Origin of the sequence: Bradyrhizobium sp. WSM2793, from assembly GCF_000379585.1 — a bacterium.
Lineage (GTDB): Bacteria > Pseudomonadota > Alphaproteobacteria > Rhizobiales > Xanthobacteraceae > Bradyrhizobium.
The window spans coordinates 1-56,924 of sequence record NZ_KB902772.1 but is presented as its reverse complement, the minus strand read 5'-3'; the positions used below and the strand labels follow the sequence as shown (position 1 = coordinate 56,924).

Genomic DNA, 56,924 nt, shown 5'->3' with positions numbered 1-56,924 from the left:
TCGAGCAAATCGATGAAATGCGCCCACAGGCTGGGCAGCCCGGTGTCGAGCTTGCGGCGCGCGTCGATTGCGACCAGCACGTTGTCATAGAGATGGACGGGATCGCCATCTGGCGTCAACCGATAGCTGCGCGCCGCTTCACTCTTGATCCGCCAGGGCCCTCTCGGCAGAAAGTTTTCGCGCGGGATGGCGGCGAGCGCTTCGAGCAGGCGCTTTGAGGCAATCCGCTCGCGCTTTGCAATCCTCTCCACATAGCGCGCACGCGCGGCGGCAAGATCGCTCATGTCAGGGGTCGGCGCGTTCGCGGACCGGCGCGTCCGCACCGAGCTCGTTGACGAGCTGCACCGCCTGCTTCAGGTCCGGCGTGTAAAAACCCTCGCTGAACTTGCCGACAACGGGCACGAGCAGCAGACGCGCGTGCTCGCGCCTGCCGGCTTGATGTGACAGGTGCGCGAGGCTGACGGCGGTGCGAAGCTCCCAGGACAACGCGCCCTGCTTGCGCGCGATCTCCAGCGACAGCGCGAACAGATCACCGGCCTCCTGTGCCGAGGCCGGGTCGCCGTCCGACAGCGTGATCTCGCCCTGCAGGCGATAGACTTCGGCGAGATAGGAATGATCGCCGGTCCGCCGCGCGGTCGCGAGCGCACCATCGAGCGCGCGCAAGGCGGCCTCGCGCATCCCGACCTTGGCGTAGGCCTCCGCAAGCAGGCAGCGGAACCAGCAGCCGGCGAGCCAGGAATCCATCGCCTCGTACTCGTCGAGGCCGAAGCGCATCTGGCTGAGGCCTTCATCGGCCTCGCCGAGTTGCGCCAGCGCCCAGCCGCGCAGGATCGCCGCCTGCTGCTTCCAATGCAGAAAATTATGCTCGGTGGCGATGATCATGGCGCGGTTGGCATGGTCGCGCGTGCCCTCGACGTCGCGCAAGTGCTGGCAGAGATACGCACCGAACACGAGCGCGAAGGCGAGCGTGAAAGGATGGCGGATCTTCTCGGCATTCGCGATCGCCTGCTCGCTGTGCTGGCGCGCCGCGTCGGGGCGGCCGAGGAACCACAGGAGGTAGCCGAGATAGGACAGCGAGACGACGCCGGGATCGATGCCATGCCGCTCCATCAGATCGGAGTGGAGATCCGGGCTATAGAGATTGATGCAGCGGTGCAGATGATGTTGGGAAGCGGCAAAGCGGCCGCGATAGAGCATGGTCATCGCGATCGAGCGGTGCGCCTCGATCAGATAGCCGGTCTGCTGCGCCGGCTGTGCCCGCTCGTTGAGCCGCTCGCGCTTGGCGAATTTCAACAGCTCGACGCTGAGATCGTGCGCGCGGGTGAGATCGGCGCGGATGAAGTGACAGACCCAGAGCCCGCGGGTGGCGGCAAAGATCTTTTCGTCGTCGTCAAGCTGCTGGCCGAGCTCGAGCGCGCGGATGTAGTTCTCCTCGACCTCCTGGACCGCGTAGCCCTTGGCGGCAATCAGCGCGTTGCCGAGCGCAATGCGCAGCTCGAGCTCCATTTCGTCGGCGCCCTGCATCCGCGCATTGGCCTGCACGACGCTGAGGCCGCGGCGCAGATGGCCGATCGCCTCCAGATTGGCGCCGGTCTTTGCCGCCTGCTTGCCGGCCTTGAGCCAGAAGCTCGCGGCGCCCTCGCTCTGGCCGGATTCGGTCATGTGATGGGCGAGCAGCTCCGGTTCGCGCTCGGTCTTCTCCGGATACATCTCGGCAAGCACCTGGGCGATCCGTGAATGCAGCTTGCGCCGCTCGCTGTGCAGCAGGCTCGCATGCGCGGCGTTCTGGATCATGACGTGCTTGAAGGAATAGAGCGCATCGGGCGGAAGACCGCGGCGCATGATCAGCCCGGCCTGCTCCAGATGATTGAGCGCCGCCTCGATCTGTTCCGCCGGCGTATTGGCGACCGCGTGCAGCGTCTCGTAGGAAAACTCGCGGCCGATGGTGGCGCCGATCTGCGCGATCCGCTTGAACGGCCCCATCCGGTCCAGCCGCGCCATCAGCGAGTCGGTCAGGGTTGCCGGGATCGCGAGCTGCCGCCACGGGCCCGACAGCACGTAGCGCCCTTGCCGCTCGGTCAGCAGGTTGGATTCGAGGACCGTCTTGGTCAGCTCCTCCAGGAACAGCGGCACGCCGTCGGTCTTGACGATGATCTCCTCGACGACCTCCTTGGGCAGCTCTCTGCCGGCGACGCGCTCCACCAGCGTGGCGCGCAGCTGCCGGCTCAGGCGGTTCAGCACCAGCGTCGTGATGTGCGAATGCGCGTTCCAGCTCGGCTGGAATTCGGACCGCGCGGTGATGATGACCAGGATCGGCCGGTTCTGCACCCGGTCGACCAGGAGGTCGATCACCTCGCGCGAGGTCGGGTCGATCCAGTGCAAATCCTCGAACGCGATCACCAGCGGCATCTCGCGCGCAAGGCCGAGGAAGTGATTGACCAGCGCCCCGACGGTCGCATCCTTCTGCTGCTGCGGCGACAGCTCGAGCCGTGGATAGCGGTCGCCGGTCGGTATCGACAACAGCGCGGCAAACAGCGGCGTGACCTGCTCGATGTCGCCATGAGCGGCGGCGATCGCGCTCTCCAGGCCCGCCAGCGACAGCGCGGACGCATCCTCGCGGTCGAGGCCGAGGTAGAATTTGAGCTGCTCGGCGAACGGATAGAACGCGGTGGACGTGTAATAGGGCGAGCACTGGAACGAGACCTGTCCATGCCGGTCGCCCGATATCCGCTCGAAGATTTCCTGGATGATGCGCGACTTGCCGATGCCGGGCTCGCCGAACTTGACCACGACCTGGCCGTCACCATCCTTGGCCTGCTCCCAGCGGCCCATCAACAGCGCGATCTCCTCCTCGCGGTTGACGAGCGGCGTCAGCCGCGTGCCCATGGCGGCGGCAAATCGGGTCTCCACCCGCGAGGCGCGCACCACGTGCCAGGCCTGCGTCTTCTCGGATATCCCCTTCAAGGCATGGACCCCGAGATTGCGGTAGTCGAACTTCCCCTTCAACAGCGACTGGGTCGATGAGGAAATCACCACGCCGTTGGGCGGCGCGAGGCCCTGCAGGCGCGCGGCGAGATTGACGGTTTCTCCGACCGCAGAGTCGCGCTCTTCGGTGCCCTGCCCGACGAGATCGCCGACCACGACGAGGCCGGTCGCGATCCCGATGCGGACGGCGGGTGAGTGGCTGAGCCCACCGCGCAGCTCGGTCGCGCGTGCGCTCGATAGCAGCCGCACGATCTCGAGCCCGGCGCGCACCGCGCGTTCGGCATCGTCCTCATGCGCGGTCGGATAGCCGAAATAGACGAGGATACCATCGCCGACGAAACGGGCGGCAAAGCCCTCGTAATGCTTGACCACACGGACGCAGGTTTCGCGGAAGCTCGCGATCATGTCGCGGACGTCTTCCGGATCGAACTGCACGGACAGCGAGGTGGAATCCACCATGTCACAGAACATGGTGGTGAGCTGACGCCGTTCAGCGCCGACCTCCGTGCGCGTTGGCGGCACCATTGTCGCGGGCGCCTCGGCCGTTTCCGCCTGGAACAGCGCCGCCATCGCCCGCTGCAGCCGCTTGCGATCGCCGAGCGGCAATCCGAGCTCGACCAGATCGGATTCGGTCAGGTCACCCATGACGTCGAGATCGAGACGGTGCTGTACGAAGAGATCGGTGTAGTGGCCGAGGCCGACGCCCTCGAGCCAGCGCTTCAGCTCGCCTTCCCTTCCCGTGTCCGGCCCATTCTCCAGCATGGTGATTTCTGCCCGACCATAATTCCGTCGAAGGGCTTAGGGCCCCTCAACCACAGATTTTGGGGCCAAAACTTCACCTCAGACTGGACGCGTTCCCTGACTTCTTGGAAGAATAGCTCAATCGGATCAAAAGGGAACGGAATTGTCGGACGTCACACTCCCAGCCCCGGAGGAATCAAGCGGCACCGCGGCCGAAACGAAGACATTCGTCCATATCGGCGGCCTGCTCGATTTCTACGCCCGCAAGACGCCGAAGGCGCCCGCCCTCCTCGCCCCGGGTCGGCCCGTCCTCAACTACGGCGCGCTTGGCGAGGTGACGCAGGATCTCGTCGGCACGCTGCGCCGGCTCGGCATCACCTCTGCCGACCGGATTGCGGTTGCGCTGCCGCGCGGCGCCGACAGCGCGCTGGCGCTGATCGCGGTTGCCTCGAGCGGCGCCTGCGTCCCCGTCAATCCCGATCTGACCGCGGACGAGCTGCAGCGCTATTTCAGCGAACTGAAGCTGACCGCGCTCGTGACCCGGGCCGACATGAACTCGGCAAGCCGCGACGTCGCCAAGGCACTCGATATGGCGGTGATCGATTTCGTGCCGGGACCGCAAGACAATCTGGGCGGCGGCAAATTCATCGGTCCGACGGTCAGGCCGGCGGCGACCGGCGGCGCCTCGCGCGGCGACGACGATGCGTTCATCCTGTTGACGTCAGGCACGGCGGCGCGGCCGAAAATGGTACCGCTGACGCATCGCAATGTATGCCTGTCTGCCTACAATGCCGGCCACGTGCTGTCGCTTTCGTCCCGCGATCGCCTGCTCAACGTCCTGCCGCTGTTTCACGCCCATGGCCTGATCTCCGGCCTTTTGACGGCGCTGGCCGCGGGCTCCAGCGTGATCTGCACCGACGGTTTCGATGCACCGTCCTTCTTCGGCTGGATGCGGGAGCTGCAGCCGACCTGGTACACGGCGGTGCCGACCATCCATCGCGCGCTGCTGACGGCGGCGGAATCCGACCCGGACCGCGCCCGATCGTCGTCGCTGCGCGTGATCCGCTCGGCCTCGGCCTCGCTCGCGCCCACGATCCTCCAAGGACTGGAGGTGACGTTCGGCGTTCCCGTGCTCGAGACCTACGGCATGACCGAAGCGGCCTCGCAGATCGCGGCCAATCCGTTCGAGCAACGCAAGTTCGGATCGGTCGGGCGCGCCGCCGGCCCCGAGATCGCGATCATGGACGAGACGGGCCGCGCGCTTGCGAGCGGCGAGCGTGGCGAGATCATGCTGCGCGGACCGAACATGAGCCGCGGCTATTGCAACGACGAGGCGGCGACACAGGCCGCCTTCCGCGACGGCTGGTTCCGGACCGGCGATCTCGGCTATCTCGACGCGGACGGCTATCTCTTCATCGTCGGCCGCATCAAGGACGTCATCAATCGCGGCGGACAGAAGATCTCGCCGCTGGAGGTGGAAGAGGTCCTGCTCAGCCATCCGGCGGTGCTGGAGGCCGGCGTGTTCGCCGTCCCGCACGAAAAGCTCGGCGAGAACGTCGCCGCCGTCGTGGTGCTGCGACCGGATGCGGAGGCGACCTCGGATCAGCTGCGCCAGTTCGCGCGCAAACGGCTCGCGGCCTACAAGGTGCCGAGCTTGATCCGCAGCGTGGTAGCCCTGCCGAAAGGCGGCAGCGGCAAGGTCAAGCGCAACGCGCTGGCCGAACTGATCGCCAAGCCGGAGAACGGCGACGAGGCACGGCTGCCGCGCAACGCGCTGGAGACACAACTCGCCGCGATCTGGGCCGGCCTGTTGGAGCTGCCGCAGGTCGGAATCGATCAGGACGTCTTCGCGCTCGGCGCGGATTCGCTCGCAGTGACGCAGATGCGCTCTCGCCTGCGCGAACGCTTCAACGTCGACTTCTCATTCGAGGACATCTTCGATTGCGCCACGGTCGTCGCGCTTGCAGCCCGGATCGACACCGCCGCAAGCCGGCCCGGGGCGACACTACCGGCCTGGCGGCAGGCGATGGAAGCAGACGCGCTGCTCTCGTTCCAGCAGCAGAGGATGTACGTGCTCTCGCGGCTCGATCCGACGCGCTACAATTACAACGTCGTCGAAGTCGCGGTGCTCAAGGGCCAGATCGACGTCGCCGCGCTTCAGGCGAGCCTTGCCGCGATCAGCGCACGCCACGAGGCGCTGCGCTCGGTCGTCGGCGAACGACGGGGCGAGCCGGCGCAGCTCGTGCTGCAATCGCCGCCGCGGCTCAAGCGGGTCAAGCTCAAGCCCTGTCCTGCCGACAAGCGGACCGCAGTGATCAGGCGCGAGGCGCTCAAGCTCGCGCAATACAAGTTCGATCTGGCGCACGAGCCGCCGCTGAAAGTCACCCTGCTGTCGTTCGACAAGACGAGCCATGCGCTGGTGGTCAATGTCCATCACCTCGTCACCGACGGCTGGTCGCAACGCCTGTTCTGGGAGGAGCTTGCCGCCCACTACGCCGCCGCTCACAAGAAGAGCGTGGCGGCATTGCCTTTGCCCGCTTTTCAATATCGCGACTTCGCGCTCTGGCAGCAGAGCTGGGCGCAGACGCCAGCAGCCAAGGACCAGCTCGACTATTGGCGAGGCCAGCTCGACGGCGTCACCACGCTGCCGCTGCGGACCGACCGGCCAAGGCCGGAGGTCTGGAGCGGTCACGGCGCCCGCCACTATCTCGAATTCTCCAGGACGCTGTCGGCCGAGCTTCGCACCTTGAGCCAGAACCAGGGCGTCACGCCCTTCATGACGCTGCTTGCGGTCTTCCAATGCCTGCTGTACCGCCACACCGGGCATGAGGACGTCGCGACGGGATCGCTGATCGCCAATCGCAACCAGATCGAGAGCGAGCGCCTGATCGGGCTGTTTGCCAACACCCTGATCCTGCGCAACGATTTTAGCGGCGACCCGAGCTTCAGCGAGATGTTGCGGCGGGTCCGGCAGGTCACGCTCGATGCCTACCGCAACCAGGACCTTGCGATCGAGGAGGTGTTGCGCGCATTGCAGATCGCACGCCGCAGTGACGGCAATCCGCTGTTCCGGATCATGTTCATCCTCCAGAACGCCTCGATCGAGGCGGCCCGCTTTCCCGGCCTCTCGACGCGGCGGCTGGAGATCGATCCGAAAGTGGCGCGCTTCGACATCACGCTCGAGCTGGTCGAGGCCGACGGCCGCTTCACCGGCTTCTTCGAATACGCCACCGATCTGTTCGACGCCGCGACGATCGACGGCATGGCGGCACAGTTCAAGTCTCTGCTGAAGGCCGTCATCGCCAATCCGGAGCAGCGCATCTCGCGCCTGCCGCTCCTCAACGAGGCCGAGCGCCGGCAATTGCTGACGACAGGCCGGGGCGCGCCGGCCAATTTCATCACAAGCGGCAATGTAAGTGAACGCTTCGACCGTCAGGCCAGGACGACGCCGAACGCCATCGCGGTGACGGATGGACACACCTCCCTGAGCTATCGCGAGCTGGCGCGCCGCAGCCGGTCGGTTGCGCGCTGGCTGGTGCGCGAAGGCGTCGGTGCCGAGAGCGTGGTGGCCTTGCTTGCCGATCGCGGCCCCGACCTACTCGCCGCGATGATCGGCGTGCAGCGCGCGGGCGCGGCCTTCCTCAATCTCGATCCCGATCAGCCGCCGGCGCGGCTCACGACCATTCTCGGATCGAGCTGCGCCCGCATGCTGCTAACCGGCCGCGCGCGGTCACCCATGGTCGGCGCGCTGCTCGAACCGCTGGTCGAGCGCATCCCGGTGGCCGAACTCGAAGATACGATCGCCTCGGGATCGACCAAGCCGGCCCGCGCCGTACGGCGTACAGCCTCCGGCCTCGCCTATCTCATCTATACGTCCGGCTCCTCCGGCGCGTCGAAGGGCGTCATGATCGAGCAGCGGGGCCTGTCGAACCATCTGGCCTCGCTGATTGCCGAGCTCGGCCTCTCCGCTAGGGACGTGATTGCGCAGACCGCGCCGCAGAGCTTTGTCATATCGGTTTGGCAGTTCCTGGCGGGGCCGATGGTCGGCGCGCGCGTGCATGTCTGCGACAACGCGATCGTGCAGGACCCGATCCTGCTGGCGCGGGAGATCGAACGCGAAGGCATCACGGTGCTCGAGATCGTCCCGTCGCTTTTGCGCGTCATCGTCGAACGGATGAACGAGGCGCAGGTCCGGCGCGCCTTTGCGAGATTGCGGCTGCTGATCTCGACTGGCGAGCCGCTGCCCGTCGAGCTTTGCCAGGCCTGGTTCGCCCGTTGCCCAAAGGTGCCGCTGATCAACGCCTATGGCGCGTCGGAATGTTCCGACGACGTCTCCCTGCATCGCCTGACCAAAGCGCCGGCGAGCGCGACGAGCAACGTTCCGGTCGGCGCGCCGCTGCCGAACACCCACCTCTACGTGCTCGACGCCAACCTCCAGCCGCAGCCGGTCGGCGTGACCGGCGAGCTCTGCATCGGCGGCGCCGGAATCGGCCGCGGCTATGTCAACGATCCCGCGCAGAGCCGGCAGCGCTTCCTGCCCGATCCGTTCTCGCGCCAGCCAGGCAGTCGGCTTTACCGCACCGGCGATCTTGCCCGCCGCCGTGCCGACGGGACGATCGAATGCCTCGGCCGCGCCGACCATCAGATCAAGGTCCGCGGCTACCGTATCGAGCTCAAGGAGATCGAGAACGCGCTGGCCGACCATCCGGGCGTGCGGACCGGCATCGTCGAGCCGCGCCGCGAGGCGAGCGGCGACGTCAGGCTGATCGCCCATATCGTCGCAAAGCCCGACAGCCGGATCAGCGCCAGCGAGCTGCGCGAATTCCTGAAGAGCCGGTTGCCGGGCCACGCCATCCCGTCCGCATTCCTGTTCCTGGATCACGTGCCGCTCAATGCCCATGGCAAGATCGACCGGTCCGCACTGCTGGCGCCGACGCAGCAGGAGGCGCCCGGACCGGACGCGCCCGTGCCGGCGCGGCGCTTTACTGAAAAGGTGCTGTCCGACATCTGGATCGACCTGCTCAAGGTGGAAAGCCTGGGTGTCACTGACAATTTCTTCGACCTTGGCGGCCATTCGCTGCTGGCGGGCCAGGCGATGGCGCGTATCGCCCGCGCGCTCGGCGTGTCGCTGCCGATCAAGACCATCTTCGAGGCACCGACGATCGAAGGGCTTGCCCGGCGGGTCGACCAGGCCATGGCGGCGACGCCGCGCAAGCCTGCCGCAAGCGTGACAAGCCCGGCCAAAGCGAGCCTGACCGACAGCGGCGGACCAACGCTCTCGATCGCGCAGGACCAGATGCTGCGGATCGAGCAGAACCTCCCGGGGTTGCCGCTGTTCAACCTGCCCTTCGCGTTCCGTCTGCAGGGTCCGCTCGATGCGGCCGCCCTGGCACAGGCGATCGAGGACGTCGTGCGCCGGCACGAATCGCTGCGGACCGCGTTCGGCTGGAACGGCGAGGAGCCCGTCAGCCGCATCGCCGCACCCGGCACCCTCGGCCGTGTCCTGACCATCGAGACGATCGGCGACGGTCATCCCCACGCCAACAAACGGCGCAAGGCGCTGGAGCTCCGGAAGATCGAGCTTCTGATCCAACAGGAGACTTCTACGCCCATCGACACGACGCGCGCGCCGCTACTCCGCGCCCGGCTGTTGCGGCTCCATGACGACGAACATGTGCTGCTGCTGACGCTGCATCATGCCATTGTCGACGGCTGGTCGATCGGCGTGCTGTTCGAGGAATTGTCCAGCCGCTATGCGGCGCTGGCCGGATATCAGTCGGTACCGCTACCGAAGCCGCCCCCGGCCTTTTCGGACGTCGCACGCTGGCAGCGATGGTGGTGCGGTACGGACGCCGCCCGCCGGCAGGCGGCCGACTGGACGGAGAATTTGCGCGGCGCGGTGTCCGTTTTCGACGGCGAATCAAGCCCGGGCGCGTCGACCGGGCATCATCCGGTGAATCTGGATCGTGAGCTGATCAGCCGACTCACGGTGTTCGCCGGCCGGCACAATGGCACGCTGTTCATGTGCCTGCTCACCGGTCTGAAGGCCCTGCTGCTGGCCCGGACGGGTCGCACCGACATCTCTATCGCGACCGCCATGGCCAATCGCGCCCAGCCGGACACCGACCGAATCGTCGGCCCGTTCGAGAACACGGTGATCGTCCGCACCAAAATCACGCCGGAGCTCTCGTTCACGCGGGCGCTAGCGCGGGTACGCCAGAGCGTGCTCGACGCACATGCGCGGCAAGAGCTGCCCTTCAACATCCTGGCCGACCATCTGGAGCGGGAGGGGATCGATCCGGCCTCGCTGCTCCAGGTCTATTTCACGCTGCAAAATCCGCTGCGCCAGCCGCTCGATCTCCCGGACCTCGCGACAGGATCGATCGGCAACATCGCACGCGAAGGCCAGCCGGTGCTGCCGATCGACCAGACCTGGCTGTCGCTGATGCTCAAGGAGCGCCCGACCGGCATCACCGGCTCATGCAATTACAAGCTTGAGCTACTCGACGGCCGCAGGGTCGGGGCGTGGATGGAGGATCTCGTTGCGCTGCTGGGGGCCGCCGTCGCCCAGCCCAACACGCCGCTCGACCGATTACTCGCGCGCAACGCGGCGTGAGCGGATGACATCGCGGACTAATACGGGTTCACTCGTCAAAGCTGTGCATGACCAAGTTGCATCTTGATTATTTGGCGCCGTCGCGCAAGATTATTCCCGCGTTTTGATTTGGACGATTATTTTCCACCGGGGGAGTGTTATGGGTTTCATCAAATTTACAAAGGGCACGTCGTTGAGCGACAAGGACCGCAAGGCCCTCCAGAAGCTGCTCGGTGCCGAGAAGAAGAAGCTCCAGTCCGCGCTGAAGGACGTCGACGCCAGCCTTTCGGTGCTTGGCGGCTCGAAGAAAGCCAAGAAGAAGAAGAAGAAGAAGTAAGATTCGTCGGCCGGGACGCCGTACGAATCTTTAGGGCTTCACTTTTCGGGGATGGGCCGCTCGCGTGTCGAGTTGGGGTCTCGCACAAGCTTGCGCCTGTAAACCGGCCTGCAAATCGACAAGAATTCGCCCGGGTGGACCGCTAGAAGCGGTCCGCTTGATTGATTCTTGCTCAGTTGTTTCTTCCGTCGGGACCGGGGATCTGCCTTCGGCCTGACGCAAAAGGCCCAATTGATGGCGGACGACAGAATTGAACTCTTTGTCGGACTGATCGAGTCCATCGACGCGCCGGGCGCGGTCGAGGCCTGTCGACGGCTGCTCTCGGTCGACGAACGGGTCCGGGCCGATCGCTTCATGTTCGAGCGGCATCGGCGGCAGTATATTTTCGCACATGCGATGCTGCGCCTGGCGCTGTCGCAGATCGCCTCCAACGTCGCGCCGTCCGACTGGTCCTTTGCAGCCGGCCGCTATGGGCGGCCGTTTGTCGCAGCACCCGCGACCTCGAGCGCGCTGCATTTCAGCCTGTCTCATGCCGACGGCTGCGTCGCCTGCGTCGTGTCGAGACATGAGTCCGTCGGCGTCGACGTCGAAACCGTGTCGCGGCGGGTGGCGCCGCTGTCCACCGCGCTTCGCTTCTTTGCGCCGGAGGAGGTCGAAACGCTGCGCGGACTGCCCGAGCCTGCGGCGACCGAGCGCTTCTTCGACTATTGGACGCTCAAGGAGGCCTATCTGAAGGCCAGGGGATTTGGGCTCAATCTGCCGCTCGACGCCTTCGCGATGCAGGTCTCGCGCGAGGCCATCGAGATCAGCTTCAAGCCCGATATCGCCGACGATCCCGACGGCTGGCGGTTCTCGCTGTGCTCGCCCTCGCCCTCGCATCGCCTCGCGATCGCCGACGGCTCCCGTGCGGACGGTGGCCTTCCCATCAGTCGCAATGCCTGGCCGCTCCAGGAAGCGGCTGAATGACGCAGCCGCGGCTGCGCGTCTTTCCCGCGATTTCACGCAACCGCGACGCCGGAAAATATGTCGGCGAGCTGATGCGGGTGGCGCAGTTCGCCGACCGCAACGGATTCGAAGGCATATTGCTGTTCGAAGGCAACGACGTGTTCGTCGAGCCCTGGGCCATGGCCCAGCACGTCATGGCTGCGACGACGCGATCTTCGCCGCTGATCGCCGTCAATCCGGTCTACATGCACCCGTTCACGGCGGCGAAATTCGTCTCGTCCCTGGCGCAGCTTCACGGCCGCAAGGTCTATCTCAACATGATCACGGGGACCGCGGTCAGCGACTTGCAGGGGCTGGGCGACGACCAGTCGCATGCCGACCGCTATATCAGGCTCGGCGAATTCGTGGGGCTGATGCGGCAGTTGCTGGCGAGCCCGCGGCCGGTGAATTTCGAGGGCCGCTTCTACCGTGCGCACCATCTGCAGCTTCGCCCGCGCCTGCCGGCGGAGCTGATGCCCGAATTCCTGATCGCAGGCCAATCCGAGGCGGCCCAGCGCGTGGCGAAGGAGACCGGCTGCATCAAGATGCAGATGCTGCCGCCGGATCTCGATCGCGACCTCAACGTATCAGGCATGAATTTCGGCATCTTCGCCCGCGAGGGGCGCGAGGAGGCGCGGCAGGCCGCGAAGCTGCGTTTCCGCGACAACCCTGACGATCGCGAGCTTCTCGTGCTCACCATGGAGAACACCGATTCCGTGTGGAAGCGGCACCTCTATGCCGGCCAGAGCGGCGAACTCGGGGACAATGGCTACTGGCTGCTGCCGTTCCTGACCTTCCAGGCCGACTGCCCCTATCTCGTCGGCAGCTACCGGGAGATCGGCGCGAAGCTGAAGGACTTTGCGGCCAAGGGGCTCACCACTGTCATGCTCGACATGGTCGCCGACGAGGCCGAGATGCAGCACGTCTGCAAGGCGCTCGCGGCGAGCGGGATGTTTTGAGGATCCTGTGCCTCCACATCGTCATTGCGAGGAGCCCTTGCGACGAAGCAATCCAGACTGTTGCCGCGGAAAGATTCTGGATTGCTTCGCTTCGCTCGCACTGACGGAGGATGGCGGTCTATTCGGCGAACCTCACCGCGCCTCTTCAAATCCGGCCAGCACCGAGGTCAGGTTCGCGCCCAGAATATCCGAGAGATAACCGCCCTCTTGCACGAACACGGTCGGCAGGCCCATCCTGGCGATGGCCTGGCCGATGCGCCGGAAGCCGGGCGTGGTGACGGCCAATCCCTTGAGCGGATCGTGCTCGGAGGCGTCCAGGCCGAGCGCGATCACGAGGGCACCGGGGGCAAAGGACTCGATCGCCTTGCGCGCGACGTCCATCGCCTGGATGTAGCCCTCATCACCGGTGCCGATGGCGAGGGGAATGTTGAGATTGGTGCCGAGGCCGGGTCCCTCGCCGCGCTCATGGGCATAGCCCCACACATAGGGATAGTAGGCGATGGGATCGGCGTGGATCGACACCGTGTAGACGTCGGGCCGGGCGTAGAAGATGCCTTGCGTGCCGTTGCCGTGATGGACGTCGACGTCGAGGATCACGACGCGCTCGTGCTTCTGCCGCAGATGCGCCGCGGCGATCGCGCTGTTGTTGAGGAAGCAGAAGCCGCCGGCCATGTCGCGATAGGCGTGATGGCCGGGCGGACGGCAGAGCGCATAGACAGCATCCTCGCCGTCCATCACCATCTGCGCAGCGGTGACCGCAACGTCGGTCGCGGCACAGGCCGCAGCCCAGGTGCCCGGACCGATCGGCGCTGCGGTGTCGGCGGTGTGCCAGCCGAGTTTGCCGACGATGTGGGTCGGGTAGGTCGCAGCGTGGCGCACCGGATGGATGTTGCCGATCATTTCGGGGCCGGAATCGCCGAGCGCGGTCCAGGCGTCCCAGGCTTCGCTCAGGAACGACAGATATTCCGGACTGTGGATGCGCGCGCGAGGCCCCTGCCCGAATGTGGTCGGCTCGACCAATTGATGCTTGCCGTCCTTCAACCCCTTCAGCAGGCGGTCGGCGCGCTCCGGCTGCTCGGTAGTGCGTTTGACGACGCCGCGAACCAGGAAGAATTGCGGATCGTGGCTGCGGTGCAGTTCAGTATGGACGGCTTTCACTCAAACACTCCGTGGTCGCGTGCTCACAGACGTCTTGATCGCTGCGGCGGCCAGATGCAAGCAAGAAGAATGCCGTCTCGCCCTGCGGCGGAAGCAGATCGCCCTCGGCTCAGCAGCGTCCGCGCTGCAGACAGTGCTCGCGACCCGGTTGATCGGCGCGGAAGGACTCGATGAAGCCGCCCTGACGCTGGGTGACGAAGACGGTCTTGCCGTCGCTGCCACCGAAGGCGAGGTTGGTCGGCTCCTTGGCCTTCAGCGCGATCTCCCGCTCGACCGCGCCGTTCGGCTTCATCAGCGCAATCGTGCCCTTGAGAATGCGCGCGACATAGAGCCGGCCGATGACGTCCGTGCGCAGCCCGTCGACGGTGTCGGGCTGAAATGCCTTGACGAGCTTTGCGCCGGTGAGCTCGTTGCCGTTGATCGCATAGGACCAGATCTGGCCGCTGCTGGATTCCCCGACATAAAGCGTCTTGCCGTCAGGGCTGAGATCGATGCCGTTGGTGGTGCCCATCGCGCGCGGCGCCGACATGATCTGCCCCTGCACCGTGCCGTCGGCGGCTTTCGCGATCCGCCAGATATGGCCTTCGCGGCCCTTCCAGTTCGGATCGCTCGCATAGATCGTGCCCTCGCGTGCAATCGTAATGTCGTTGGGCTGGTTCATCTCGTCGGAGTGAAACCAGAGAGACGGCTCGGTCGCCCCCTTCGCAATCGCGAAGATGTTGTGCTTCTTGTAATCGGCGATGAACATGGTGCCGCTGCGGTCGAAGCGGATGGCGTTGCCGACACTGCCATCGGGCAGCGCCGTGAACGGCTCCGACGCGGTGGCGCCGGCTGGCAGCCGGCCGATGGTGCCGGGCTTGCCGAGATTGACCACGAACAAATTGCCGTCGAGGTCAGCCGCGGGGCCCTCGATGCCGAAGGTATATTCGCCGGGAGGCGTCACCTGCGCGCTCTCGAATAGTTTCGTCTCTGCCTGGGCGGATGCCGTCGCAACGGCGAGTAGGACGCTACTGCACAGGCACCAGAAACTCCTGCCGGATGTAATAGCCATCGCCGTCGGTGCACTCGCCATTCAAATAGGGATCGGCAGGCCGGAAGAATCGGCTGAAGCCGGGTTTGTCTACAGCGCTCCTTTGTGTCACGACAACGACCTTTCCGGCCGGTATTTCGCCGCATTCCTTGCTGGTTTTGCCAAAGAATTTGCGCTGCGGCGGGCCCGGCTTGATCCGCATCCGCGTGCCCGGAACCATTTTCGCGACGAGCAGATCCGCGGTGTCCAGCAGGCGTTTGTAGCCAGGCTCGGTCTTCGGCAGGCTCTCGCCGCCCGGCGGCATCAGCTTCTCCGCGCCGAGACCGCGCAGTCGCGTGCGCAGCTTGCCCGCATCGGGATCGCCGGGATAGATCCAGCCGTCCTGCGACAGCATGAAGCGGAGCACCGCCGCGTCCTTCTCCGCCTCCGATTGGCCGCCCTTCAAACCGAAATCGGAATGGCAGCCGACGCAATGCTTCTCGACGAGGCCTTTGCGCAGCGTGGTCAGCCGGGCGCTGTTCTGCGCATCCCCGGCGACGAAGGCCGCAAGCTGGTCGATCATCGCCTGGCTGCGCATGTCGCACGGCAGCGGCTGTGGCGGATCACCCGCGGCACGATCGATGCGGATCACGGTCCGGTTCTTGTCCTCGACCAGCCAGATCGCGCCGTCTTCCGCGACCGTCATGCCGACCGGCGCACCTTGCGGCCGCGCGCCGTTGACGCGGTGCCAGCCTGCGATCAGCTCGTCGAACGGCGCGGCGGCGACCTCGCCGGCGTCCGTCTGAAAGCTGCGCGCCGGATCGGCGGCGCAACTGACGCGGTAACGCACCGGCGCCGGGGACGGCTTGGGGAAACCGCGATCGTCGACGTCGTAGACGAGGACACGGCTGCCGGTCGGACGATAGCCGTGGAGGCCGACCAGCAGCTTGCCCTCCAGCTCCGGAAATTTGCCACCGTGATAATAGAGCATCGCGAGCGGCGCGCCGTGCGGCGGCATCAGCGAGAGCGGCGGCTTGTAGAGCGCGTTGGCCGTGCAGAGCGATTTGTAGAGCCCACCTTGCAGCACGTTCCTGAATTCCGGGCTCGGCGTCGACAGATCGTAGCAATAGGGCCAGCCATAATGCCTGCCCTGCTCGATCGCGTTGATCTCCTCGTTCGGCTTGAAGATGTCGGGCAAGTCGCGGCTATTCTCGCCCTGCAGGAAGGCGTAGCCGGCCTCGGGAAACTTCGGATGCAGCGCCAGCGCCATCGAGTTGCGCAAGCCCCGCGCATAGACGGTGTGCGGCGGATCGGCATCGCCAGGCTTCAGCGCCGGGAAGACGCCACCCGTGGGCGGCGTGAACAGCCAGATCGCTGCCATCGCGGAAGCGCCCTCGGCTGCCGCGCAAGGCTTGGTGATCGGCGCCGGCGTGATGCAGTCGTCGCTGTGCGAGCCGACATTGACGAATAGCCGCCCGTTGCTGTCGAAGACAAACTGCTTGAGCGGATGCGCGCTCTCCTGGAGCCTTGTCCCGTCGGGCAGCGTGATCCGGCGGCCAGGCATATGACGGATGATGGTCTCGACCGTGCCGCGCGGATTGTCGGCGAGCGGGTCGAACCGGAAGATGGTCTCGGCGGTCGAGGCGTAGAGCTTTTTGTCCGGGCCGATGGCCAGGCCGAACGGATATTCGATTCCCGTCAGAAGCTCCCTGAACCGTTGGCCCTGGGCCGCGCGCGGGTCGAGCAGCAGCAGCCGTCCGTCGGTGTGGCCCCAGCCGCCCATGTCGGCCACCACGAACAGCTCCCGGCCCGGCACCTGGACAATCGCGCGCGGGAATTTCAGGCCATCCTCTTCGCTGGCGACGAGGCCGGCGCAAAATCCGGCCTTCATGTCGATCTGGATCCTGGGAAAAGCGAGATCGCCATTGCCGCAGGTTTCCGCGCCGACCGCATAGCCGCTGCGGCGGAGCGGCTCCGATGACGCCGCCGAGGCGAGCCCAAGCAGGACCGCCAACATCCCCGCACATGCGCGCAGGCTTCGGCGTCCACGCCTGGATGTGAAGTAGCTCACGGCGGCCCCCAAGATTTCCCGCGAAACAGCTGTTTCATGCCGTCCGAACGCCGTCCAGCCGAACATCACTCGCCTGTGATTAAACCTGTAACGACCTCTGAGCCGACCAATATCCGTAGATTCCCTTACCGGGCTCGACCCGAATGTTTCGCGAAGGCTTCGGGTGGTATCGATTTGCCATCCAAGTTACTCCCGCCAGGAGGCGCATATGGTCCAGGTCTATTTTCACTGCTCCAACACCGAGGGCACGCTGATCGACCGCTACGGCGCCGCCGTCTCCAATCTCACGGAGGCGCGCGACCGTGCCTCCCAGATCATGAATTCGATGATCCAGACGCCCGGCGCTGAAGACTGGCGCGATTGGGTGATCCATGTCAGCGGCTCCGATGGCGAGGATCTGTTCGATCTTCCCTTCACCGCCATGCTCGGCAAGCCGCATTGAGGTGATGTCATGTTGCTCGCTTCACTGAGCCTGTTCCGCCAGCCCGTGAACTTCGTCGCCGCCAAATGGCAGACGCTGATCAGGGTCGCCGGCGACCCCTACCGCCCGGAGCTGCACTACATGCGCGGGCCGGGACCCAAATGGCGCGCCAAGTATCAGGCCAGCCGGCTGAACCGCTCGCTCTGAGCGCTGAGGCCTCGCGGCTTCCAATCTCCGTCTCTCCTTCGTCATGGCCGGGCTTGTCCCGGCCATCTACGTTTTGGGGCGTGGGTCAAAGACGGATGCCCGAGGCAAGCCCTGGCATGACGAGCAGGGCAAGCGTGCCCCATTTCACCTCCCCGTAAACTTCGCCTTGCGCTTCTCCACGAAGGCGTTGCGCCCCTCGAGGGCGTCGGCGCTCTTGCGGATCACCGCCTGGAGTTCGATCTCGCGGCGGAACTGCGCCTCGTAGGTCGCATGCTCGCTCTCCTCGACGAGCAGGCGCGTTGCCACCAAGGCGCGGGTCGGTCCCTCGGCGAGGCGGCGCGCCAGACCCAGCGCCTCGTCCATCAGCTTTGCATCCTCGACGACCTGCCGCACCAGGCCGATCTCCTGGGCGCGTTCGGCCGTCAGCGGCTCGTTCAGCAGCATCAGCTCGAGGGCGCGCTGGCGGCCGATCAGCCGCGGCAACAGCCAGGTCGAGCCGAGATCCGGCGCCAGCGCGATGCGGCTGAACACCTGGATGAAGCTCGCCGACCGCGCCATCCCGCGCCTGTTTCACACCAGCCATGTCGCGTCTCCCTTTGGATTTTCTCGTTGGCGGCAATGTGCCATCCTTCGCAACATCAGCCAATGCTGAGCTCCCGCGCCAGCACAGCAACGCCAGAACAACAGAGATCAAGACGACATCATGCCTCATCAGTTCAGCCTCAACCAAACCGTCCGCAAACCCGCCGTCACGTCCAAGGGCGGTCGCCTCGCAATCGCGGCGAGCGGCCGAAGTCGGGGCGCAGGTGCTGGCGGCGGGCGGCGACTGCGTGGACGCGATCGTCGCAACCACTATGGCGCTGAATGTGCTGGAGCCCTGGAATAGCGGCATCGGCGGCGGCGGTGCGATGGTGCTCTACCGCGCCAAGGAAAATCGCTTTGAGGTGATCGATTACGGCATGTGTGCGCCGCAGAGCCTGCGCGTTACCGACTATCCGCTCAGCGGCGAAGGCGCGGCCTCCGATCTCTTTCCCTGGCCGCGGGTGAAGGACGATCGCAACATCCATGGCCCCGGGTCGATCGCCGTGCCCGGCGTCGTCGCCGGGATGGAAGAGGCGCATCGCCGCTACGCCAAAATGCCGTGGAAGGATCTGGTTGCGCCGGCAGCCAGGCTCGCCGGCGAAGGCTTGCTGGTCGATTGGTGGACCACGGTGACGATCTCGGGCTCGGCCGCCGATCTCAGGCGCTATCCCGCCAGCGCGGCGGCGTTCCTGAAGGACGGGCTGCCGCCGAGCGCGCCATGGGGCGTCAAGGCCGAGACGCGACTGCCGCAGGACACGCTGAAAGCGACGCTGTCGCATCTCGCCGAGGCCGGACCGCGCGATTTCTACCAGGGCGATCTCGCCGGGAGCATCGCCTCCGACATCAAGGCCGATGGCGGTTCGCTGTCGGTCGAGGACCTCGCCGCCTTCCGCGCGCATCTGCGCGAGCCGCTGGCGATCCCGTATCGCGGCGGCAAGGTGTATGCGACGCCTGAGCTCACGGCCGGGCCCACCATGGCGCACGCGCTGCGCCTGTTGCAGCAGAGCTTGACGCCGGCGAGCGCGCCGGACGCGGCCGCCTATGTCGAATATGCCCTCGCTCTGCAAGCGGCCTTCCGCGAGCGGCTCAAGGACATGGGCGACGCCGACGGCAAACGCTCGCTCGGTGCCGAATATCTGGCGCCCGCCTGCACCACGCATTTCTCCGTGGTCGACCGACACGGCAACATCGCCGCGGTGACGCAGACGCTGCTCTCGTCCTTTGGCTCGAGATATGTGACGCCGCGCACCGGCATCGCCATGAACAACGGCATCATGTGGTTCGATCCGACGCCGGGCACCACCAATTCGCTCGCGCCCGGCAAGCGCTGCCTCTGCAACTACACGCCCGTCATCGCCGAAACCAGGGACGGCAAGCGTCTTGCGGTTGGCGCCTCCGGCGGCCGGCGCATCCTGCCTTCGGTGATGCAGCTCGTATCCTTCGCGATGGACTTCGGCATGGACCTCGATGCCGCCATCCACCAGCCGCGCATCGACGCCAGCGAGGGCGCGGTGGTGATCGGCGATGCTCGCTTGCCGGAGGACGTGCGCAAGACGCTGGGCTCGCGCTTCGACTATGAAGAGACCCGCGTGCAGACGCTGCCGCAAAAATTCGCCTGCCCGAGCGTGGTGATGCGCGAGGGCGACACGAATTCCGGCGCGGTCGAGATCTTTCAGCCCTGGGCCGACGCGGTGGCGGAAGCCTGAGCGCATCGATCAATGCGGGATTGTGCCAGCGCGCGTTGAGCTCTCGCGCGCTTGCGCATCTGCGCGAGCGTCACGACTCCTCCACATTCGCAGGGAACTTACCTACCGGCCGTTCGTTGATTGAACGGACAAGTGCGCTCGCCCCAGTGGAGGACATATGAAGAAACTTGCGCTCGCCGCGTCGCTGATCCTTGCAGTCGGCCTCACATTCAGCAGTCCTGCCCTGGCCAAGGGCGGGCATGGTGGCGGACATGGCGGCGGACATGGGCACGGCCATGGTCATGGCCATTCGATGGGTCATCATCACCACGGCTCGCCGCCCGGCTGGTCGCGTGGGCGCAAAGTCGGCTGGCGCGGTCACGGGTGCCCGCCCGGTCTGTGGAAACAAGGCCGCTGCTGAAGCCCGATATCTGCCAATGATGCAAGGCGTCGCTCCTGACCGGGCGACGCCTTCTTCACATGCCGAGCCGGTCCCGTATGCGGCCCGCGATCACGGCGGTCGTCACACCCACCGGCCAGAACGCGTGCATCGGGATCGGCTTGATGCCCGTGATGGGCATGTCGATCTCGGCCTTGGCGCCGCCGATCAGGCGGCGGGCAAGCTGCGCACCCATTGCTGTCGCGAGCGCGACGCCGCGGCCATTGCAGCCGAGCGAGATCAAAATGCCTTCGGCCGGCTCATGCACATGGGGATAGTGATCCCCGGTGATGGCGAGACGACTATTCCAGCCGTGCGTCCAGGCAACACCCCTGAGCTGCGGCCATAGCCGCTCGGCATAGCGCATGAGATAGGCGACGTCGTTCGGCGACTTGATCCAGCGCATCGGGCCGCGGCCGCCCATCAAGAGACGATTGTGCTGATCGATGCGGTAATACACCGTGATGTGGCCGCTCTCGTAGAGCACGGACCGCGTCGGCATGATCGCGCGGGCCACCGTATCGGAGAGCGGCGCCGTGGCCGCGATCGAAGAGAACACCGGCACGATTGTGCGGCGGAGCGCCGGCCAGAGATCGTCGGTAAAACCGTTGGTGGCGAGCAGGACCTTGTCGGCATGAACCACCGCCCGCGGCGTCTCGATGCGCCAGCGGCTGCCATCGCGGCGCAGCGACAGCGCCGGCGTCTCGCCATGCACCTTCGCGCCGGCCGAGACCGCCGCACGTGCGAGACCACGGGCGTAACTGAGCGGATGCAGATCGCCGCCGCGCGCATCGAGCATGGCGCCGATGTAGCGGTCGGTACCGGTCATCTCGCGGAGCTGCTCGCGGTTCAGATATGTCACTGGCATGCCGCGGCGGATGCATTGCTGAGCGGTCGTCTTGATCGCGGCAGCGCTGGCCTCGTGATAGGCCGCGCGCAGCGTACCGTTCTGACGTGCCTCGCACGGGATCTGGTAGCGGCGGATCAGATCGTGCGTGAAATTCGTGGTGCCGTAGGCGAACTCGATCATGCGGCGGCCGAGGTCTGCGCCGAAGTCCGCCTCGATCTGATCAGGATCGTGCTTCAGGCCGGGATTGGTGTGGCCGCCATTGTTGCCGGACGCGCCCCAACCCGGCTCCTGCGCCTCCAGCACCAGCGCCTCGACACCCTGCTCCGCCAGATGCAACGCCGTGGACAGGCCGGTGTAACCACCGCCGACGATCGCGACCGAAACATTCCTGTCCGTATCGAGCGGCGGCGTGGCGGCCGGCGCAACGGCGGTGTCGGCATAGAGCGAGGGCGGCAGAGGCAGGCGCGCAGGCATGGCAAAGACCAATCAAAGCGGATGCAGCACACGCCGCAAAAAATCCTGCGTGCGCGGATGCTGGGGCTGGTTGAGCAGCGCCTTGGCCGGCCCCTGCTCGACGATGACGCCGCCGTCAATGAACAGCACGCGGTCGGCGACGTCGCGGGCAAAGCCCATCTCGTGAGTGACGACGACCATGGTCATGCCGTCGTCGGCGAGCTTGCGCATCACGCCGAGCACGTCGCCGACGAGTTCGGGATCGAGCGCCGAGGTCGGTTCGTCGAACAGGATCGCCTTGGGCTGCATGGCGAGCGCCCGCGCGATCGCAACGCGCTGCTGCTGGCCGCCGGAGAGCTGCGGCGGATGCGCATCGGCCTTCTCGGCAAGCCCGACCTGGGCAAGCAATGCGCGGCCGCGCTCCAGCGCCCGGGCACGCGGCTCCTTCTTCACGAAGAGCGGCCCCTCGATCACGTTCTCCAGCGCCGTCCGGTGCGGAAACAAATTGAAGCGCTGGAACACCATCGAGACCTGGGTGCGGATGTTCACGATCGACGGCGCATCGCGATCGACTTTCAGGCCCTCAACGCTGATCTCGCCGCGGTCGTAACTTTCGAGCCCGTTGATGCAGCGCAGGATGGTGGACTTGCCGGAGCCGGAGGGACCGACGATGCAGACCACCTCGCCCTTCTGCACGGAGGCCGTGATGCCCTTGAGCACCTCGTTCTCGCCAAAGCTCTTGTGGACGTCGTTCAGCTCGATCATCGCTTGCCGGCCCGCTTCTCGAAGTGACGAACCAGCAGGATCAGCGGAATGCTCATGGTGAGGTACATCAGCGCCACAAGCGTGAACACGCTGGTGTTCTTGAAGGTCGAGGACGCGATCAGCTTGCCCTGCAACGCGAGCTCGGCGACCGTGATGGTGGAGGCCTGCGAAGAGTCCTTCAGCATCATGATCATGACGTTGCCGTAAGGCGGCAGCACGATGCGCACCGCCTGCGGCAGCACCACGCGGCGCATGGTTAGCCACCAGCCCATGCCGATCGACTGCGCCGCCTCGATCTGGCCCTTGTCGATCGCCTCGATGCCGGCGCGGAAGTTTTCCGCCTGATAGGCCGAATAGGCGATGCCGAGCCCGAGGATCGCAGCCTGCAAGGCTGACAGCGTGACGCCGAGATCGGGCATCACGAAGTAGAGATAGAACAAGAGCACGATGATCGGGATGCCGCGGATCACATTGATCAGGCTGGCGCTGATCATCGACAGCACCTTGATGCCGGACACCCGCATCATCGCCCAGATCAGGCCGAGCACCGTCGAGAGCAATAGCGAACCGATGGTGACGACGATCGTCAGTGCGACGCCGTTCATCAGAATCGGGAAGAACTCGACGGCGTCGCGCCAGAAGCCTTTCATCGGGCAGCCTTCATCGATCCGAATTTATCGATCAGCCCTGGGCCTTCAGGCCCCATTTATCGAGGATCTTGTCGATGGTGCCGTTGGCCTTCAGCTTGGCCAGCGAGGCGTTGATCTTGCCGAGCAGCGCGCTCTCGCCCTTGCGCACGCCGATGCCGACCGAACCGACGGTGACGGGCTTGTAGCCGTCGACGAGCCGCACCTCGGGGAAGCCGCCCTGCTTCAGATTGTAGGCGAGGATCGGATAATCGGCGTAGCCGGCCTTGAGGCGACCGGTGTTCACGTCGCGCAGGATGTCCGGAATGGTGTCGTAGGCCTTCACGTCGGCGAACAGGCCGGACTTCTTCAGCGCATCGACGAAGGCGGTGCCTACTTGCGCGCCGACGGTCTCGCCCTTGAGGTCGTCCTGCGTAGCGTAGGCCTTGGTGTCGGCCTTCGGCACCACCAGGCCTTCGCCGTAAGTGTAGATCGGATCGGAGAAGTCGACGACCTCCTTGCGTGGCGCGGTGATGAACATCGCGGCGGCGATGATGTCGATCTTGCTCGAGGTCAGCGACGGGATCAGCGCCGAGAACTGCATCGGCTCGATCTGCACGTTGAAGCCGGCGTCCTTGCCGACTTCAGTGACGAGATCGACCATGATGCCCTGGATGGTGTTGGTCTTGGTGTCGAGGAAGGTGAAGGGAATACCCGTCGGGGTCGAGCCGACCTTCAGTACCTGCTGCGCCGAAGCGGGCGCCACGGCTATCAGTGCGAGCGCCGCGACCGCGGCCAGACCAAAACGCTTCATCGCATCCCCCTTTGGGTCTGGCCGATGGCGGCGCTCGCTGGTGTCATGATCAGACGTTGCGAGCCGAGCCGTTTCGGCCTATTTTCACCAATATGAAAATTTGGTCACACTTTCGCGGACGATGCAAGCGGTTTTCATGCACATGAAGGAAGCGGTTTGACGTGAGCGGTGGCAAAAGAATGCGCAGACCGGCCGCGACAAAGCCGGTGAAGAAGGTAAAGGCCAAAGCCGTCGCCAAATCCGCTGAGCCCGCGATGGACGTCGCGGTCGGCCGCCGCATCAGGGATCTCCGGCGCGGCAGGCAATTCTCGCTGGAAACGGTCGCGGCGCGCACGGACCTGTCGATCGGCTTTCTCAGCCAGATCGAGCGCGGCCTGTCGTCACCATCGCTACGCGTGCTGGCGACGCTCGCCGACGTGCTCGGCGTCGGCATCGCCGCCCTGTTCGGCGCGAGCCCGAGCGCCGACGGCGCCTCCGATCAGGTCGTGACGCGCGGGCTGCAGCGGCCCGAACTGAAGCTCTGGCGCACCGGCGTCTCCAAGCAATTGCTCAGCCCGGCGAGCGCCGACAACAAGCTCAATCTGTTCCTGGTGCATCTGGAGCCCGGCGGCTCCACCGGCGACGAGCTCTACACCCATGACGGCGAAGAGGCCGGCCTCGTGCTCGAAGGCGAGATGATGCTGACGGTGGACAGCGAGACCTGGTCGCTGAAGACCGGCGACAGCTTTCGTTTTGCCAGCCGCCGGCCACACCGGTTTTCCAATCCGGCCGAGGATGCGAAGGCCATGGTGCTGTGGGTGAATTGCGTGACGGGGGCGGGGTAGTTTGCCGGCACGCCGTCTGCTGGCATGATGTGAAGGCATTCTGCAGGACGAAGGGCCTCGTCGATGGATGACCTCATCATCGCTGCGATCCAGCGACGGCTGAAGACAAACCCAACCGATCTGGGCCGACCTCCGCGCGCGGCACTAATCCCCGCAAGGGCAGGCGACATTGCCTCCGACGAAGAGCATCTTCGTTTCCGGCTGCCACCCCTGTTGAAACGAATGTATGCAGATATCGGCAATGGAGGTTTTGGCCCCGGATACGGGCTCATTGGATTGACCAAAGGCGTTCCCGACGATACCGGCAAGACCGCTGTTGCGATCTACGACGTATTTCGGAGTGCGCCAGAGCTGGCTTGGCCGGATGGCCTTCTGCCGATCTGCCATTGGGGATGCGCCATCTACTCGTGCGTCGATTGTCTCGACCCGGATTTCCGGATGCGGGTTTTCGATCCCAACGGTCATGATGGCGATGACTGGACCGACGCATTCTTCGAGGACGCTCCCAGTATCGAAGACTGGATTGGATCGTGGGCCTCTGGCGTCAATCTGTGGGACGCAATGTATGGCGACGAAGGCCATATCGCCCGGACCATATCTGCGCGCCGCTTGCGACCTTGAGCCAGGCGCCACCTAGTTTCCCGTCATCCTGAGGTGCGAGCGCAGCGAGCCTCGAAGGATGCACGGCCCCGATGGACCCGGGCCGTCGCCCTTCGAGGCTCGCCGCACGGCGCGTTGCGCCGTGCGGCGAGCACCTCAGGGTGACGGGGATGGATTGGGGCTCCGCTGCATCCACAGCGTCATTGCGAGCGGAGCGAAGCAATCCAGACTGCCTCAAAGGACAGACTCTGGATTGCTTCGTCGCTGCGCTCCTCGCAATAACGAGGGGATAGAGGTTCACCCAAACCGGTGCTTATACCGGTCCACCGTGAGCGCACCGACGTCGATGTCCGGCTTCTTGCCCGACAGCATGTCCGCGAGCACGCGACCCGAACCGCAGGACATGGTCCAGCCGAGGGTGCCGTGGCCGGTGTTGAGGTGGAGGTTCGCGAATTGCGTCGGGCCGATCACGGGCGGGCCGTCCGGCGTCATTGGACGCAGGCCGCTCCAGAACGTCGCCTTGACGAGATCGCCGCCGCGCGGAAACAGATCGGACAAGGAATGATCGAGCGTGGCCCGGCGCGCGTCGTAGAGCTTGTCCGAATAGCCCGAGATTTCGGCGGTGCCGCCGACGCGGATGCGATTGCCCAATCGCGTGATCGCGACCTTGTAGCTCTCGTCCATCACGGTCGATTCCGGCGCGCCCGCGGCCTCCTTGATCGGCACCGTGATCGAATAGCCCTTCACCGGGTAGACCGGCAGGGGGATGCCGAGCGGCGCAACCAGCCGCGACGACCAGCTGCCGAGCGCGAGCACGTAAGCATCAGCCTGCAACATGCCGGCACTGGTGGCGACGCCGCTGACGCGCGCGCCGTCGGTGGCGATGCGATCGATCGAGGTGTTGAACATGAAGCGCACGCCGAGCGCCTCGGCATGCTTGGCCAGCGCCTGCGTGAACATGTGGCAGTCGCCGGTCTCGTCCTGCGGCAAGCGAAGCCCGCCGACGAACTTCTGCTTCACGCCGGCGAGTGCCGGCTCGACCGCAATGCAGCCCTCGCGGCTCAGCACCTCGAACGGCACGCCATATTGCTTGAGCACGGCGATGTCCTCGGCGGTGCCGTCGAGCTGGGCCTGGTAGCGGAACAGCTGCAGCGTGCCTTGCGAGCGCTCATCATACTGGATGCCGATGTCGCGGCGCAGATCGCGCAAGGAATCGCGGCTGTATTCCGCGATCGGGATCATCCGGCTCTTGTTGACCGCGTAACGTGCGCTGGTGCAATTGCGCAGCATCTTGAGCAGCCAGACCCACATGACCGGATCGAGCTTCGGCCGGACGACAAGCGGGCCGTGCTTCATCAGCAGCCACTTCACCGCCTTCACCGGCACGCCGGGGCCGGCCCAGGGCGAGGAATAGCCGGGCGACACTTCGCCGGCATTGGCGAAAGAGGTCTCCAGCGCCGGTTCGGGCTGACGGTCGACGACCGTGACCTCATGGCCGGCACGCGCAAGGTAGTAGGCAGAGGTGACACCGATGACACCGCTGCCGAGGATCAGAACTTTCACGCTTGGTCAAACTCCCGCGGCATCACGCTCGCCGCTGCAAGGAAACAACTCGCAACGGCGAGAGCAATTATCAGGCCACCCGCTTGATGGCATCACCAAGGATCGACACGATATCGTCGATGTGGCTCTTCTCGACGATGAGCGGGGGCGACAGCGCGAAGGAGTCGCCGCTCATGCGGAAGTATAGCCCGCGATTGAAGCAGTCGACCATGACGTCGTAGCCACGCGCACCGACCGCACCGTCACGCGGCGACAGCTCGACCGCGCCCATCAGCCCGCAATTGCGGATGTCGATGACGTTGGGCAGGCCCTTCAGCGAATGCAGCGCATCGCGCCAATATTCGGCAATCGAGGCGCCGCGCGTCAGCAGGCCTTCATCCTTGTAGATGTCGAGCGTCGCAATGCCGGCGGCGCAGGCGGTCGGGTGCGCCGAATAGGTGTAGCCGTGGAACAGCTCCATGACGTTTTCCGGGCCGATCATCATGGCGTCATGCACCTTGCGATGCGCGAACACCGCGCCGCAGGGAATGGTGCCGTTGGTGATGCCCTTGGCGGTGGTCATCATATCAGGCGTGACGCCGAAGAAGTTGGCGGCGAACGGCGTGCCGAGGCGGCCGAAGCCGGTGATGACCTCGTCGAAGATCAGGAGGATGCCATGCTTGTCGCAGATCTCGCGCAGGCGCTGCAGATAGCCCTTCGGCGGCGGCAGCACCGCGGTCGAACCGGGGACCGGCTCGACGATGACGGCAGCGATCGTCTCGGCACCGTGCAGGGCCACCAGACGCTCGAGATCGTCGGCGAGCTCGGCGCCATGCTCCGGCTGATCCTTGGCGAAGGCGTTGCGGCTGAGATCGTGGGTGTGGCGGATGTGGTCGACGCCCGGCAGCAGGGTGGCGAAGGCGCGGCGGTTGGCGACCATGCCGCCGACCGAGGTGCCGCCGAAGCCGACGCCGTGATAGCCGCGCTCACGGCCGATCAGGCGGGTGCGGCTCGCCTGGCCGTTGGCGCGGTGATAGGCGAGCGCGATCTTCAGCGCGGTATCGACCGATTCGGAGCCGGAATTGGTGAAGAAGATCCGGTCGAGGCCCTTCGGCGCGATCTCGGCGAGGCGCTCGGCGAAGTCGAAGGCCAGCGGATGGCCCATCTGGAACGACGGCGCGAAGTCCAGCGTCATCAACTGGCGCTCGACCGCAGCCGCGATCTGCTTGCGGCCGTGGCCGGCATTGACGCACCACAGGCCGGCGGAGCCGTCGATCACCTTGCGGCCGTCGACGGTGGTGTAGTGCATGCCCTCGGCTGAGGAGAACAGGCGCGGCGCCTTCTTGAACTGCCGATTGGCCGTGAACGGCATCCAGAACGAGTCGGTCTTGATAGTGTTCGGAATCTGATGAACGGTCACGGCCGCGCTCCTTTGCTGACCCTCTAGCAGAGCCACGGCTTCAAAAGCGCAACAAGTCCTTTTCTGGTGACCTGCAAGCCATTGATTTCGCTGGGGCTGCCGGTCCATATTTGCGCGATCCGCAACACCTGCAACACAGGATCTGGGTATGAGCGTCGACATCGGTGGACGGCTGCGATTCATCCGGGCGCGCCACAAGCTGTCGCAGCGCGAGCTGGCCAAGCGCGCCGGGGTCACCAATTCGACGATTTCGCTGATCGAATCCAACCAGATGAACCCCTCGGTCGGCGCCCTCAAGCGCATCCTCGACGGCATCCCGATGGGGCTCGCCGAGTTCTTCGCGCTGGAGCCGGAGTCCAGGCGCAAGATCTTCTACCGCGCCGAGGAGCTGACCGAAGTCGGCAAGAAGCCGATCTCCTATCGGCAGATCGGCGACAATCTGTTCGGCCGCAGCCTGCAGATCCTGAAAGAGCGCTACGAGCCCGGCAGCGACACCGGGCGCGTCCACCTCGTCCATGACGGCGAGGAAGGCGGCATCGTGATCTCGGGCAAGCTCGAAGTCACCGTCGAAGACGAGCGGCGCATCCTCAACCCGGGCGATGCCTATTATTTCGAGAGCCGCCGTCCGCACCGCTTCCGCTGCGTCGGCGGCAAACCGTGCGAGGTGATCTCGGCCTGCACGCCGCCGACGTTCTGAATCGCGAACAGTCGCATCCGCAAGGTTCCGGGCAGCCACCGGTATCTTACGGTGGTTGAGCCATCTCAATTTCCGCGCGCCGGACCGCTATATATTACGAACCGTAGCCGAGCAGCCTGGCTTAGAGGTGCTGAGGTTATGGCCCCGGACTCCTGGGTACTCCGGGGCCGCTTCGTAATAAGGGCTCGCGCATGAAGACCACTCTTGCCAATGCGGAAGCCGCGCTCGACGAGGTCCTGCGTGACACCGACAAGCTGCACTCGCGCGAGCTGCGCAAGACCATCGCGAAATACATCGAAGTGCAGAAAGAGCAGATCAAGGCTCTCCGCAGGATGATGAACTGATCGTCCGCCGCGGAGCGAGCGGGCCTCGCTCCGCCTGCCGCCTCAACGCTGCGCCAGCAACTCCTCAATCCGGATCGGGAATTTGCGGACGCGCACACCAGTCGCATGCCAGACCGCGTTCGCGACCGCGCCGGCACTGCCGGTGATGCCGATCTCACCGACGCCCTTGATGCCGAGCGCATTGACGTGCGGGTCGTGCTCCTCGACCGTGATCACGTCGAGCGGCGGCACGTCGGCATTCACGGGAACGTGGTACTCGCCGAGATTGGCGTTCATGATCCGGCCGCTGCGGCGGTCGGTGACGGCCTCCTCGTGCAGCGCAAAGGAGAGGCCCCAGATCATGCCGCCGAATAGCTGGCTTTGCACCATACGCGGGTTGACGATGCGCCCGGCAGCAAAGGCGCCGACCATGCGGGTGACGCGGACCTGACCGAGTTCGGGATCGACCTTCACTTCCGCGAACACCGCGCCATGGGCATGCATGGCATATTCCTCCATCGCCGCAGGGTTCGGCGCACCGGTGCCGCGCGCCTCGACCTCGGCGACGCCGGCGCGCGCGAGGATCTCGGCATAGCTCTCGCCGCGGCTCTCGTCATCGCGCCGGATCAGTCTGCCGTCACGCGCGATCACGCCGGCATTGCCGGCGCCGAACAGCGGAGAGCGCTCGTCATTGGTGGCGAGATCGGCGAGCTTTGCGATCACGGCCGCGCCCGCGCCGTGGATCGCCGCTCCCGCGGTCGCGGTGTGCGCGGAGCCGCCGGCGATGCCGGCATCGGGCAGGTCCGATGTCCCCGCCTTGAACGTGACGCGGTCGACATCGAGGCCGACGGCGTCGGCCGCGATCTGCGCCAGTGCCGTCCAGGCACCCTGCCCCATGTCGTGTGCGCCGATCTCCATCACGCCCGAGCCGTCGCGGCGGATCGCCGCGCGTGCTTCGGCCTGGAACATCAGCGCCGGGAAAGTCGCCGTGCCCATGCCCCAGCCGACCAGCAGGCCGGCATCGTCGCGCATCTGACGCGGCTGCAGCGGACGCTTCGCCCAGCCGAAGCGCGCCGCGCCCTGATCGTAGCAGGCCCGCAGCGCCTTTGACGAGAACGGTTTTCCCGTGATCGGCTCGACCTCGGCATAGTTCTTCAGGCGGAAGGCGAGCGGATCGATGCCGCAGGCCCAGGCCATCTCGTCGATCGCGCTCTCCAGCGCAATCGAGCCGGTCGCCTCACCGGGTGCGCGCATGAACAGCGGCGTGCCGGTGTTGACGCGCACGGCGTCATGCGAGGTGCGGATGGCAGGCGCCGCATAGAGCGTGTGCGAGGCATCGGCCGCGGGCTCATAAAAATCGTCGAACGTGCTCGATACGGTCCGCGCATGGTGATCGAGCGCGGTGAGGCGCCCCTCTCCGTCGGCACCGATGCGCAGGCGCTGGCGCGTCGGCGCGCGATGGCCGACCGGGCCGTACATCTGTTCACGGCGCAGCACCAGCTTGACCGGCTTGCCGACCAGCTTCGCCGCCATGATGCCGAGGACCGGCGGGCCGCCCATGAGCCCCTTCGATCCGAAGCCGCCACCGAGGAACGGGCTGCGGATGTGGATCTTGTCGTGCGCAATGCCGAACAACTCGGCGATGCGCGCGAGCGACAGCTTCAGGCCCTGGGTCGGCATGTCCACGGACAGCTTGTCGCCATCCCAGTGAGCCACGACCGCATGCGGCTCCATCGCGTTGTGATATTGCGGCGGCGTCTCGTAGGTCGCGTCGATCTGCGTCTCGGCCGAGGCAAGGCCCGCTTCGACATCGCCGCGGTGATTTTCGGTGGGGTTGCCGACGCCGACGACGGGCGGCACAAAACTCTCGCCGGCATCGAGGCCGATTAGCGCAGGCAGCGTCTCATAGCGCGGCGCCAGCAGCGCGGCACCTTCCGTCGCGGCTTCATGCGTCTCGGCGATCACGACCGCGATCGGCTGATTGGCGTAGCGGACCTCGTTGCTCTGCAAAGCCTCCATCCGAAACACGAAGGGATTGGTCTTGATCTCGGGGTCGATGGCGAGGGGTGGCTTGTGGTCGGACGTCATGACATCGACGACGCCGGGATGGCGCTTGGCGGCGGCGACATCGAGCGACGCCACACGTCCGCGCGCGATGCTGGAGGTCGCGATCACCGCAAACAGCATGCCGGGCGGATGATTATCGGCAGCATAGGTCGCCTGCCCCGTGACCTTGAGGACGCCGTCACGACGGGTCAGCGGCTGGCCGATATTCGAGCCGTGGCGCAGATGGGCAGGCGCCCTGGTGAGGTTGAGCTCAGGCATGGATGGCTCCTGATGTCGAGGCAAAGGGAGAGGCCGGCAGTGCGGGCAGGCGCGCGGGCGTACCGGCGGCAGCGAGGGTCAGCGCGCGCACGACGATGCGGCGTGCGAGCTCGATCTTGAAGGCGTTGTTGCCGGACGGCTTTGCGTCGGTCAGCGCACGCCAAGCGGCTTCCTGGAAGGCATCGGCCGTGGGAGCGACGCCCTTGAGAACGTCCTCCGCAGCGCGGGCCCGCCAAGGCTTTGCGGCGACGCCGCCGAGCGCAAGCCGCGCTTCGGCGATCCTGCCGTTCTCGATCCGCAACGCAGCAGCGGCCGAGACCACCGCGAAGGCATAGGAGGTGCGCTCACGGACCTTGAGGTAGCGCGCATGCGGGGCAAACTCGCGCGCAGCCGGCGGCAGGCGCACTGCAACGATGAGATCGCCCGGCTCGAGCGCGGACTCGCGCTCGGGCGTATCGCCGGGCAGGCGATGCAGCTCGTCGAGCGCGATCTCGCGCCGGCCCGCCCGCCCCTCGATCTCGACGACCGCACCGAGCGCGACCAGCGGCACGCAGAAATCGGAGGGATGCGTGGCGATGCAGCTCTCGCTCCAGCCGAGCACCGCGTGGGTGCGGCTCTCACCTTCACGCGCATCGCAACCGCTGCCGGCCTCGCGCTTGTTGCAGCGGCTGGCAGTGTCGTAGAAATACGCGCAGCGCGTCCGTTGCAGCAGATTGCCGCCGACGGTCGCGGCATTGCGCAACTGCGCGGATGCCCCGGAGAGAAGGGCTTCGGCGACGGCGGGATAGGACCTTGCAAAGTCCGCATCATGCGCGAGATCGGCGTTGCTGACGAGCGCACCGATGCGCAAGGACCCATCGGCGAGGCGCTCGATGCCGTCGAGCCCATCGAGATGCGAGACGTCGACGAGACGATCCGGACGGCTGACGCCGCCCTTCATCAGATCGAGCAGATTGGTGCCAGCGGCGAGATAGACCGCGCCCGGCTGGGCAGCGGCGGCAACCGCTTCAGTGACGGTGGCAGGCCTGACGTAATCGAACGGTTTCATGCGGAGTGCCTCTGATCGCTTTCGTCCATCTGTCCTTCCGCATCGAGCACGGCATCGACGATGCCGGCATAGGCGCCGCAGCGGCACAGATTGCCGCTCATGCATTCGCGGATGCGTTCGGGATCGCTGCCCGCCTGGCCTTCGCGCATCATGCCGATCGCGCTCATGACCTGACCCGGCGTGCAGAAGCCGCACTGAAATCCGTCATGGGCGATGAAGGCAGCCTGCACCGGGTGCAGCTGGTCGCCGCGCGCAATGCCTTCGATGGTGAGGATGTCGGCGCCGTCATGACTGATCGCGAGCGCGAGGCACGAGTTGATGCGCTTGCCGTCGACCAGAACAGTGCAGGCGCCGCACTGGCCGCGATCGCATCCCTTCTTGGTTCCGGTGAGATGGAGGCGCTCACGCAGGAGATCGAGCAGCGTGACGCGTGGATCGTCGAGGACGAAGTCGCGCCGCGCACCGTTCACGGTGAGGCTGATGGAGTGGTTCATACAAGGCTCCGATCAGATTTGGACATGAGTGATCGCGCAGCGCGCCACCGCCGTGGCCGCCGTCGATCCAAATTGACCGGGCAGAAGCCGGCCAACATCGAGGCGAAGATACGGAGGCTCCCTCCGCTTAACAAGGGCCGGTGGAAAAATATTGGAATTGGTCAAAACCCCGTGCGCCTCCAACGCGATGCAGCCCGGCAAGGGTTCAACGAGGGTTCAATCTAACCAATTCGTGATCTACATTGCCTGATATGGACGACCACACCGACCAGACCCGGAAGCCCCGCGCCGATGCCGTGCGCAATCGCGAGCGCGTGCTCGAAGCCGCCAAGGCCGTGTTCAACGCGGGCGGCCCGGAGGCGAGCCTGGAGGCCGTGGCCAAGCGCGCCGGCGTCGGCATCGGCACGCTCTATCGGCATTTCCCGACGCGCGAGGATCTGTTCGAAGCCGTATACCGGCGCGAGGTCGGGCAGCTCAGCGAGCTTGCCGAGCACCTGCGAACCGCAAAGGATCCGGTCGAAGCGCTGCGGCGCTGGCTGCGGTCCGCCGTCGAATTCGTTGCCACCAAGAAAGGCATGTCGGCCGCGCTGGCGCTGGCGTATCAGAGCTCGTCGGAACTTGCCGTTTTCTCCATGGAGCGGCTGACCAAGGCGATCGGCTCGCTACTCGCGCGCGCGGTCGCAGCCGGCCAGATGCGCGCCGATATCAGCCCGGAGGACCTGCTGCGGGCGTTTTTCGGGATGTGCTACATGCACGATCAGCCGGGATGGCAAGCCTCGGTGCTGCGCCTGCTCGACGTGTTCGTCGACGGATTGCGGGTGCAATCCGCTGCCAAGGCCAAGGCGCGCGCGGCCAGGCCAGCCAAGCCCGCGGTGAAACGGAAGCGATAGCGCGCCCGTATTTCCCTGAGGTCATGCTAGGATCAGCATTGCCGGGATTTCAACGCGGAGCCTGTCATGCGCATTGCCGCCTTGCTGGTCGCTCTCAGTATTGCCTTCAATCCCATCTCAGCACGCGCCGACGATGTCGCGACGGCGCAGGGCGTGATCCGGGCCCAGGAGCAGGCCTTCGCCCGCGACGATGCGAGCGCGGCCTATTCCTTTGCCGCGCCGGCGATCCGGGAGATCTTTCCCGCGCCGGACATCTTCATGGCCATGGTGCAAAGCGGCTACGCGCCGGTCTACCGGCACAAGAGTTTCGAGTTCGGCGAGAGCAAGATCGAGGGCGGTTGGATTGCGCAGCGCGTTCACATCGTCGATGCCAATGGCGAGGCCTGGGAGGCCCTGTACACGCTCGAGCAGCAGGCGGACGGCAGTTACAAGATCACCGGCTGCTCGCTGATGAAGGCGGGACAGGCGGTTTAGGTTGCGAAGCCCGGTCCGGTCCTGACCGACTTCATCCGCGAGCGGATCAACAGCAACACGACGATGCCGATATTGAGCGCGTTCCACGCCACGCCGTTGGCGAACGCCGCGGCGTAGGAGCCGGTGGCATCGAAGATGATGCCCGACACCCAGCCGCCGAAGGACATGCCGAACACCGAGGCGAAGATCACGATGCCGACGCGCGTCGCCGCCTCGCTCGCCGGCATCGCCTCGCGCACGATGATGGCATAGCTCGGCACGATACCGCCCTGGAACAGGCCGAACATCGCGGAGATGAGATACAGCGAGGCGAGGCTGTCGAAGAACAGATAGAACACCAGCGCGAAGCCCTGTGCCACCGATCCAACCAGCAGTGTGCGGATGCCGCCGATCTTGTCGGCGAGGAAGCCCGAGCCGATTCGGCTGACGATGCCGCAGGCCATCATCAGCGACAGCATCTCGGCGCCGCGCGCCACGCCATAGCCGAGATCGCCGCAATAGGCGACGATATGCACCTGCGGCATCGCCATGGCGACGCAGCAGGAGATGCTGGCGATCGAAAGCAGCACCGTCAGCGTGTTGGTCGAGAGCTTGAGGTCGACGCGCGGCGGCGGCGCATTGGCGTGATCCTGGACCTTGTCGTCGCCCATCTGCGCACGCAACACCAGCACCAGCATCGTCATCAGGCTGACACAGACGATGCCGATGCCGATATGGGTGAGGCGCCAGCCAACCTCCTGCATGCCCCAGTTCACGATCGGCGGCCACATCGTGCCGGCGAAGTAATTGCCGCTGGCGACGATGGTCACGGCAAGGCCGCGATAACGCTCGAACCAGTGCGAGGCCTCCGCCATCAGCGGCGCGAAGGTCGCCGACGTTCCGAGGCCGATCAGGAAATACGCCGCCACGAACTGCCAGAGATGCGCGGACAGCCCCGCGAGCACATTGGCAACGCCGAGGAAGGCGATGCTGATCGCCATCGCGGGCACGATGCCGAACCGGTCGGTGATCTTGCCGGCGATCACGCCGCCAAGCCCGAAACCGAACATCATCAGCGTGAAGGCGAGCGACACCGCGCCGCGTGTGGCACCGAATTCCGCTTGCACCACGGGAATCACGACCACGACCGCCCACATACCGACGGCGCCGATCGAGCCGATCACAAGCGCAATGAGCAGCCGCATCCAGGCCTGACGGGAATCAGGGCTGAATGAATCAGAGCTTTGTCCTGGATGATTGGGCGCGTGCACGCGCGGAACATGTTCGCGGATCGCCTTGCGGTCAAGCATCGTGGCGCGATATTGGGCATGCGCGGTGCACTGCGGTAATAAGTTCTTGGCGAACGCGCGTTTTGCGATTAGTTTGCAATCTGCGTGAGCAAATCGCCGCGCGGAACACATGTCGGCGGAATGTTGCTGCGTTTGACACGAGCGATGCGGATCAGGGTGGGGCGGATCATCGCCCTCGCCTATCTGTTCTGCGTGCTCGCGCCGGCCGCAAGCCTCGCCTTGGGCAGCGGCCCGGCGCCGTGCCTTGATGAGGCCCTGCTGGGAGATCCCGCACCGGTCCATCATCAGATGGCGGCGGGTCATGCGCACGACGGCGCATCGCACGACCACGCGGGGGTGCACGCGCATCGCCAAGCCAAGCAGGACGCGCCGGCTCAGCATGACCATGGCGGCAAGGGAACAGTCGGCCCCTGCTGTGCGATGATGTGCGTCAGCGCGTTGCCGGCCGATCTGCCGGTCGTCGCGACGCCGGTCCAGCCAATGTCCACCTGTGCGGCCGAGATCGTGGCCAGCCTGCACAGCGCGGCGCCGCCCCTGCACTACCGTCCTCCCATCGCCTGATCTGACACGTCGATTTCGGGCCGTTGCGCGCTTTTGCGCGCGCGGACCTGTGGTCTTTCAGATCAGGGATGAATCATGCTTACGCTTTCCGGGGCGAAGTTCGCCGCCGCATCCGCGGTGGGTGGACGACATTTTCGATTCTATTGGCCGCTGCTGGCCGCACTTGCGCTGGCGCTGTCCGGCTGCATGTCGGCAACGACGCAAGTCGCCGGCGCCGATCCCGCCGATCCCTCGGCGAAGGTCGCGCCTGTCGGCTATCGGTCGACCATTGCGCCCTACACCAGCCTGCGGCCTGCAGCGCCGGCGCCGTGGCGCGATCGCAACGACGCCGTCGCGCCACGGCCGAAGCAAGACCGGTAGGAGCGCGCCATGACACATCAATTCGCGCCAAGCCTGCTCGTTCTCGCCGCGCTCGGCCTTGGCGCACCCGGACTTGCCGGCTGCGCCGTGTTCTCGCCCGACAGCGGCATGAGCGCGGTCTCCGAGCTGACGAGCCAGACCATCAACAAGGATGTCGCCTTCGTTCGCACGCCCGAAGGAGCGGGCGCGGTTGACGCGCGCGTTCGCCAGTTATTGTCGCGGGCGCTGAGCGGGGAGGCCGCCGTTCAGATCGCACTGCTCAACAACAAGGGATTGCAAGCCGCCTATAACGAGCTGGCGCTGGCCGAGACCGATCTGGTCGAGCAGAGCCTGCCGCCCAATCCCGTGTTCTCGATCTCGCGGATCTCAGGCAACGGCGCCAGCGAGATCGAGCGCCAGGTGGTCGGCGACATTCTTGCGCTCGCCACCCTGCCGTTCCGCTCCGACATTGCCCGCGACCGATTCCGCCAGGCGCAGCTGCGCGCGGCGCTGGCGACCTTGCGGCTCGCCGCCGACGTCCGCGGCACTTACGTGCGCGCTGTCGCCGGCAACGAGATGGTGGCGCTGCTGACGGATGCGAAGGCGACGGCGGAATCGACCGCACAGCTTGCGGTCAAGCTCGGCGAGACCGGCTCGCTCAACAAGCTCGACCAGGCCCGCGAGCAGGTGTTCTACGCCGAGACCACCGCCGACCTCGCCACCGCGCGCCAGGCGGCGACGAGCGCGCGCGAAAGGCTCGCGCGGCTGATGGGATTGTGGGACGGCGGCCTCGACTTCCGTCTGCCCAATCAATTGCCGCCGCTGCCGCGCCGGCCGCAGGCACTGCCCTCGATCGAGGCCGATGCGGCGGCCCATCGCATCGATCTGCAGATCGCCCGGCTGGCGCTGACGGCGCTGGCGAAGTCGCTGAACCTCACCGAAGCGACGCGCTTCGTGACGCTGCTCGATCTCGCCGGCATCTCCCGCCGCACCCGGGATCCCGAAGGCGCGCCATTCCGCGAACGCGGCTTCGACGTCCAGTTCCAGATCCCGATCTTCGACGGCGGCGAGGTGCGGATGCGACAGGCGGCAGAGATCTACAATCTCGCCTTCAACCGCCTGACCGAGCGCGCCGTGAACGTTCGCTCGGAGGCGCGCGATGCGTATCGGACTTACCGATCCACTTACGACATCGCCAGCCACTACCAGCGCGAGATCATCCCCTTGCGCAAGATCATCACCGAGGAGATGCAGCTCCGCTTCTCCAGCATGCAGGTCGACATCTTTGCGCTGCTCACCGAAGCACGACAGCGTCTGGCCTCGCTGCGCGGCGCGATCGATGCCCGGCAACGGTTCTTCCTCGCCCAATCCGACCTGCAGACCGCCGTCAATGGCGGCGGCGCGCCTGCTGCGGGCGGCGACACTTCAACCACCATCGCCGCGGCAGCGCCTGCCGACGGCGGCCACTGAGATGGAGGCCGGCATGTTTTCCCGCAGAGGATTCTTGGGCACCGCCGCGCTCGTCGGCGCATCCGCGGTGCAAGGCCGCGTGCAGGCGGCATCGATCCCGGAAGCTGCGCACATGGACAAGGTGGTGATGCAGCCGCCGCTGCACCCCGTCAGCGGACCGGACTATCGCCCCGTCGTGACGCTGAACGGCTGGTCGCTGCCGTTTCGCATGAACGGCGACTGGAAGGAATTCCATCTCGTCGCCGAGCCCGTGGTGCGCGAATTCGCCGAGGGCATGAAGGTGAATCTGTGGGGCTACAACGGCCAGTCGCCGGGCCCGACGATCGAGGTGGTCGAGGGCGACAAGGTTCGGATCTTCGTCACCAACAGACTGCCCGAATACACCACCGTGCACTGGCACGGCATGATCATCCCGAGCGGCATGGACGGCGTCGGCGGGCTGACCCAGCCGCACATCCAGCCGGGAAAGACCTTCGTCTACGAGTTCGAGATGAGGAAGAGCGGGACCTTCATGTACCACCCGCATTCCGATGAGATGGTGCAGATGGCGATGGGCATGATGGGGATGGTCGTCGTGCATCCGCGCGATCCGAACTTCCGACCCGTCGACCGCGACTTCGTGTTCGTGATGAGCACCTATCGCGTCGATCCCGGCACCTATCTGCCGCTGGTCAACGAGATGACCGACTTCAACATGTGGACCTGGAATGCGCGGGTGTTTCCCGGCATCGACCCGCTGCCGGTGCGGCTCGGCGACAAGGTGCGCGTGCGCATCGGCAATCTCAGCATGACCAACCATCCGATCCATCTGCACGGCCACGCCTTCGCGGTGACCTGCACCGACGGCGGCTGGGTTCCGGAGAGCGCGCAATATCCGGAGACGACGACGGACGTGCCGGTCGGTGCCGTTCGCGTGTTCGACGTGCTCGCCGACAATCCCGGCGATTGGGCGTTCCATTGCCACAAGTCGCATCACACCATGAATGCGATGGGGCACGAGGTGCGCAATCTGATTGGCGTGTCGCGCAAGGACCTCGCCAGGGCCGTCGGCAAGCTCGCGCCCGACAGCATGGCGATGGGATCGACCGGCATGGCGATGGGCAACATGGAGATGCCCGCGCCCGACAACACGCTGCCGATGATGACCGGCACCGGTCAGTTCGGCCCGATCGAGATGGGCGGCATGTTCACCGTGATGAAGATCCGCGAGGACCTTGCGCGCGACGATTATCGCGATCCCGGACCGTACAAGTTTCCGCAAGGCACCGTCGCCTACGAGGTCTCAGCGCCGTCCGCAGAGCCAGCACGGCAGCAGGGCAAACCGACGCACAAGATGAAGATGTGAGCGTTTCGATGAACCACCAACTGGAGATGACGATGAAGACGATCAAACTCGGCCTCGCGCTGGCGGCGCTTTTGACCGCGCCGGTCCTTGCTCACGACAAGCACGGGCATGGGACCTTTTCGGCCGGCGAGGCCGGCGATCCCAACAAGCCCGCGCGCACCATCGAGATCCTGCTGAACGAGATGGACTACGCGCCTGCCAAAATCGAGGTCAAGCGCGGCGAACAGGTCCGCTTCGTGCTGCGCAATGTCGGCAAGGAGGATCATGAATTCCTGCTTGCCACCACCAAGGAGAATCTCGCGCATGCCGTCGAGATGAAAAAGCATCCGCACATGGAGCACGACGACCCCAACGGCGTCAGGCTCGCGCCGCAAAAGACGGCCGAGATCCTCTGGAAATTCAGCAAGCCCGGCACGTTCGAATATTCGTGCCTCATTCCCGACCACCGCGACTACGGCATGGTCGGCCATGTCACCGTGAAGTAGCGACAAGGAGACTCCCATGAACCGCATCATCCGCATTGCCGCAGCGCTGACGCTGACTGTCGGCCTTACCACTGCCGCCCTCGCGGCGGGGACCGCCGCGATCAGCGGTGAGGTCAAGAAAATCGACGAGGGCGCCGGCAAGATCACGCTCAAGCACGGGCCGGCCAAGAGCCTCGGCATGGAGGACCCCATGACCATGGTCTACCGCGTCAAGGACCCCGCGATGCTCAAGCAGGTGAAGGTCGGCGACAAGGTGACCTTCGAGGCCGAGGAGGCGGCCTCGGGGTATACGGTGACCAGGATGGACAAGGCGAAGTAGGAGCCTTCCACTCGACTGTGATTCCGGGGCGCGCCGCTTGGCGCGAACCCGGAATCTCGAGATTCCGGGTTCGATGCTTCGCATCGCCCCGGAATGACGGCCTTGGGCCCCGAAATACCCCTCCCCGCCCTCTTCCCGCCCCCGCGTTAACCCTTTGCTAACCATACACCGGGCAAAAATTGCCGGGTGAAGTCGAGTGTCGTCAGCCGCGTAGAACGGGAGCTCCCGTGGACGCCAGTGCGGTGCCTCACTTTCGGAACGGCGGCCCTTCGGCCGCCGCGCAGACGTTTGGGGCGCGCGGACGGCAGTCGCGCGGGGAGGCAGCTACCATGGTCGACGTCACCGCGGGACAGGGCGTAGGCGCCGCAAGGCCCTCGATCCCCTCCCTCAACGAGATCGTCAACGTCCTCAAGCGCGGCGACATCGCGCTGGCGCTCGGCATCCTCACCATCCTGGTGGTGCTGATCCTGCCGCTGCCCGCGATCGTGCTGGACCTGTTCCTGGCGATCTCGATCACGCTGTCGATCCTGATCCTGATGACCTCGCTGTTCATCCAGACACCGCTGGAATTCTCGGCCTTCCCGACCATCCTGCTGATCTCGACCATGCTGCGCCTGTCGCTCAACATGGCTTCGACCCGGCTGATCCTGTCGCACGGGCACGAGGGCACGGCCGCCGCCGGTCACGTCATCGAGGCCTTCGGCAGCTTCGTGATGGGCGGCAATTTCGTCATCGGCATCATCGTCTTCGCCATCCTGATCATCGTCAATTTCGTCGTCATCACCAAGGGTTCGGGCCGTATCGCCGAAGTCGCGGCGCGCTTCCACCTCGACGCCATGCCCGGCAAGCAGATGGCGATCGACGCCGACCTCGGCGCCGGCCTGATCGACGAAAAGGTCGCCAAGCACCGCCGCAAGGAGCTGGAGGACGAGAGCGGCTTCTTCGGCGCCATGGACGGTGCCTCCAAATTCGTCCGCGGCGATGCCATCGCCGGCCTTTTGATCGTCTTCATCAACGTCGTCGGCGGCATGATCATCGGCGTGGCGCAGCAGGGCATGTCCTTTGCCGACGCCGGGCGCAGCTACACGCTGCTGACCGTCGGTGACGGCCTCGTCACCCAGGTGCCGGCGCTGATCGTCTCGACCGCCGCCGGCCTGCTCGTCTCCAAGGCCGGCGTCTCCGGCGCCGCCGACAAGGCGCTGATGAAGCAGTTCTCCGGCTATCCGCAGGCGCTCGCGATGTCCTCGGCGGTCATGCTGGTGCTGGCGGCCCTGCCGGGCATTCCGACCATCCCCTTCCTGGCGCTCGGCGCCGGCGCCGGCGCGCTGGCCTGGCACGCCCGCAACCACAAGAAGACGTCCGTTCAGGCCGAGGAAGCCGCCATGGCCGCGCCGGTCGCCGGCCAGCCCGGTGCACCGGGCGCTGCGGCCGCCGAAGAGCCGATCTCGGCGGCGCTCAAGATCGACGATCTCAAGATCGAGCTCGGCTATGCCCTGCTGCCGCTGGTCAACGGCCCCGACGGCACCGACCGCCTGACCGAGCAGATCAAGGCGCTGCGCCGTTCGCTCGCGATCGAGATGGGTTTTGTGATGCCGGCGGTGCGCATCCTCGACAATGTCCAGCTCGAGGCCAACACCTACATCATCAAGATCAAGGAGGTCGACGCCGGCACCGGCAAGATCTGGCCGAACCAGTTCATGGTCATGGACCCCGGCGGCAGCCAGGTGCAGGTGCCCGGCATCCACACCACCGAGCCGACCTTCGGCCTGCCCGCGACCTGGGTCGACGCCAGCCTCAAGGAGGAGGCCTCGCTCAAGGGCTACACCGTCGTCGACGCCGCGACCGTGCTCTCGACCCACCTCACCGAGTTGCTCAAGGCCAACATGTCGGACCTGCTCTCCTATGGCGAGGTGCAGAAGCTGCTCAAGGAGCTGCCGAAGGAGCAGAGCGAGCTGGTCAAGGACATCGTGCCGGGACAGGTCACGGTCTCCGGCATCCAGCGCGTGCTGCAGCTCCTGCTCGCCGAGCGCATCTCGATCCGCGATCTCTCGACCATCCTCGAAGGCATCGCCGATTCGCTCGCCTTCTCGCGCAATCCCGCCACCATGGTCGAGCATGTCCGGGCCCGCCTGGCGCGACAGATCTGCGCGCAGAACACCTCCTATGCCGGCTATCTGCCGCTGATCGCGCTGTCGGCGCGGTGGGAGCAGGCCTTTGCCGAATCCATCATCGGCCAGGGCGAGGAGCGCAGCCTTGCGATGCAGCCCTCGAAATTGTCGGAGTTCATGACCGGCGTGCGCGAGGCGTTCGAGCGCGCCGCCCGCGAAGGCGAGGCGCCGGTGCTGGTCACCTCTGCGGCAATTCGTCCCTTCGTCCGGTCCCTGGTGGAGCGGTTCCGGGCCCAGACGACGGTGCTGTCGCAGGCCGAGATCCACCCCAGGGCGAGGTTGAAAACGGTCGGAAGCATCTGATTTGCCTTAAGAAGCCGTGTGTTTTTTGGACACAGGCAAATGGTTTTTGAGTTCCTGGCGCCTTGTGGACCAAGCCTCGACAAGGCGCCTGACGGGCACATTACAGCTTTGAAATAATTACAAAAATGCACGATCAAGGGTCGCCTTTGATCGCGATCTTTCACGTCCTGTCACGCTCTTGTGATGGCCTCTTGGGAACGAATCCCCCCAATACTAGGTTGTTGGGCACCGGAAGCATGAACCTGCCTGAAACGGCCGGCGACTACTTCGGGTAGATGGCGGCAGGAGGCTTCCATGAACCACTCGATCTACAGCGCAGATCGCGCGACCCATTTGAAAGTCGTGGTCGTCGCCCTCGTCGCAGGGATCGCGGTGGCGGGCCTCGGCATCACGGCACGCACGGGTTCGGATGATGGTCTGACCCAGAGCGCCCGCGTCATCAAGGCCGACAAGCCGGTCGTTATCACCAGCGCGAATGCGTCCCTCGTTCGCTAAGGAGATCTGACGAGTTTTGTGAATTCACGCGGCTCTTTACCAGCCCCCCAAAGTCGCCACGTGGATATGTAGACGACCCCAACCCCAAGTCGACTACAGAAAGCGCCCGCCCCCCACGGGCGCTTTCTCATGTCTGGGGTACGCGACTGATAGAGTGCGAGAAGCAGCGGCATCCCCTGCTCGTGTCCCGGACGCAGCGCGCGAGCGCAGCAAAGCAATCCAGAGTCTTTCCGCGGAGACAATGTCGATCCCGTTATCCTGAGGTGCGAGGCATGCGATGCAAACGCATCGCATGCGGAGCCTCGAAGGATGAGCGCCGAGATACAGCGGGGCTGTCGCCCTTCGAGGCCTCCGCTTCGCTCCGGCGCCTCAGGGTGACGGTCACAGATGAGAGCTCGCAGTACGTGGGCATTCGCATCTTCATTGCAGACACACCTTCGCATCCTCGCGGCGCATTTCGCCCGAGCTGTGCTTCATCACTTCACCCTCGATTGAAAGAGGGCGCAGGGAAGACCGGGCGCCGGCTGGCACCCGCGGTCCACTGTGCGAAACCTGCGTGAACAAGAAGCTGCACAGCGGCATACAGGTGTAGCCAGGACATCCCGGCCTTCCCTGCGCAGTGGCTTTACGGCTTATGTCGTGTTCTCCCCGGGGAGCGTTGCACTATTGCCCCCGTCGCCTTGCGGATGGCTGGCGGATGCGTCCGGTTGGACGACACCCATCACCACAAGACTTGGCGCACAGACCCCGGGCGCCAGGACGACACGATTTTGCCGTACGCGGATCACACCGGTCGTGTGCGCGAGGTCTTCGCTCACGGTTACCCGCCCTGCGAAGCTGTTCGCGCCGATGTCACCTGCGTCCACCGCCGCCCGGCCCGCGCTCGTGACGATCGCGATACGCCCCTCTTCCTTGGGCCGGGTTGCCCGACACATACGTCATTTCCGAATTTCGGTAAAGTGGAATATTTTTGTCGCCCTGCGTTGACCCAGGGCTCGCGTGTTTTGCCCGTCGACCAACGCAAGGGCTTGTGGCAAGGATACCGGGATGCCTCGACAAAACCCCCGTTGTCATTCCCCGCGAAGGCGGGGAATCCAGTACGCCGCAGCTTCTCCGTACCACACCCCTGTCTCTGGAATACTGGATCGTCCGCTTTCGCGGACGATGACACCGATACTTGGAGCTACCGCGCCCCATAGCTCGGCGGCGGTGCCTGCACCGTCGGCGCAGCGGCGGCGAACAGCTCTTCCTTGCTGCCGGTCAGCGGCGGATAGATGCGCTTGCGGTTGATGATGTTCTTGGTCGCCTTCGCAGCCTGACCGGTCGCCCTCACCTCGCGATCCCACCCTTCCGTATAGAGCGCGCCCCAGCCGCCGAGATCGATCACGGTCACGTACCAGTCGATCCGCAGCGGCAACATCGGCAGGCCGGCGAGATCGGCGACCACGTTGTGGCCGGCGAAGCGGCCCATGGGGCGCGCGAACTGGCAGGACATCACGGTCGGATGCAACCCGTCGACCACGCTCGAGGCGACGTCGCCGGCCGCGAACACGCCGCCGACATCCGCAACCCGCATGAAGGGATCGACCAGCAGGCGCCCGAGCCGGTCGCGCGCGTCCGGAAAACACGCAGCCAGGGGGCTCGCACGCATGCCCGCGCACCAGATCACGGTCTGGGCCGGAATGAACTCGCCGGAGCTCAAGCGAATGCCGGCCGCCTCGACCGAGACGACGCGCACGCCGAGGCGCATCTCGACGTCGAGCGCGGCCAACGCCGTCTCGATGACGGGACGCGCCGGCGCGCCGATGGTGGCGCCGGCCGCGGCGTTGGGATCGACCAGGATGATGCGGCGGCTGCCGGTGATGCCCGCGCGCGCCAGCCTGTCGGGCATCTCGGCCGCCACCTCGATGCCGGTAAAGCCTGCGCCGACCACCACCACCGTCGAACGCCCTGGCGACGGCGCGCTGCGGCCGAGCGAGACGAGATGATCCTCGAGGTGAAGCGCCGCGGTATAGGTATCGACATCGAAGGCGTGCTCGGCAAGGCCTGGGATGTCGGGACGCATCACCTCGCTGCCGAGCGCCAGCACCAGGCGGTCATAGGCAAGCGTCTGCTCGCCGCTGCTCGTGACCAACGAAATTTCGTGCCGGACCGGATCGATGGCTTCGACCTCGCCGATCTCGTGACTGACACCGACGGGATCGAGCAGCTGCGGCAACGGTATCGCGACCTCGCTGAGATCGACCTCGTAATTGCGCACACGGATGTTGTGATAGGGATTGCGATCGATCAGGCAGATCTCGATGTCGCTGACAGCACCGATCTCGTCGCGCTTGCGTGCGGCACCGATGGCCGCCCACAGGCCTGCAAATCCGGCGCCGAGCACGACGATACGCGCCATGTCCGTTGACTGCACTTTCCCAATGGAACGACAAGGGAACGACAAGCGATCGAGCGGTCTACCCGCACAGGTAGATATAGCTCATCGCCGCGAACGGGCCAACTGTGATCCGCAGAACGAAACCGGGGCGCGCCTACGCCTCGCGCAATTCCGACGGTGTCGCGCCAAAGCGCTTGCGGAACGCACGGTTGAAATATGACAAATCGGAAAAGCCCGAGGAATGCGCGATGTCGCTGATCTTGCGCGCCCTGGCGCGGGGATCGCCGAGCAGCTTGCGCGCCTGCAGCAGGCGCTGCTCCAGCACGAATTCGGTGAAGGTCGTGCCGGCCTGCTCGAACAGGCGTTGCGCCTGGCGTGGACTCAAGCCCGAGCGCGTCGCGATCTCGGACAGGCAGAGATCGTTGCGGCCGAGCGCGGCCATCACATCGGCGCGCATGAGGTCGAGGCGCGCCGCCGCATGGCCGCGGCCACGCGCAAGACTTGCATGCTCGGCATCGGTGCCGAGCAGGAGGCCGACCAGATCGACCATATGCTGCGCGGTCAGGCGCTGGCCCACCGCGTCGAGATGCGGCGCGTGATTGGCGGCGAGCGCGTGGTAGCGGAAGATGGTCTCGGCCACCGCACCGTCGCTGAGCACTTGCGACAGCTTGTCCTCGGTACGCGGATTGATGTCGAGCAACGCGCGGCGCGGCATGCGGATGGTGGTGAAGCGGTTTTCATCGGTGTGACCGACGGTGCCGGTGATGCTCATGTCGACGAGCACCATCTGCGCGGGCGCAAGCTCCACGGTGTGGCCATTCTGCCCGACACGGACGAGGCCGGCATGTGCGGCGATCAGCATGAGGTCGTCGCTGCCGTCGGCAAGGTGGCTCTGGGTGCGGGAATATTGCGCGGAGGCGCCTTCCGGAATGGCGAGCGCGATATTGTCGACCACGCTGATCTGGAGCCGGCAATCGATGCTGTCGCCATGGCTCGGCCCGATATCGAGGCCGCAGGCACCGAAGGCCCGCTCGCGCCAATGCTCGAACGCAGGGCCGTGCGGCAGTCCGGTGTATTGGTGAATGAAGATGCCGGGCGTTTTCGCTGCATCCATTTGTTTTCTAGCCCCTCTTTCGGCTCCGCGATCGGCGGCGCCGACTGCAATTTCCGGGAATTTGACGCCACGAATTGCGGCAAGGTTCAAATCGGGGGCGGATTCAAGGCGACTTGTCGGGATGCGACGGCGAGATGGACCGTGGCGACAGGGACGCAGCTTCGTAGCCCGGATGGAGCGAAGCGTAATCCGGGGTTGTCGCCTGATGGCGCTGGTCCCGGATTGCGCTGCGCTCCATCCGGGCTACGGGACCTACTTCTTCGCCGGGGCGGGCGCCTGCGGCTGGGACGGCGGTACGGTCTCGATCAGCTTGCCGGAAAAGATGGGGGCCGAGGTCGGCTGGCCGTTAGGCGAGCCGCCGGCCTGCTCGACCGTGACCGCATAGGTGGCGCCGTTGACGACTTCGGAATCATAGGAGGCGAGCAGCGGACGCGCGGTGAATTCGCCGGCGCCGATCACACCGAGCGAGCGCGGGCGCGGCAGCTTGTCGGAGATCAGCCAGAGCTCGAAGCTCTTGCCGGGCTCCGGCGTCGCGCCGACCTTGCGCACGGTAAAGTTCTTGGTCGCGCCGTCGATGGTGAGGATGAAGGCGGGGCCGCCGCCCTGGCCCTGCAGCAGCGCGACATATTGCGCGGCGGCGGTGAGCGGCGCGGCCGGTGTCTTCACTTCCACCGTCTGGATGCGCGGCGCGGGACGTAAAGCCCCCGGCAGCGCGTCGGGCAGGAAGATCTGAAGCGACAGCGTCACCAGCAGCGCGGCCGCGAGCGCGCCGACCGCGGATGCGATCGAGCGCCAGCGCTTCACGCGGCCCTCGAGGCGGATCACGTTGGTGTCGTCGGCGATCGGCACCTGCGGCGTCCGGACGACCTCGGGATCGGGCGCGTGGACCTGCGGCATGAACACCGGCGCGATGTCGGGTATCGCATCGGATCCGGAGCGCGTCGGCTCGGGCTGCTCTGCTTCGGGAGGCTGCGGCTCTGGTTGCGGCACCTGCTCCAGCGGCGCTTCCGGCGGCGCGGCTTCGACGGGCGGGACTGGCGGCGGTACGACGTCGGCCAGAACAGGCGGCTGCTGCGCAAGCACCGTGCGCGCGATCTCGGACCTGATGTTCTCCCACACGACCGGACGCGGCTCGACCGAGCCGACCATCTGGTTGAGGGCGCCGAGCCGATAGGCCCAGGCCTGCACGATGTCGGCGAACGCCGGGTCCACCGCCATCATGGTCTCGACCTGCGCGCGCTCATCGGCCTCGAGCGTACCGAGCGCATATTCCGCGGCGAGCGCGATATGGTCCTCCGAGTAGGCCATCACATGCAGTCCAGAACCACCCTCACCGTATAAACCTTCATAGTCCGAGGCACTCCCGGATATCCAACATGCTGCGCCGGAGCCACGTCTTCACCGTGTTGACGGGAGCTGCGAATTTCTCCGCCAATTGCTCGCGGCTCCAGCCGTTGTAATAGGCGAGAAGCACGAGACGCTGACGGTCGGGCTCGAGCCGGCCGATGCATTCCAGCAGCCGCTTCAACTCCTCGGTCATCTCCCGGCGCGCCAGCGGATCGGGGCTGTCGGCCGCGACCTCCATCGCCTGCGGCTCCTCCTCGATCGAGACCTCCGACTTCTTGCGCACGATGTCGATCGCACGGTTGCGCGCGATCGAGGCCATCCACGTGATCGGCGACGACAGCGCGGGATTGAACTGGCCGGCACTGTTCCAGATCTTGACGTAGGTCTCCTGAATGACCTCCTCTGCGAGATCCTGTCGGCGCAAGATACGGAGCACGACGCCATAGAGTTTCGCGCGCGTGGCGGCGTAGAGGCGCTCGAACGCCGCCTGATCGCCCTTCGCCACCGCCTCGATCAACCCGACCAGCTCTGCTGGCGTCAGCATTCAGCCCCCCAACCTTCCTCCCTCTCCCCCGCCTGCGGGGTCGGGACGAGCTACGCTCGCCCTGAGAGGGTCGGGGTGAGGGGGAGTCTCCGCAAGGGAGGTTGCAGACGGACCCGCGGAGAGTCCCCCTCACCCGGATCGCGCCGGACGATGCTACGCATCGCCGGGGCAATCCGACCTCTCCCCTCAAAGCGGGGCGAGGTAAACCACGCACCACCATAGCGCGTGGCCAAGCCGTCCACCAAGGGGTGCGGCGCCACACTGTGGATAGCACATGCGAAAACCCGGACCTTGCGGGTCCGGGTTTTACAAATTCTCGGCAGTTTGGCCGCTGGCTGTGTCTTTAGGCGACGGCGCCGATGCGGGCGCGCATCAGGCCGATGCTGTCGAGGTCGGCCTGCTCGCGGGCATTTTCCTCGGCGCGCTCGCGGGCCTGGTCGCGCTCGTCCAGGAGCTCGACCTTCTTGAGCTCCTCGAAGGCCTCGGCCAGCGCGGCCTTGGCTTCGTCGAGCTGGCCCTTGAGCTCGTCGGCCGAGCGGGTCAGGTTCTCGCGGCGCTGAATGGCGGCCTTGGCATAGGTCGGATAGGCGAAGTGCGAGGGATCGTTGATCCCGGCACGCTCCTGCTCGGTCGTGATCTCGCGTTCAAGATCGGTCGACATCCGCTGGAAGTCGGCGATCATGGTCTCGATCTGGGTGACCCGGCGGCGCTTCTCGTCGACCTGAAACTTCTTCAGGCGGATGAGGGTATCTCGTGACTTCATCGACTCATACTCCCCAGAAGTCCCCTCGCTGCACGTGGGACGTCACCGGTCTCCCCACAGGCCCGACTGGGGCCAAGACCGGCTCTGCTACTCTGTGGGATGGGATGATGACCTGACAAAGTTAGCGTTCCGTTTCCAAATTACCGAGGATATGCGCCAATTGGCGATAGCCGTCAGCCAGAGACGCATTTTCGTCCTTGCGCTGGCGCAGGAACGCCTCGAGCGGTTCGTGCAGGCGGATCGCCTCGTCGACCTCGGGGCTGGAGCCGGCCCGGTAGGCGCCGAGCCGGATCAATTCCTCCATGTCGGCATAGGTCGCCATCACCGCCCGCGCCTTCTGGATGGTCGGCCAGAACTGCGGATCGGCCGATTTCGGCATGGTGCGGGAGACGGATTTGAGGATGTTGATGGCGGGGTAGCGGCCGCGCTCGGCGATCGAGCGCTGCATCACGATGTGGCCGTCAAGGATGCCGCGGACGGCGTCCGCAATCGGCTCGTTATGATCGTCGCCGTCGACCAGCACCGTGAAGATCGCGGTGATGGCGCCCTCCCCCAGGCCCGGCCCGGCGCGCTCCAGAAGTTTCGGCAGCTCGGTGAAGACGGTCGGGGTGTAGCCCTTGGCCGTCGGCGGCTCGCCGGCGGACAGGCCGATCTCGCGCTGGGCCATGGCAAAGCGCGTCACCGAATCCATCAGGCAGAGCACATCCTGGTTCTCGTCGCGAAAATATTCGGCGACCGCGAGCGTCAGATACGCCGCCTGGCGGCGCATCAGCGCCGGCTCGTCGGAGGTTGCGACCACCACGACCGAACGGGCGAGGCCCTCCTCGCCGAGGTCATCCTGCAAGAATTCCTGAACCTCGCGGCCGCGTTCGCCGATCAGCCCGATGACGCTGACCGCGGCATCGACGTTGCGCGCGAGCATCGACAGCAGCACCGATTTGCCGACGCCGGACCCTGCGAAGATGCCCATGCGCTGGCCGCGGCAGCAGGTGAGGAAGGTGTTCATCGCGCGCACGCCGAGATCGAGCGGGGCGCCGACACGCTTGCGCGAATGCGCCGGGGGCGGCGCATTGCGGAACGGCATCGGCGAGGCGCCTTGCGGCAGCGGTCCCTTGCCGTCGATCGGCTCGCCCAGCGCGTTGACGACGCGGCCGAGCCAGGCCGACGACGGCCGCACCAGATTGGCGGCATTGGCGATGACGGCCTTGCAGCCGCGGCGCACGCCGTCGAGGCCGGCGAACGGCATCACGACAGCATTGTTGCCGGAGAAGCCGATCACCTCGCAGGGAATCGAACGGTTGGCGCCGGTCTCGATCACCAGCCGCGCGCCGACCGACATCGCGTGGATGGGGCCGGCCACCTCGACCATCAGGCCGCGCACACCGACGACGCGGCCGTAAATATTGATGCCGTCGATATCGCCGATCTGTTCGGCAAGCGCCTTCATAAGACAGCCTTCATCAGGAGCGCGCTTTCATATGAGGCTTCATAGAATGGCCGCCCGCTTTCGTGAGCCCCGGGCCTTCACGGGGAAAACCTTAAGTTTCGCCATATTTCTGAACGGCGCTTAACTTCGTGTTTACCCGCATCATTAATCATTGCGTCACTGTCTTTGTGACTGAGCGTGACTCCCCTTCAGAAGAAGGCTGAGTCGCGGGAGTCGGTTAGGCCCGTCTCTTAAAGTGGAACTTGAACAGAACCGGGTGACGAAAGCTGCTTCCTACACAAGACCTTAGGGCGATTCGACAAAAATTGCACCCGGGGGACTTGCGTTCCAGAATCAGGATTTGTTAACCATCTGTTGTCAGGATCCGAATCAGTTGTTCAAAGGCGTTTTGTTGAGTGCCGCGAATGCGGCCGACCTGACGCCCAGGAGCGGCGACTATGGGGAACTGGCATGCGCGTTTTGCTGATTGAAGATGACAGCGCCGTCGCGCAGTCGATCGAGCTGATGCTGAAGTCTGAGAGCTTCAACGTCTACACGACCGATTTGGGGGAAGAAGGCGTCGATCTCGGTAAATTATACGATTACGACATTATCCTTCTCGACCTCAACCTGCCCGACATGTCCGGCTACGACGTGCTCAAGCAGCTTCGGGTCTCCAAGATCAAGACACCGATCCTGATCCTCTCCGGCCTCGCCGGCATCGAGGACAAGGTCAAGGGTCTCGGCGTCGGCGCCGACGACTACATGACCAAGCCCTTCCATAAAGACGAGCTGGTGGCCCGCATCCATGCGATCGTGCGCCGCTCCAAGGGTCACGCCCAGTCGGTCATCCAGACCGGCGACCTCGTCGTCAACCTCGACACCAAGACGGTGGAAGTCGGCGGCCAGCGCGTGCATCTGACCGGCAAGGAATATCAGATGCTGGAGCTGCTCTCGCTCCGCAAGGGCACGACCCTCACCAAGGAAATGTTCCTCAACCATCTCTATGGCGGCATGGACGAGCCCGAGCTGAAGATCATCGACGTCTTCATCTGCAAGCTCCGCAAGAAGCTGGCCAACGCTTCCGAGGGACGCAATTTCATCGAGACCGTCTGGGGCCGCGGCTACGTGCTGCGCGAGCCCCATGAGCACGAAGAGCGCATTCCCGCCTGATCTTCTGGGTTTACGTCGCAAGCCCTCCCGGGCTTGCTCCTCCCAGCCTGGACCCCGCCGCAAATGGCGGGGTTTTGTTTTTTGGGGATGCCAAGGCGGGTTCAAAGGCGGGTTCATCGCCCTCCCGCCATTGAACCGCTATCCTCCTCCCATCGACGAATGGTCGCTGCACGATGGGGGAACGATGATCCTGCAATCACTGGCCGGCCTGCCCGCCTTCCTGGTCTATTTCTGCACCGGGCTGATCGCGATCGTGGCGTATCTGTTCGTCTATACCCGCATCACCGCGCATAACGAGTTCCAGCTGATCCGCGACAACGAGCCGGCGGCGGCGATCGCGCTCGGCCTCAGCCTGCTCGGCTTCGTGGCGCCGCTGGTCAGCGCAATCGCACATTCGGCCAACGTGCTGGACTGCCTGATCTGGGCGATGATCGCGCTGATCGTGCAGGTCATCGTGTTCTTTCTCGTGCGCGTGCCGGTGCCGAACCTGTCGGCGCGGATCGCGGCCGGCGAGCTGGCGCCGGCCATCTGGCTCGGGCTGTCCTCGCTCGCGGCGGGACTGCTCAACGCCGCCAGCATGATCTATTGAGATGGCCGACAAACCTTCCAACAAGCAGTTCGGCAAGCGCCGGCCACGCCTGCCACAGCCATTGCCGTTGCCGGCCAAAGAGCCGGTGAAGCGCTCCGGCCATGTCGCGCTGCTGGTGATGGGCACGCTCGCGGTCGGCACCACCGCGTACACGATGATGCCGCGTCAAAATTGCGAGCCCCCTCCGCCCGGAACGGACCCGGCGGTGCAGACAAGCACCAATTGCAGCAGCAGAAGCAGCTCCTCGAGCAGCGGCAGTTCGCGCTGGTCGTCACGGTCGAGCTTCTTCAGCAGCGATTCCTCGAGCCACTCCTCATCGGGCACGTCGTCCGATTCCGGCCACAGCAGCGTCAGCCGCGGCGGCTTCGGCTCGTTCGGCCATGGCTTCTCGAGCGGGGGCTAACAATGCAGCGCATCACGTGCCTGGAGCGCGACGATTGGCGAGAGACCGCGGCGCAATGCGGCTTCGTCTTCCACACCATCGACGGCGAACGCTATTGGGACGAGCGCGCCTATTACGGCTTCACGCTCGACGAGATCGAGCGCGGCATCGAGACGCCGACCGCCGAGATCGAGGCGATGTGCCTGGAGCTTGCCGGCCGCATCATCGGCGAGGAGCGGCAGCTGCGGCGCTTGCAGATTCCTGAAGCGTTCTGGAGCCTGATCGCCGAGAGCTGGCAGCGCGACGACCGCAGCCTCTATGGCCGGCTCGATTTGAAGTTCGACGGCAAGTCGCCGGCAAAACTGCTCGAATACAACGCGGATACGCCGACCTCGATCTTCGAGGCCGCGGTGTTTCAATGGACCTGGCTCGAGCAGGCGATCGAGCGCCGTATCGTCCCTGTTCGCGCCGATCAGTTCAACTCCATCCATGAGCGACTGATCGGGGCGTGGAAGGAGATCGCCGCGGGCCGTCACGTCCATCTCACCGGCACCACCGACAACTCGGAAGACGCCGGCACGCTCGCTTATCTCGAAGACACCGCGCGCCAGGCCGGCCTCTCGACCAGGCTGCTCGACATCGAAGAGGTCGGCTGGCGCGATGAGCCTGGCGGCTTCGTCGATCTCGACGAGGCCGACATCGCACTCGCCTTCAAGCTCTATCCCTGGGAATGGATGTTCCACGATTCCTTCGGCGCAAAGCTGAAGGACGCAGCCACGCGCTGGATCGAGCCGCCGTGGAAGGCGGTGCTCTCCAACAAGGGCATCTTGCCGCTGCTCTGGGAGATGTTTCCGAACCATCCCCATCTGCTGCCAGCGTTCTTCGAGGATGACGCGCGGGCAGCGGAGCTCGGAACATCCTACGTCCGCAAGCCGCTGCTGTCGCGCGAAGGCGCCAACGTCACGATCGTGTCCGGCGGCGTGGCGCTCGACGAGCAGGCGGGTCCCTACGGCGCCGAAGGTTTTGTGCGCCAGGCGCTCGCGCCGCTGCCGAATTTCTCCGGCTTCTATCCGGTGGTGGGAAGCTGGCTGGTGAATCACGAGCCGTGCGGCCTGTCGATCCGCGAGGACGAGAGCCCGATCACCGGCAACCGCTCGCGGTTTCTGCCGCATGCGATTTTGTGAGTGCAATGGCGCATGAGACGTATCTCTCGGCGCAATCGAAAGTATCGTAGGATGGGCAAAGCGAAGCGTGCCCACCATTTCTGTTGCATGTTGGATCGATGGTGGGCACGGCGCAAGTGCGCCTTTGCCCACCCTACAATTCCGGACTCGCGGAAGGATCACCGCGCCGCGGCAACCTTCAACGACGGCGGCATCAATCCGCCCATGGGGCGGCCGGAACGTGCGGGGTTGAGCTGGTAGAGACCGCGGCGCTCGGCGATGGGACGGAACGCATCGGTGATGCCGACGACCGATTCCGCAGCACCCAGCAACAGCGTGCCGTCGGTCTCCAGGCCCTTCGCCATCCGCTCGAAGATCACCGCCTTGGTGTCCTGGTCGAAATAGATCAGCACGTTGCGGCAGAAGATCACGTCGAAGGTGCCGAGATGGGAGAAGTCCTGCAGCAGATTGAGCTGGCGGAACTGCACCATGGCGCGAATGTCGGCATTGAGCTGCCAGGTCTCGCCGGATTGCGTGAAGTACTTCATCAGGTGCTGGATCGGCAGGCCGCGCTGCACCTCGAACTGGCTGTAGATGCCGGCCTTGGATTTCTCCAGCACCTCCTGCGAAAGATCGGTGGCGACGATCTCGATGCGCCAGCCGGCCAACGCTGCCCCCATCTCCTTCACGCACATCGCGATCGAATAGGGCTCCTGGCCGGTCGATGACGCCGCCGACCAGATGCGCAAGCTCTTGCGCGCCGCGCGCGCTTTAATCAGGCCCGGCAGGATGGTGTCGCGCAAATGATCGAACGGGATCTTGTCGCGATAGAAGAAGGTCTCGTTGGTGGTCATCGCTTCGACCACGTCGGTCGCAAGCCGGCCGTCACCGTTCCTGATCTTCAGCACCAGATCGGGAATGCCTGATAGACTCGCCTTGCGCGCCAGCGGCAAGAGCCGGCTCTCGACCAGATATTGCTTGTCGGGGGACAGATCGAGGCCGGAGCGCTCTTTCAGGAACTTGCGCAGATAATCGTAATCAACCGGCGTCACGCGCGATCTCCCGCGAACAGGCGGTTGACCTTGGCGCCGATCTGGTTGAGCGGCAGGATCGCCGCGCAGATGCCGGCATTGGCCGCCGCGCCCGGCATGCCCCAGACCACGCTGGAGGCTTCGTCCTGCGCGATGACGCTGCCGCCGGCCGCAACGATGTCCTTGCCGCCGCGCATGCCGTCCGAGCCCATGCCGGTCAGGATCACGGAGAGGATGCTGCCGTGCCAGATGTCGATGGCGGAGGTGAAGAGCGGATCGACCGCGGGCTTGCAGAAATTGACGGCGGGGCCGTCGTCGAGCGCGATCACGGTGTCCGCACCGCTGCGCGCCACGCGCATGTGCTTGCCGCCGGGCGCGAGATAAATCCGTCCCGGCTTCACCGGCTCGCCGTCGACCGCCTCGGCGGCCGGCTTACGGCTCGAACGCGCCAGATGCTCGGCAAGGATGGTGGTGAAGGTCGGCGGCATGTGCTGGGTGATCAGCACCGGGAAGCGGTCGATCACCGGGCCGAGCTCGGTGACGAGCGCCATCAGCGCCTGCGGACCGCCGGTCGAGGAGCCGATTAGCAGCACCTTGGGGGTCTGAGTGGAGAACGGGCGCATGGTGAGCGCCCCGGATGACGCAGCAGGCACCGCCGGAGCGGGCACTGCGGGCCGCGCAACAGGACTACGCGGGGCCGGAGCCGGGCTCGCCGGCGCCAGCGGCGGGCTTGCCACCGCGGCCTTGCGACGCAGCCGCGCACCGAGATGGCGGATCTTCTGGATCAGGTCGTGATGAAAGATGTCAGCGGCCGACGCCTCGCGCGTCGATTCCGGCTTCGGAATGTAATCGGCGGCGCCGAGCGACAGCGCCTTGAAGCTGATCTCCGCGTTACGGCGGGTCAACGTCGAGGCCATGATGATGACGAGATCGCGCTTCTTCGCAAGCAGCTGCGGCAGCGCCGAGATGCCGTCGAGCTCGGGCATTTCGATGTCGAGCACGGCAACGTCAGGATTGATGCGTTCGATCTGGTTGACCGCTTCGAGCCCGGTGCGCAGCGAGGCAGCGACCTCCATGTCGTGCTCGGCGCCGATCCACCGCGAGATCAGACCGCGGATGACGACGGAGTCGTCGACGATCATCACCCGCAGCGGCCCCGCTTCGCGCGAGCCGGTCGTGGCCGAATTACCTGCGAACGCAACACTCATTACTCACCAACTCAGACTGAAAGGGTACAGTTGAAAACATGCGCCGAAGAATCGCTTCGGACTCAGGCAGATCGCTCAGATAAGGCCGACTTCCTGGAATTTCGCCGTCACGATGTCCTTGTCGAACGGCTTCATGATGTACTCGTTGGCGCCGGCATGCAGCGCGCGCGCGATATGCGCGACGTCGTTCTCGGTGGTGCAGAACACCACCTTGGGCTGATCGCCGCCGGGCATGCGCCTGAGATGGCCGAGGAACTCGTAGCCGTCCATCACGGGCATGTTCCAGTCGAGAAGCACCGCATCGGGCAAGCCGCGCTTGCAGGCCTCCAGCGCCTTCTCACCGTCCTCGGCTTCGAGGATCTGGAAGTCGAGGCCCTCCAGGATCCGGCGCGCAACCTTGCGGATGACGCTGGAATCATCAACGACGAGACAAGTTCGCATGTGAACCTCTGCTTCCTCCCCCTTTTGCGGGGGGCACTTCCAATTACTGGCACGTCGGCGGCGAGCCGCCGTATCAGGCCGCCATCATTTCCGGCGCGAGCTCGAGGACGCGATCGACGTCGAGGACGACCATGAGCTGGCCCTCGAGGCGGTGGACGCCGCCGGCGAGCTTGGCCATGCGGGGGTCGAGGTTGACGGGATTTTCTTCCATGCCGGCTTCGGGCAGGCGCAGCACCTCGCCGATCTGGTCGATCAGCAGGCCATAGGATTC

The 56,924-nt window shown here is 65.5% G+C and carries 51 protein-coding genes and 1 pseudogene (1 of these 52 running past the window's edge); 26 read left to right on the top strand and 26 right to left on the bottom strand.

Annotation, left to right across the window (positions count from 1 at the left end):
• Both A3AS_RS0107420 and A3AS_RS0107415 read right to left on the bottom strand, forming a co-directional pair.
• Positions 1–284, bottom strand: the 5' end (the start) of a protein-coding gene (locus tag A3AS_RS0107420; RefSeq protein ID WP_026201762.1) for a protein-L-isoaspartate O-methyltransferase. It extends 508 nt beyond the left edge of the window; 284 of the gene's 792 nt are visible here — the first part of the coding sequence; the start codon lies at positions 282–284; the stop codon falls past the left edge of the window.
• Between the two features lies 1 nt (position 285).
• Positions 286–3,747 carry an AAA family ATPase gene (locus tag A3AS_RS0107415; RefSeq protein WP_018316963.1) on the bottom strand — a complete coding sequence of 1,154 codons (3,462 nt, stop codon included), beginning with the start codon at positions 3,745–3,747 and terminating at the stop codon, positions 286–288.
• A gap of 142 nt (positions 3,748–3,889) precedes the next feature.
• On the opposite strand from A3AS_RS0107415, the gene A3AS_RS0107410 reads away from it, so the two are divergent.
• From A3AS_RS0107410 to A3AS_RS0107395, 4 genes are all read left to right on the top strand, one after another.
• Positions 3,890–10,342, top strand: coding sequence for a non-ribosomal peptide synthetase (locus A3AS_RS0107410; protein WP_018316962.1), 6,453 nt, complete (start codon positions 3,890–3,892; stop codon positions 10,340–10,342).
• Positions 10,343–10,481: 139 nt separating this feature from the next.
• On the top strand, positions 10,482–10,658 hold the full coding sequence (locus tag A3AS_RS48190) for a hypothetical protein (RefSeq protein WP_018316961.1): 177 nt from the start codon (positions 10,482–10,484) through the stop codon (positions 10,656–10,658).
• A 234-nt stretch (positions 10,659–10,892) separates the two neighbouring features.
• A complete protein-coding gene (locus A3AS_RS0107400; RefSeq protein ID WP_018316960.1) occupies positions 10,893–11,624 on the top strand; it encodes a 4'-phosphopantetheinyl transferase superfamily protein in 732 nt (243 codons plus the stop codon).
• A complete protein-coding gene (locus A3AS_RS0107395) occupies positions 11,621–12,601 on the top strand; it encodes an LLM class flavin-dependent oxidoreductase (protein ID WP_018316959.1) in 981 nt (326 codons plus the stop codon). Before A3AS_RS0107400 ends, A3AS_RS0107395 begins: the two co-directional genes overlap by 4 nt.
• A 132-nt stretch (positions 12,602–12,733) precedes the next feature.
• Here the strand turns inward: A3AS_RS0107395 and A3AS_RS0107390 are convergent, their stop codons facing one another.
• The 3 genes from A3AS_RS0107390 to A3AS_RS0107380 all read right to left on the bottom strand — a co-directional run bounded on the left by A3AS_RS0107390 (position 12,734) and on the right by A3AS_RS0107380 (position 16,785).
• Entirely contained in the window at positions 12,734–13,759 is a 1,026-nt protein-coding gene (locus A3AS_RS0107390; RefSeq protein WP_018316958.1) for a histone deacetylase family protein, read from the bottom strand.
• Positions 13,760–13,868: 109 nt separating this feature from the next.
• Positions 13,869–14,810 (bottom strand): SMP-30/gluconolactonase/LRE family protein, encoded by a 942-nt coding sequence (locus A3AS_RS0107385; RefSeq protein ID WP_018316957.1) that lies wholly within the window; start codon positions 14,808–14,810, stop codon positions 13,869–13,871.
• Positions 14,767–16,785, bottom strand: coding sequence for a sorbosone dehydrogenase family protein (locus A3AS_RS0107380; protein ID WP_018316956.1), 2,019 nt, complete (start codon positions 16,783–16,785; stop codon positions 14,767–14,769). Before A3AS_RS0107380 ends, A3AS_RS0107385 begins: the two co-directional genes overlap by 44 nt.
• Positions 16,786–17,047: 262 nt before the next feature.
• Here A3AS_RS0107380 and A3AS_RS0107375 point away from each other — a divergent pair, with 262 nt between their 5' ends.
• Together A3AS_RS0107375 and A3AS_RS48185 are read left to right on the top strand one after the other, a co-directional pair.
• Entirely contained in the window at positions 17,048–17,281 is a 234-nt protein-coding gene (locus tag A3AS_RS0107375) for a hypothetical protein (RefSeq protein ID WP_018316955.1), read from the top strand.
• A 9-nt stretch (positions 17,282–17,290) separates the two neighbouring features.
• On the top strand, positions 17,291–17,467 hold the full coding sequence (locus A3AS_RS48185; protein WP_018316954.1) for a hypothetical protein: 177 nt from the start codon (positions 17,291–17,293) through the stop codon (positions 17,465–17,467).
• A 144-nt stretch (positions 17,468–17,611) separates the two neighbouring features.
• On the opposite strand, the gene A3AS_RS43290 is transcribed toward A3AS_RS48185, so the two are convergent.
• The gene (locus A3AS_RS43290; RefSeq protein ID WP_018316953.1) at positions 17,612–18,025 is read right to left on the bottom strand and encodes an enoyl-CoA hydratase-related protein; all 414 of its coding nucleotides are present in this window, start codon (positions 18,023–18,025) and stop codon (positions 17,612–17,614) included.
• A 145-nt stretch (positions 18,026–18,170) separates the two neighbouring features.
• Between A3AS_RS43290 and A3AS_RS0107360 the strand changes: the two are divergent.
• Positions 18,171–19,755: pseudogene (locus A3AS_RS0107360) on the top strand (gamma-glutamyltransferase family protein).
• A gap of 157 nt (positions 19,756–19,912) precedes the next feature.
• Complete coding sequence (locus A3AS_RS48180; RefSeq protein WP_084674797.1) at positions 19,913–20,155, top strand: hypothetical protein; 243 nt, start codon at positions 19,913–19,915, stop codon at positions 20,153–20,155.
• A gap of 55 nt (positions 20,156–20,210) precedes the next feature.
• Here the strand turns inward: A3AS_RS48180 and A3AS_RS0107350 are convergent, their stop codons facing one another.
• From A3AS_RS0107350 to A3AS_RS0107335, 4 genes are read right to left on the bottom strand one after another with little or no spacing between them, the layout of a single operon-like run.
• Complete coding sequence (locus A3AS_RS0107350) at positions 20,211–21,497, bottom strand: FAD-binding oxidoreductase (RefSeq protein WP_026201760.1); 1,287 nt, start codon at positions 21,495–21,497, stop codon at positions 20,211–20,213.
• Between the two features lie 12 nt (positions 21,498–21,509).
• The gene (locus A3AS_RS0107345) at positions 21,510–22,241 is read right to left on the bottom strand and encodes an amino acid ABC transporter ATP-binding protein (RefSeq protein WP_018316950.1); all 732 of its coding nucleotides are present in this window, start codon (positions 22,239–22,241) and stop codon (positions 21,510–21,512) included.
• Entirely contained in the window at positions 22,238–22,891 is a 654-nt protein-coding gene (locus A3AS_RS0107340) for an amino acid ABC transporter permease (protein WP_018316949.1), read from the bottom strand. The genes A3AS_RS0107345 and A3AS_RS0107340 overlap by 4 nt, the downstream gene beginning before the upstream one ends.
• Positions 22,892–22,922: 31 nt before the next feature.
• Positions 22,923–23,681, bottom strand: a complete 759-nt coding sequence (locus A3AS_RS0107335; RefSeq protein WP_018316948.1) for an ABC transporter substrate-binding protein — start codon at positions 23,679–23,681, stop codon at positions 22,923–22,925.
• Between the two features lie 179 nt (positions 23,682–23,860).
• Here A3AS_RS0107335 and A3AS_RS0107330 point away from each other — a divergent pair, with 179 nt between their 5' ends.
• Positions 23,861–24,505, top strand: a complete 645-nt coding sequence (locus A3AS_RS0107330; RefSeq protein ID WP_049814807.1) for a helix-turn-helix domain-containing protein — start codon at positions 23,861–23,863, stop codon at positions 24,503–24,505.
• A gap of 63 nt (positions 24,506–24,568) precedes the next feature.
• The gene (locus tag A3AS_RS0107325) at positions 24,569–25,126 is read left to right on the top strand and encodes an SMI1/KNR4 family protein (protein ID WP_018316946.1); all 558 of its coding nucleotides are present in this window, start codon (positions 24,569–24,571) and stop codon (positions 25,124–25,126) included.
• Positions 25,127–25,402: 276 nt separating this feature from the next.
• Here the strand turns inward: A3AS_RS0107325 and A3AS_RS0107320 are convergent, their stop codons facing one another.
• On the bottom strand, positions 25,403–26,668 hold the full coding sequence (locus tag A3AS_RS0107320) for a D-amino acid dehydrogenase (RefSeq protein ID WP_018316945.1): 1,266 nt from the start codon (positions 26,666–26,668) through the stop codon (positions 25,403–25,405).
• A 70-nt stretch (positions 26,669–26,738) separates the two neighbouring features.
• Positions 26,739–28,067, bottom strand: coding sequence for an aspartate aminotransferase family protein (locus A3AS_RS0107315; RefSeq protein WP_018316944.1), 1,329 nt, complete (start codon positions 28,065–28,067; stop codon positions 26,739–26,741).
• Between the two features lie 148 nt (positions 28,068–28,215).
• Between A3AS_RS0107315 and A3AS_RS0107310 the strand changes: the two genes are divergently transcribed.
• Both A3AS_RS0107310 and A3AS_RS48175 read left to right on the top strand, forming a co-directional pair.
• Positions 28,216–28,764: a cupin domain-containing protein gene (locus A3AS_RS0107310; RefSeq protein ID WP_008561958.1), complete on the top strand. Its 549-nt coding sequence runs from the start codon at positions 28,216–28,218 to the stop codon at positions 28,762–28,764.
• 191 nt (positions 28,765–28,955) lie between these two features.
• Complete coding sequence (locus A3AS_RS48175; RefSeq protein ID WP_018316943.1) at positions 28,956–29,108, top strand: hypothetical protein; 153 nt, start codon at positions 28,956–28,958, stop codon at positions 29,106–29,108.
• 42 nt (positions 29,109–29,150) lie between these two features.
• Here the strand turns inward: A3AS_RS48175 and A3AS_RS0107300 are convergent, their stop codons facing one another.
• Genes A3AS_RS0107300 through A3AS_RS0107290 form a run of 3 tightly spaced genes read right to left on the bottom strand, consistent with a single transcriptional unit; the run spans position 29,151 to position 32,954 of the window.
• Positions 29,151–31,412, bottom strand: coding sequence for a xanthine dehydrogenase family protein molybdopterin-binding subunit (locus tag A3AS_RS0107300; protein WP_018316942.1), 2,262 nt, complete (start codon positions 31,410–31,412; stop codon positions 29,151–29,153).
• A complete protein-coding gene (locus A3AS_RS0107295) occupies positions 31,405–32,460 on the bottom strand; it encodes a xanthine dehydrogenase family protein subunit M (RefSeq protein ID WP_018316941.1) in 1,056 nt (351 codons plus the stop codon). The genes A3AS_RS0107300 and A3AS_RS0107295 overlap by 8 nt, the downstream gene beginning before the upstream one ends.
• Complete coding sequence (locus A3AS_RS0107290) at positions 32,457–32,954, bottom strand: (2Fe-2S)-binding protein (RefSeq protein WP_018316940.1); 498 nt, start codon at positions 32,952–32,954, stop codon at positions 32,457–32,459. The genes A3AS_RS0107295 and A3AS_RS0107290 overlap by 4 nt, the downstream gene beginning before the upstream one ends.
• Before the next feature lie 251 nt (positions 32,955–33,205).
• Between A3AS_RS0107290 and A3AS_RS0107285 the strand changes: the two genes are divergently transcribed.
• Together A3AS_RS0107285 and A3AS_RS0107280 are read left to right on the top strand one after the other, a co-directional pair.
• Positions 33,206–33,844: a TetR/AcrR family transcriptional regulator gene (locus tag A3AS_RS0107285; RefSeq protein ID WP_018316939.1), complete on the top strand. Its 639-nt coding sequence runs from the start codon at positions 33,206–33,208 to the stop codon at positions 33,842–33,844.
• 66 nt (positions 33,845–33,910) lie between these two features.
• Positions 33,911–34,318 carry a DUF4864 domain-containing protein gene (locus tag A3AS_RS0107280; protein ID WP_018316938.1) on the top strand — a complete coding sequence of 136 codons (408 nt, stop codon included), beginning with the start codon at positions 33,911–33,913 and terminating at the stop codon, positions 34,316–34,318.
• On the opposite strand, the gene A3AS_RS0107275 is transcribed toward A3AS_RS0107280, so the two are convergent.
• Positions 34,315–35,502: an MFS transporter gene (locus A3AS_RS0107275; protein ID WP_018316937.1), complete on the bottom strand. Its 1,188-nt coding sequence runs from the start codon at positions 35,500–35,502 to the stop codon at positions 34,315–34,317. The two genes, A3AS_RS0107280 and A3AS_RS0107275, sit on opposite strands and share 4 nt — an antisense overlap.
• Before the next feature lie 225 nt (positions 35,503–35,727).
• Here A3AS_RS0107275 and A3AS_RS0107270 point away from each other — a divergent pair, with 225 nt between their 5' ends.
• The 8 genes from A3AS_RS0107270 to A3AS_RS0107235 all read left to right on the top strand — a co-directional run bounded on the left by A3AS_RS0107270 (position 35,728) and on the right by A3AS_RS0107235 (position 43,092).
• Positions 35,728–36,168: a hypothetical protein gene (locus tag A3AS_RS0107270; RefSeq protein WP_026201757.1), complete on the top strand. Its 441-nt coding sequence runs from the start codon at positions 35,728–35,730 to the stop codon at positions 36,166–36,168.
• A gap of 75 nt (positions 36,169–36,243) precedes the next feature.
• On the top strand, positions 36,244–36,528 hold the full coding sequence (locus A3AS_RS0107265; protein WP_018316936.1) for a hypothetical protein: 285 nt from the start codon (positions 36,244–36,246) through the stop codon (positions 36,526–36,528).
• A 9-nt stretch (positions 36,529–36,537) separates the two neighbouring features.
• On the top strand, positions 36,538–37,977 hold the full coding sequence (locus A3AS_RS0107260) for a TolC family protein (protein ID WP_018316935.1): 1,440 nt from the start codon (positions 36,538–36,540) through the stop codon (positions 37,975–37,977).
• Positions 37,978–37,990: 13 nt separating this feature from the next.
• Positions 37,991–39,322 carry a multicopper oxidase family protein gene (locus tag A3AS_RS0107255; RefSeq protein ID WP_026201756.1) on the top strand — a complete coding sequence of 444 codons (1,332 nt, stop codon included), beginning with the start codon at positions 37,991–37,993 and terminating at the stop codon, positions 39,320–39,322.
• A gap of 32 nt (positions 39,323–39,354) precedes the next feature.
• Positions 39,355–39,807: a cupredoxin domain-containing protein gene (locus tag A3AS_RS0107250; protein ID WP_026201755.1), complete on the top strand. Its 453-nt coding sequence runs from the start codon at positions 39,355–39,357 to the stop codon at positions 39,805–39,807.
• Between the two features lie 16 nt (positions 39,808–39,823).
• Positions 39,824–40,126 carry a copper-binding protein gene (locus A3AS_RS0107245; protein WP_018316932.1) on the top strand — a complete coding sequence of 101 codons (303 nt, stop codon included), beginning with the start codon at positions 39,824–39,826 and terminating at the stop codon, positions 40,124–40,126.
• 329 nt (positions 40,127–40,455) lie between these two features.
• The gene (gene flhA / locus A3AS_RS0107240; RefSeq protein WP_026201754.1) at positions 40,456–42,597 is read left to right on the top strand and encodes a flagellar biosynthesis protein FlhA; all 2,142 of its coding nucleotides are present in this window, start codon (positions 40,456–40,458) and stop codon (positions 42,595–42,597) included.
• A gap of 294 nt (positions 42,598–42,891) precedes the next feature.
• Complete coding sequence (locus A3AS_RS0107235) at positions 42,892–43,092, top strand: hypothetical protein (RefSeq protein WP_018316930.1); 201 nt, start codon at positions 42,892–42,894, stop codon at positions 43,090–43,092.
• Positions 43,093–44,275: 1,183 nt separating this feature from the next.
• On the opposite strand, the gene A3AS_RS0107225 is transcribed toward A3AS_RS0107235, so the two are convergent.
• The 6 genes from A3AS_RS0107225 to fliI form a co-directional block, all read right to left on the bottom strand.
• On the bottom strand, positions 44,276–45,493 hold the full coding sequence (locus tag A3AS_RS0107225) for an NAD(P)/FAD-dependent oxidoreductase (protein ID WP_018316928.1): 1,218 nt from the start codon (positions 45,491–45,493) through the stop codon (positions 44,276–44,278).
• Between the two features lie 133 nt (positions 45,494–45,626).
• A complete protein-coding gene (locus tag A3AS_RS0107220) occupies positions 45,627–46,586 on the bottom strand; it encodes an AraC family transcriptional regulator (RefSeq protein WP_018316927.1) in 960 nt (319 codons plus the stop codon).
• Positions 46,587–46,838: 252 nt separating this feature from the next.
• Positions 46,839–47,894: an anti-sigma factor domain-containing protein gene (locus A3AS_RS0107215; RefSeq protein WP_018316926.1), complete on the bottom strand. Its 1,056-nt coding sequence runs from the start codon at positions 47,892–47,894 to the stop codon at positions 46,839–46,841.
• A gap of 37 nt (positions 47,895–47,931) precedes the next feature.
• Positions 47,932–48,477 carry a sigma-70 family RNA polymerase sigma factor gene (locus tag A3AS_RS0107210; RefSeq protein ID WP_018316925.1) on the bottom strand — a complete coding sequence of 182 codons (546 nt, stop codon included), beginning with the start codon at positions 48,475–48,477 and terminating at the stop codon, positions 47,932–47,934.
• Between the two features lie 343 nt (positions 48,478–48,820).
• Entirely contained in the window at positions 48,821–49,240 is a 420-nt protein-coding gene (gene fliJ, locus A3AS_RS0107205) for a flagellar export protein FliJ (RefSeq protein WP_008138882.1), read from the bottom strand.
• Positions 49,241–49,361: 121 nt separating this feature from the next.
• On the bottom strand, positions 49,362–50,687 hold the full coding sequence (gene fliI / locus A3AS_RS0107200; RefSeq protein ID WP_018316924.1) for a flagellar protein export ATPase FliI: 1,326 nt from the start codon (positions 50,685–50,687) through the stop codon (positions 49,362–49,364).
• Positions 50,688–51,137: 450 nt separating this feature from the next.
• Between fliI and ctrA the strand changes: the two genes are divergently transcribed.
• The 4 genes from ctrA (at position 51,138) to A3AS_RS0107180 (ending at position 53,994) form a co-directional block, all read left to right on the top strand.
• Positions 51,138–51,839, top strand: coding sequence for a response regulator transcription factor CtrA (gene ctrA, locus A3AS_RS0107195; RefSeq protein ID WP_008138878.1), 702 nt, complete (start codon positions 51,138–51,140; stop codon positions 51,837–51,839).
• A 184-nt stretch (positions 51,840–52,023) separates the two neighbouring features.
• Positions 52,024–52,428 (top strand): DUF350 domain-containing protein, encoded by a 405-nt coding sequence (locus A3AS_RS0107190; RefSeq protein WP_026201752.1) that lies wholly within the window; start codon positions 52,024–52,026, stop codon positions 52,426–52,428.
• Between the two features lies 1 nt (position 52,429).
• Positions 52,430–52,831 (top strand): hypothetical protein, encoded by a 402-nt coding sequence (locus tag A3AS_RS0107185; protein WP_018316922.1) that lies wholly within the window; start codon positions 52,430–52,432, stop codon positions 52,829–52,831.
• Between the two features lie 2 nt (positions 52,832–52,833).
• Entirely contained in the window at positions 52,834–53,994 is a 1,161-nt protein-coding gene (locus tag A3AS_RS0107180; protein WP_018316921.1) for a glutathionylspermidine synthase family protein, read from the top strand.
• A 158-nt stretch (positions 53,995–54,152) separates the two neighbouring features.
• Here A3AS_RS0107180 and A3AS_RS0107175 read toward each other — a convergent pair whose 3' ends face one another.
• The 4 genes from A3AS_RS0107175 to A3AS_RS0107160 all read right to left on the bottom strand — a co-directional run.
• Positions 54,153–55,025, bottom strand: a complete 873-nt coding sequence (locus A3AS_RS0107175) for a protein-glutamate O-methyltransferase CheR (RefSeq protein ID WP_018316920.1) — start codon at positions 55,023–55,025, stop codon at positions 54,153–54,155.
• A complete protein-coding gene (locus tag A3AS_RS0107170) occupies positions 55,022–56,212 on the bottom strand; it encodes a chemotaxis response regulator protein-glutamate methylesterase (protein ID WP_018316919.1) in 1,191 nt (396 codons plus the stop codon). Before A3AS_RS0107170 ends, A3AS_RS0107175 begins: the two co-directional genes overlap by 4 nt.
• A gap of 75 nt (positions 56,213–56,287) precedes the next feature.
• On the bottom strand, positions 56,288–56,653 hold the full coding sequence (locus tag A3AS_RS0107165; RefSeq protein WP_007600538.1) for a PleD family two-component system response regulator: 366 nt from the start codon (positions 56,651–56,653) through the stop codon (positions 56,288–56,290).
• Positions 56,654–56,726: 73 nt separating this feature from the next.
• Positions 56,727–56,924, bottom strand: a 198-nt coding sequence (locus A3AS_RS0107160; protein WP_018316918.1) for a chemotaxis protein CheW, incomplete at its 5' end; no start/stop codon positions are given.

Bases quoted from the DNA above. Each gene is read 5' to 3' on its own strand.
- A3AS_RS0107415 (WP_018316963.1), bottom strand. From the start codon at position 3,747: ATGCTGGAGAATGGGCCGGACACGGGAAGGGAAGGCGAGCTGAAGCGC.
- A3AS_RS48190 (WP_018316961.1), top strand. From the start codon at position 10,482: ATGGGTTTCATCAAATTTACAAAGGGCACGTCGTTGAGCGACAAGGAC.
- A3AS_RS0107400 (WP_018316960.1), top strand. From the start codon at position 10,893: ATGGCGGACGACAGAATTGAACTCTTTGTCGGACTGATCGAGTCCATC.
- A3AS_RS0107395 (WP_018316959.1), top strand. From the start codon at position 11,621: ATGACGCAGCCGCGGCTGCGCGTCTTTCCCGCGATTTCACGCAACCGC.
- A3AS_RS0107385 (WP_018316957.1), bottom strand. From the start codon at position 14,810: ATGGCTATTACATCCGGCAGGAGTTTCTGGTGCCTGTGCAGTAGCGTC.
- A3AS_RS0107380 (WP_018316956.1), bottom strand. From the start codon at position 16,785: ATGTTGGCGGTCCTGCTTGGGCTCGCCTCGGCGGCGTCATCGGAGCCG.
- A3AS_RS0107375 (WP_018316955.1), top strand. From the start codon at position 17,048: ATGGTCCAGGTCTATTTTCACTGCTCCAACACCGAGGGCACGCTGATC.
- A3AS_RS48185 (WP_018316954.1), top strand. From the start codon at position 17,291: ATGTTGCTCGCTTCACTGAGCCTGTTCCGCCAGCCCGTGAACTTCGTC.
- A3AS_RS43290 (WP_018316953.1), bottom strand. From the start codon at position 18,025: ATGGCGCGGTCGGCGAGCTTCATCCAGGTGTTCAGCCGCATCGCGCTG.
- A3AS_RS48180 (WP_084674797.1), top strand. From the start codon at position 19,913: ATGAAGAAACTTGCGCTCGCCGCGTCGCTGATCCTTGCAGTCGGCCTC.
- A3AS_RS0107350 (WP_026201760.1), bottom strand. From the start codon at position 21,497: ATGCCTGCGCGCCTGCCTCTGCCGCCCTCGCTCTATGCCGACACCGCC.
- A3AS_RS0107345 (WP_018316950.1), bottom strand. From the start codon at position 22,241: ATGATCGAGCTGAACGACGTCCACAAGAGCTTTGGCGAGAACGAGGTG.
- A3AS_RS0107340 (WP_018316949.1), bottom strand. From the start codon at position 22,891: ATGAAAGGCTTCTGGCGCGACGCCGTCGAGTTCTTCCCGATTCTGATG.
- A3AS_RS0107335 (WP_018316948.1), bottom strand. From the start codon at position 23,681: ATGAAGCGTTTTGGTCTGGCCGCGGTCGCGGCGCTCGCACTGATAGCC.
- A3AS_RS0107330 (WP_049814807.1), top strand. From the start codon at position 23,861: ATGCGCAGACCGGCCGCGACAAAGCCGGTGAAGAAGGTAAAGGCCAAA.
- A3AS_RS0107325 (WP_018316946.1), top strand. From the start codon at position 24,569: ATGGATGACCTCATCATCGCTGCGATCCAGCGACGGCTGAAGACAAAC.
- A3AS_RS0107310 (WP_008561958.1), top strand. From the start codon at position 28,216: ATGAGCGTCGACATCGGTGGACGGCTGCGATTCATCCGGGCGCGCCAC.
- A3AS_RS48175 (WP_018316943.1), top strand. From the start codon at position 28,956: ATGAAGACCACTCTTGCCAATGCGGAAGCCGCGCTCGACGAGGTCCTG.
- A3AS_RS0107300 (WP_018316942.1), bottom strand. From the start codon at position 31,412: ATGCCTGAGCTCAACCTCACCAGGGCGCCTGCCCATCTGCGCCACGGC.
- A3AS_RS0107295 (WP_018316941.1), bottom strand. From the start codon at position 32,460: ATGAAACCGTTCGATTACGTCAGGCCTGCCACCGTCACTGAAGCGGTT.
- A3AS_RS0107290 (WP_018316940.1), bottom strand. From the start codon at position 32,954: ATGAACCACTCCATCAGCCTCACCGTGAACGGTGCGCGGCGCGACTTC.
- A3AS_RS0107285 (WP_018316939.1), top strand. From the start codon at position 33,206: ATGGACGACCACACCGACCAGACCCGGAAGCCCCGCGCCGATGCCGTG.
- A3AS_RS0107280 (WP_018316938.1), top strand. From the start codon at position 33,911: ATGCGCATTGCCGCCTTGCTGGTCGCTCTCAGTATTGCCTTCAATCCC.
- A3AS_RS0107275 (WP_018316937.1), bottom strand. From the start codon at position 35,502: ATGCGGCTGCTCATTGCGCTTGTGATCGGCTCGATCGGCGCCGTCGGT.
- A3AS_RS0107270 (WP_026201757.1), top strand. From the start codon at position 35,728: ATGTTGCTGCGTTTGACACGAGCGATGCGGATCAGGGTGGGGCGGATC.
- A3AS_RS0107265 (WP_018316936.1), top strand. From the start codon at position 36,244: ATGCTTACGCTTTCCGGGGCGAAGTTCGCCGCCGCATCCGCGGTGGGT.
- A3AS_RS0107260 (WP_018316935.1), top strand. From the start codon at position 36,538: ATGACACATCAATTCGCGCCAAGCCTGCTCGTTCTCGCCGCGCTCGGC.
- A3AS_RS0107255 (WP_026201756.1), top strand. From the start codon at position 37,991: ATGTTTTCCCGCAGAGGATTCTTGGGCACCGCCGCGCTCGTCGGCGCA.
- A3AS_RS0107250 (WP_026201755.1), top strand. From the start codon at position 39,355: ATGAAGACGATCAAACTCGGCCTCGCGCTGGCGGCGCTTTTGACCGCG.
- A3AS_RS0107245 (WP_018316932.1), top strand. From the start codon at position 39,824: ATGAACCGCATCATCCGCATTGCCGCAGCGCTGACGCTGACTGTCGGC.
- flhA (WP_026201754.1), top strand. From the start codon at position 40,456: ATGGTCGACGTCACCGCGGGACAGGGCGTAGGCGCCGCAAGGCCCTCG.
- A3AS_RS0107235 (WP_018316930.1), top strand. From the start codon at position 42,892: ATGAACCACTCGATCTACAGCGCAGATCGCGCGACCCATTTGAAAGTC.
- A3AS_RS0107225 (WP_018316928.1), bottom strand. From the start codon at position 45,493: ATGGCGCGTATCGTCGTGCTCGGCGCCGGATTTGCAGGCCTGTGGGCG.
- A3AS_RS0107220 (WP_018316927.1), bottom strand. From the start codon at position 46,586: ATGGATGCAGCGAAAACGCCCGGCATCTTCATTCACCAATACACCGGA.
- A3AS_RS0107215 (WP_018316926.1), bottom strand. From the start codon at position 47,894: ATGGCCTACTCGGAGGACCATATCGCGCTCGCCGCGGAATATGCGCTC.
- A3AS_RS0107210 (WP_018316925.1), bottom strand. From the start codon at position 48,477: ATGCTGACGCCAGCAGAGCTGGTCGGGTTGATCGAGGCGGTGGCGAAG.
- fliJ (WP_008138882.1), bottom strand. From the start codon at position 49,240: ATGAAGTCACGAGATACCCTCATCCGCCTGAAGAAGTTTCAGGTCGAC.
- fliI (WP_018316924.1), bottom strand. From the start codon at position 50,687: ATGAAGGCGCTTGCCGAACAGATCGGCGATATCGACGGCATCAATATT.
- ctrA (WP_008138878.1), top strand. From the start codon at position 51,138: ATGCGCGTTTTGCTGATTGAAGATGACAGCGCCGTCGCGCAGTCGATC.
- A3AS_RS0107190 (WP_026201752.1), top strand. From the start codon at position 52,024: ATGATCCTGCAATCACTGGCCGGCCTGCCCGCCTTCCTGGTCTATTTC.
- A3AS_RS0107185 (WP_018316922.1), top strand. From the start codon at position 52,430: ATGGCCGACAAACCTTCCAACAAGCAGTTCGGCAAGCGCCGGCCACGC.
- A3AS_RS0107180 (WP_018316921.1), top strand. From the start codon at position 52,834: ATGCAGCGCATCACGTGCCTGGAGCGCGACGATTGGCGAGAGACCGCG.
- A3AS_RS0107170 (WP_018316919.1), bottom strand. From the start codon at position 56,212: ATGAGTGTTGCGTTCGCAGGTAATTCGGCCACGACCGGCTCGCGCGAA.
- A3AS_RS0107165 (WP_007600538.1), bottom strand. From the start codon at position 56,653: ATGCGAACTTGTCTCGTCGTTGATGATTCCAGCGTCATCCGCAAGGTT.